Genomic DNA, 57,671 nt, shown 5'->3' on the forward strand with positions numbered 1-57,671 from the left:
GAAGCAGGCCATACTCGCCTGGGGAAACTGTTGGGATCGCAACGCATCGCGAAGATGCAGTTGGGACTTCTTCGGCGCCGTGTGACTCGGCACATGTATCAGAGCGAATATGCACGCATGTTCTTGGAGTCAGTTTCGCTTGAGCCGGCTGCTCGCCTCTCGGACTCCCTGGCGACTGAGTACATCAAGGCGATTGAGAGTCCGCCCGATTGGCCGCGGGAAGATCTTCTCGTCTATAATTCGGCGAAGGGTCTGCCTCGGACCGAATTGGTGCTCCAGGCGCTGAATGAGTGCGGTAGGCGGATGCCGGCCGTCGTCCCAATAAAGGGGATGACATCGGGTCAGGTACGGCGGCTCCTTGGACGAGCAAAGGTCTACATCGATTTCGGTGACCATCCTGGCAAGGACCGGTTACCGCGGGAAGCCGCTGCGCTTGGTGCGTGCATCCTTGTGGGCCGAAGAGGTAGCGCCGCGAACTCGATTGACATGCCAATCGCCGAAGAATTCAAAATCGACGACCGAATGCCCGGCTTTGAAAGGCTCGCGGCGAATAGTATTTATATGCTGATGGACGACTTCGAGCACCACCGGACGCGTTTTAATTTCTATCGGCAATTAATTGCTCGGGAGCCGGCCGGATTTTTTGATGATGTCGAAGCCATTTTCCCGCCAGATTAATAAAATCCTGCTATCGACATATGGCAAAGTTGTTTAGCGTCTGGCCTGGCTGCACCACTGCTCAGTATGCGTTTGACATGTCGTGGATGCGCGCGTCATGCTGACGGAGGTTAACTAACCAACTGATTAATGCGTGTTTGGAGAATCTGATGCAGGTTATGCTCGGTGATTAGTGGTGGCTAGACAACATTGATCGTTCGGAAACATCGAGTGTTCATGTTGAGCTTGAGCCCGAGTACGACTGATTGCAGACTTATTCCGGTTTCCCTCGTGTCGCATCATGGCCGTACGATGAGGTGAACTGTGACGATATCGGAACACGAACCTTCGTGCCCTTCCGGGGGCGGGACGCTAGCTTTCCTAGGTAGTATAGTTAGCGGATGTTGCGTACCCGCGACAATTGGCCGCCCACGGGGGTGCGACGTCATATAGCGTGTAAACACTATGGCGTCGCTTGTCTTAGACGGCTGACCGGAAAGGAAAGAAATATGTGGAATGCGATTAAGAAACTGACGCAATGCTGAACCGCATTCGATTTGAGTTCGTAGATCGAGTCGGCACATACGCTGACTTCTTCCTCATAAAAGACCAGTCTGATTTCCAAATTAACATTGCGCTGGATACCAGGAAGTCATCTTGAAGCTCCCGGAGATGCTGCGCGGCGAATACGAGCGTATGTCAGCAGCGATGCGTTACCGCTTCGACGGTGACGCTTTAGGTTTTGTTTGCGAAACGCACCAAGAGCTTCCAGCCCAGCCCCCTTCCGGTCGGCGCACGCTGGTTTTGTTCGCCCACTTCGATGCTCAGGGCATCGTGGATCCGTACGTCGTCTACTACTTGAAGGCGCTGCATGGACTGGGGGCGACCATCATTTTCGTCTCCGGCTCGCCTAAGCTGACCCCGGAATCGGTGGCTCCGATCCGCGAATTCTGTGCGGGCATTCATACCCGGCGCACGCTGTCGCTCGACTTCGGCTCGTGGCACCTGGCGTGGTGCATCCTGCGGGAGCACGGCTGGTCGCTGGACCAGTTCGACCGCTTCGTACTCGCCAACGACAGCGTGTATGGCCCGCTGTTCCCTATCGAAGAAATGTGGAGCTCATTTCACGACGCCGACATGTATGGCGCCATCGAAAGCACCGAGCTGCTGACCCCTCACCTCCAGTCGTTTTTTCTGGCGTGGGACCTTAACTCACGTACCCGCTCGTTCCTGAACGACTTCTGGGACAGCTTTCAATACATCGTCCACAAACGCATCCTTATCTGGCGATACGAGATCGGCTTATCCAGGCGTGCCCGCAAAATCGGGCTCAGCCTTAAACCATTCGTTTCCGCGGCAGCCATCAAAGCAACTTATCGTCGCTCACCGGAGCACCAGTGGGCCAGCAGGTTCTCGATGTCGCTCAACAACACCATCTACTTTTGGGATGGCCTGATCGAACACCTACGATTCCCGTTCCTCAAGACGATCCTGCCGCGCTACAACACGCCCTGGCACGATTCCATGGCGAACCTGCCTGACTTCATCGAGGAGCACACCACCTATCCGTACGAACTCATCCAATCGAACGTCGAAAGGCTCGGCTGCGGAGAGCCTTCCTGGGCGAAGCCCGCCCGCCACACCGTATTAGCGAACAGATTCGTCGACGTGGTCCTGGACTTGAACCAAGACCTACGCCGCCGACGGCGTTGACCTGATCCGTTGCAGCGCGAAGGCGCACACCAGCGCGGACCGGTCAGCTCAGCAAACCGACAACTTCACAAGAGCCGACCCGCCAACCGCCGAGCATGCGCGAATTCTTGAACGGGCGCTCGGGCTAAGGTCCTCAGCCGAGACCTTCGCTCCGGCCCAAATGTCGCGACTTGCAAGTGCAGCGCAAGCCATATAACTAACCACCACGTTCTGGCGATAATCCGAATCATTCTGGTCGACGCCGGATCCACAATCAACCAAGTGAGAATGCGTAGGTGGTCGAGCCAGCCGCGCCGAGTCGTCGCATTGCGTACCGTTTCCGTGCCGGCCGTGTGAGTGCGCACCGAGAGTTCCTGGGGCACAAAACATACCGCCGCCGACCGCAGCATCGAGCGCAACCAGAGATCCAGGTCGACCAGCTGATAGATATCGTCGCGAAAGCCGCCCGCATCCAGCGCCAGCTGGCGCCGGAACATCACGCAGGTCGGTTCACCGATCAAATTGCCGCCCGCGCTCAGCAAGGCCAACTGCGTCACCAATGACGATCCGCGGTTGTGTTCTCGCAGCTTAAAAAAGAAGCTGTGAGGCTTGCTCGCTGGCCGCCGCCACCACGGGACGTCGTGGCTCAACAGACGCCTGGGCGCGAAAGCCAGTCCCACACCTGGATCGTCAAAATATCGGGCGAGTGTCTGCAGGGCCGCCGGAAGCAACCAGTCGTCGCCGTGCACGAACTGGATACAGGTGCCGCGCGCAAGTTCGATGCATTTATTGTGATTCCCGTTGAGCCCAAGCCTAGACTCATTGTGTATCAGGCGATCTTCGGGTCTGAGCATCGTCTTCGCGATAGCGGCACAATCGTCTGACGAATCGTCATCGACAACCACTATCTCAAACTCGACGCCTTCCTGATCCAGGATGCTACCGAGACAGCGCGCGATAGTCGCGCTGTTGTTGTACATCGGTATGCACACCGAGACCGTCGGGTTTGCCTCACTAGCCATGAATCTCAGTCGCCACATCGAATTCGGCGAACGTGCGTGATACGTTCTCGCGCAGCGCATCTTGGGAATCTGTCCGGCCGGGAAGGTAGGCGTTGACTGAAATCCATAACTTTCCGCCACCCCGGCCCGAAACCACAAACAGCTGGCCACCGATGCGCTCGAGGGCCCGCCTATTGATACCAGGCTCGATCAATCGCCCGGACGCATAGTCGGCCTCGGTGCCATCCGGGCGATTCACCGCCGGGGGCATATCTCCAACATTGGAGCAACCGATGGGAAGGCCGGCGGCACCGAGTCCCATTCCAGCCGCCCTCCGCGCGACCCACTTCGGGGTCAACGATGTCAGCGGCAGTGGCGCCAACAACTCCTTGGTGGTCTCCTCCAAATCCGCAAACGCTTGTTTGAACTTGAGACGAACTTCCCCGAGGTCCGATGTCAAGTGCGTTGGGTCGACAGAAACGACGGGAAACACCAATGCGTTGCCACGCGTGTCGTCTTCGGTGCGGTCGCTGATCGGGAACGACAGGGTGACCGTTCCGTCGCCGCAAACGCGGCCCATTTGCACGCCAAGCCTGCCCGCGAATCCCGCAAGAAGCGTGAAGCTATTTCCGCCAATACTTTTCGCGCGGGCATCCCATTCCGCCACGTCGACATATGCGGTCACGGAGGGCACCACAATGGGCTGATCGTCGCCAGCTCCCCGTGGCGAAGGTGGTGCCGACGCCATCGATGCGGCGACGTCCTTGCGCCTGCGCCGAGCGATGCGCACCGTCGCGGCTACCGCCCGCCCCAGCTCCGGCGCCGACGCGATGGTTTGCCGGCCGTCCTGAAGCAGGGCCCGCCCGCGGGTACGCGATCCGGGATATGGATAACCGAGGTAGCGGGTTCGGCCGGTGGCCGCATCGTTGATCGCCTGCAAGACCCCGAGCCCGTCGACGAGGGTATGCGAAGTAACCAGGCTGACGGCGGTCCCGCCGTCCTCTAGCGGAAGTACTCCCAGATGAAAGCTGGGTCCATATTCCGGATCGAGGGGCAGGCACGCGCGCTCGTAGAGCCAGGCGCTCAGATCCGCGCGCGGGCAAGGTGTTTCAGCGATCTCGATGTCTTCGGGGCCCGGTGAAAAGACCCACCGATCGCGGGCGAAAGGTAACGGAGACCGTTCGACTCGTCGTCCCAACAATCCATACCCAAGATTTCGGTGGAAACGACGCAATCCGTCGATATTTGCCGGTCGGTTGTAAATCCAGTTGAACTGCACCAGCGCGCCATAGCCAAGCGCCCGCAGACCCAGAAATGACGCTTGATCCATGTGTGCGAGTCGATTGTCCACCGCGTCCACGGTAGTTTATTTGCGGGCGATGCGTAGGCCGTTTGTCTCCGGGGGCGCGCACGCGGGTGGCGTCTCGCATTTGGGTGTCTGTGGCAGGTGCGCACGGCGTGGTGCGGCGCCGGGCGCGACGGCGGGTTGGTACGGTCGTAACCTTGCGGTTCCTGGCCAGAAACGTTCCCGACGAAGGTAATCTGATCCCCGTGGTTGAGTCTTCCATTCCCGCTGTGCTGCGCGAACGCGCCAGCCTGCAACCCAACGACACGGCGTTCACATATCTTGATTACGACCAGGATTGGGATGGCGTCGCGACAACCCTGACGTGGTCGCAGTTGTACCGGCGGGTGATGAACCTCGGCGAGCAACTCAGACTTCACGGGTCGACCGGTGATCGGGCGCTCATACTGGCACCACAGGGCCTCGACTACATCGTTGGCTTTCTGGGAGCACTCCAGGCCGGACTTGTCGCGGTTCCGCTCTCGGTTCCCTATGGCGGCGTCCACGACGAACGCACCGTTTCGGTGCTGGCCGATACTTCTCCGGCCCTCGTCCTCACAACGTCCGCCGTCATTGACAATGTGAACGGGCCTGTGCGGTCGCAGCAGGGGCAATCCGCGCCGTCAATCATCGAAGTCGATTTGCTGGACCTCGATTCGCGCCAGCGACCCGCGGGCCCGAGACCTCGTGCCGCCGCCAATAATGGATCGGATTTCCTGTATTTGCAGTACACCTCGGGGTCCACCCGCACGCCGGCCGGTGTCATGGTCTCGAACAAAAATGTTTTCGCCAATTTTGAGCAGATCATGGGCGACTTTTTTGCGGCCGAAGGTGGCATTGCCCCGCCGGACATCACGGTGGCTTCTTGGCTGCCGCTTTACCACGACATGGGTCTTCTACTGGGAATTATCATGCCGATTCTGGCGGGGCAGCCGACGGTGCTAACCAGCCCCGTGGGATTTCTGCAGCGACCGGCCCGCTGGATGCAACTGCTGGGACGCAGCGGTTGCACAATTTCGGCGGGACCGAACTTCGCCTTCGAGTTGGCGGTGCGCAAGACGTCGGACGACGACATGGCCGGGCTCGATCTCGGGAGTGTGCACACGATCCTCAACGGCAGCGAGCGAGTGCAGCCCGCGACCCTCAAGCGGTTCGCTGATCGGTTCGCGCCCTTCAATTTTGATCCCAAGGCACTGCGGCCGTCATATGGCATGGCAGAAGCAACGGTGTACATAGCGACCCGTAAAGTGGGCAAACCACCCGAAATCGGCCGATTCGACTCCGAGAAACTGCCTGCCGGCCAGGCGAACCGGTGCGCCAATGGAAGCGGCACGCCGCTGGTCAGTTACGGGGATGCGAAATCGGTGCGTGTCCGCATCGTCGATGCGGACACGCACCGCGAGTGTCCAGACGGAACGGTCGGGGAGATCTGGGTGCACGGCGACAACGTCGCTTCCGGCTATTGGCAGAAACCCGAAGAGAGCGAGCGCACGTTCGGTGCGAAGATTGTCGACCCGTCGCCGGGAACACCCGAGGGCCCCTGGCTGAGAACCGGAGATTCGGGCTTCTTCTCCGAGGGCGAGTTGTTCATCATCGGCCGCATCAAGGACCTCTTGATTGTCTACGGGCGCAACCACTCTCCCGACGACATCGAGGCGACAATCCAGGAGATCACGGCTGGCCGCTGCGCGGCGATCGCGGTTCCGGACAGGGGCGTTGAAAAGCTGGTCGCGATTATCGAGCTGAAGAAGCGGGGCGGCGACTCCGAAGAGGAGACGACCGACAGGCTCCGCGTCGTGAAACGTGAAGTCACGTCCGCGATTTCGAAGTCGCACGGGCTGAGTGTGGCGGACCTGGTTCTGGTATCTCCTGGCTCGATCCCCATCACCACAAGCGGCAAGATCAGACGAGCTCAATGTGTCGAGCTGTACCGGCAGGACGAGTTCACCCGATTGGACGCTTAGGTTGGTCTACTGGGTGTCAGCCGTTCGCGTTGCCGTTGGCATGGCCGTTGCCGAACAACGGTAGCGCCTGACTAAGGTCGTGGCCAGGGTCATGGTCGATTGGTTCCGCGCCGTTGTCGTGGCCGTTGCCGTTGGCTTCGAGGGCAATCGGTCGACGCGACAGGACACCCTGCCCGAACAGCGGTAGCGAGTGGCCGGGATCGCGGTCGGTCTTATGGTTGCCGTTGCCATTGCTCGCCGACTCCAATGCCAACGTCGATTCCCGGAGATCGTAGGTCAGGTGATCCGGCAGGGCGCTGAGGTCGAACAAGGGAAGCGCGTGGTCGGGTGGACGGTCAACTGGCGCTTCGCGATCCGGGCGGCCCGACGTCGCTTTGCGCCCGTTAGCGGCGGGTGACGAGATGTGCGACTTGTGGCCGGGGACGAGTTTCAGGCGGACGAGTAGGTCGTCGGAAATCCATGGCCGCTCCCGTTGCTCGCCAGCGTCGCGGGTCGCCGTTGAAGGATGCACCGAAGCCCAAGTGTCCCGGCTGGGAATGACTTTCATCCGGACCAGTTGTTCGGTTAACTGGTCCAGTTGTTGCTGCTTCTTCTGGTGGGCCGCGTAAACCTGGGCCGCGCTCTTTCCGAGGTGCGAGGGCCACCAGTTCTTCTGGCCGATCATCGAGGCCAGGGCCGGCACCGTGATCGTGCGCACCAGGAAGGTGTCGATCAAAATCCCCATCCCGAGGATGAAACCGGCCTCGGCCATCGTGTAGATGCTGGCGGTCATCAGCCCGAACATCGAGGCGGCAAAGATCAAACCGGCCGAGGTGATGACGCCACCGGTGGAACCCACGGTGCGAATGACGCCGACGCGCACACCGTGCGGCGATTCGTCGCGGATGCGTGAGATGAGCAACATGTTGTAGTCCGCGCCGACCGCGACAAGCAGAATGAAGGACAATCCGGGCAGGCTCCAGTGCAGGTTCTGCCCGAGGATCATCTGGAACACCAAGACGCCGAGGCCCATTGCCGACAGGTACGAAAGCAATACCGAACCGATGAGGTAAAGCGGCGCGACGACCGCCCGCAACAGGACGACCAGGATCAGGAACACGATGATGATGGTCGCGAAGACGATGAATGCGATGTCGTCGTTGTAATAGTCGCGCGTGTCCTTGAGGCCACTGGGAATTCCCGCCACAGACACCGAGGCGTCCGACAATTCGGTGTTGGGCTGCGCCGATTGTGCGGCTTTGATGATCTTCGCGATCTGATCCATGGCCTCGGTGGTGAACGGACTGAGAGCGCTTTGGATGAGGTAGCGGGCGGCGTGGCCGTCCGGCGAGATGAAGATCGCGGCGCCCTTCTTGAACTCGTCCCTGGTCATGATCTGCGGGGGAATGTTGAAGCCGGCCATCGACGGTTTGTCGGCGTTATGCTTCATGCTCAATAGGAATTGCGAGGCCTCGCCAAGCCCGCTGCCGATGTTTCTGGTCTGATCGACCAGTTCCTTCACACCGCCGGCGATTGCTCGGCTGCCGTCCGCGAGGGCATTGGCGCCTTGTTGCGCTTGGTTCATCGTGGATTGGAGGTTCTTGATGGTCTTCAAGGCGGTGGAGGCCTGGACCAGCGTTTGCTGCACCTTGTCCAGCGTCTGACCGACGGTCTGCGTGCGTTGGGCCGCTTGCAGGTTATGAGCCATGGCCTTGATGGAGGTAAGGGTTCCATCGTTGTTTGCCGCGACCATCGCCGCCAATCCGGCGCGCGAATTCACGCAACCCGGGTCGACATTGCATTCGGGGCTGTCGTTGAGCGCCGTCAACATCGGCGTGGCCCACGCGGCGACGGTTTCAGCGTTTACCGTCGACGCGTCGAGGTTATCGCCGAGTGTCTTCATCTGCCCGGTGTATTGGGCGCCCTGGTCGAGGGCGCTGATCGCCTTGTCACCGCCCATCATTTGCTCCATGGCTGTCAGCGGCCCGACCACTCCGCTGAGGCTGGTAAGGGCCCCGGTGACTTGGTCCCGAAGTTGGGCCAGGGCGTCGGCCAACTGGTTGGAGCCGTTGACCAGCTTGTCCAGGTCGTCCCCGTGGTTTGCGATCTGGTTGGAGGCGTCGTCAAGTTTGCTGCCAACCTCGCCGGCTTGATACGACACCTTGGTCTGTTCCAGCGGTTCCCCGTTGGGCCGGGTCAGGCCGCGCACCATCGTGATGTCGGGCAGCTGGCTCACCCGGTTGGCCATCTGCTCGAGGTCGGCGAGGGCGGCCGGTGTCTTCAAGTCGTGGGATGACTTGATGAACAGCACCATGGGGGTCAGCGCATTCATTGGGAAATGGCGATTCATCGCGTCGTATCCCTTGGAGCTGTCCACGGATGCGGGCATGGTCTTGAGGTCGTCGTAGTTGAAGCGCATCACGCTCGTGCAACTCGCCAACGTGAGAAGTACGACCAGGCTTCCGACCAGATGGATGCGTGGCCGGCGCACGACCCGCGTGCCCATAATCCGCCACGTACGAGTGGTCAGGTCGCGTCGGGGCTTGATCCATCCGCGCCGTCCGGCGAGCACGAGCATGGCGGGCAGCAGGGTGGTCGCGGACAGCAACGCCACTATGACCGAAATCGAAATCGCCGGACCGACAGCCGAAAACACTTCCAGTTTCGTGAAGATCATCGCGAGGAAGGTGATCGCGACGGTGGCCGCCGATGCGGCGATCACCTTGCCGATCGACATCAACGCCATCTTCACCGCGCGGTCCGAGTCTTCGCCGCGCCGAACGTAGTCGTGGTAGCGGCTGATCAGGAAGACGGCGTAATCCGTTCCCGCCCCGATCATGACCGCACTCATCAGGACGACACTCTGCAGGTCCATGGGCAGGCCGAGTTCGGCCAGCCCGGACAGGACACCCTGCGCGGTCGCGATGGTCGCGCCGATGTTGAGCAGCGGCACCAACATGGTGACCACGTTGCGGTAGATGATGAAGAGGATGATTAGCACGCTGGCCACGGTGCCGATCTCGATGAAGTGCGCGTCTTCCTGCGCCATTTCGGTGGCGTCGGCGATGGTCGCCAACGGTCCGCTGACGTAAGCGGTCAGCGTGCTACCCGAGGTGACCTCTTTGGCGATCTCTTTGACGTGTTTGTATCCCGCAATTGTTGTGGGCGCCGTGGCCGCACCGGGAAACGAGACCGGCAGGATGAAGGCCTTGCCGTCCTTGCTGGCCAAGACTTCGCGCATCTGCGGGGTGCTGAGGAAATCCTGCACCGTCATCTTGTCCTGCGTGTCTTGGTGCAGCTTGTCCACCAGCTTGCGGTAGAGACCCTCGTCGGCGGGTGAAATGCCGTTTTCGTCGGTCAGCAGGATCATCAGGAGGGAACCGCCGCCGCCCAACGGATTTGCGCCGCCCGAGTCAGGATCTCCGGCTTTTTTCGAATCTCCGGGGCCTTTGGGGGCCGCGGAGTCCGCGCCTGGCGTAGCGAAGGCCTTGGCCATTTCCTGATTGACGACCATCGTCGGGGCATCGTCCGGCAGGGGTTTTTCCTCGTGCTTGCCGGCTTCGACCATCAGCGGCGGTAGGGTCAGCGCCAGGGTGGCCGCGAACGCGATCCAGCAGGCGACGACGAGCAGCGGCCACCGCACGACCACATCACTGACGCGGTCGAAAATTCCCCCAGGCTTGGCTGCCTCGCCCGTGCCAGTCCGGCTCGACACCCAACCAACCCTACAATCAAGCCTCTCCGCGCGTCGGGTAATCGCGGTCAAGGACCCGTTGTGACCTTTGATGTGATTTTTCAGTGGTGGCCAGGCTTGACCGACCGGCAGTCACCATCTGTGAGCCCGTGCGCACGGACTTCGAAGAGCTCGTCAAATACCGCCTATGCCCTTGAAGAAAAACGCGATTGCCGTGGCAGCTAGCCCAGTCTGGATAATCTGCCGCTGATGACCTTGGATCCATGTGTTCAACTTGTTCAACTGCCGGATCGTCGCCTCAGTTTTGTGCGGCGCCACCAAGTAGCTGACTAGGGGAATTTCGACGAACGCAAGCACCTGCAGCGTGAATATGACGAATACGAGTAACTGCGTACCGGTAGGTGCTTTCGAGGCCATGATGGCGGTCAGTGCCATTGGGCCCTCGACCGGCGGGAACGTGGACATGATTCCGACGACGAACGCTGGCCAAACACAGTCGGATCGCAGTATGCGGTGATTAAAGGCCACTAAGCGCGACACTAGGGACGGTTTGCTTGGCTGTGGTGCCGCACTCGGCTCATCGCCGCCCGGTATCGTCACCGGTACCCGCGCCGCTAACCGCGCACGTTGTTCACGGGCCACCATGGTCGCGAGGGCAAGCGATGCGAGAACTGCAATGGCGATGTGTAGACGGTTGCCCTCGAGAATTATGATCGCAGACCTGAATTCGTTTGCCGTGGAGATCGCTGCTTGTATGGCTACCAAAGCGACGTCTCGCAGCAGCAGCAACACTGCGACTCCGATGCCGATTCCCACTAGCATGCCGCCCGCCCAGCAAGCGAGCAAATTATGCATGGCTCGGCGTCGCGACATCAAAACGAACGCAAGTCCAAGCCGCATGGGATCGGTCAGTAACACAAATCCCATGAGCAGCACGTAACCCCACATCGCTTGGGACGTTACCCTGTTCCGGCGTATCTCGCGGCCTAACTGGCCGATTGAACCGACGGCGAACTACCCGACGATCAGGGTCATGGCTAACTGCAACGGTACCAGGCGAGTCGTCGCATGTGGTTGATGTCGCCAAAGGTGGGGCTCAACGGTCATCTCACACGCCAACCCGGACGGTCTGCTCCAAAAGATCGGCGGCGGTGGCAACGCCGACGGCGGGTTTGGTCATTCGCGGTGCGATCTCACGAGCTCGGGCCACGCAATCCGGCGCGAGGATTTTGCGGAGCCGCGCGACCAGCGACTTCCGGGTGATGTTCGAAAGCCGCTTGGCGGAACCGACTTTCAGCCGCTTGACCTGGGTCGCCCAGATGAACTGATCGGCCACATCCCACAGGATCAGCGTCGGGAGGCCAGCTCGCAACCCGGCAGCGGTGGTGCCGGCGCCACCATGATGCACGGCCGCGCGGCACCTCGGCAAGATGGTCGTGTAGTTGACCTGGCCGACGAGCCTCACATGATCGGGATGCGGCGTGGGGGAGGAGCCGTCAGCGCCGGAATAGATCAACGCCCGCTCGCCCAGCTCCGCGCAGGCCTGCGCGATCATGGCCACCGTATCGGCGGGGGATTGGACCGGAGTGCTGCCAAAACCGAAGTAGATCGGCGGTTTTCCCGCGGCGATCCAGGACGCAACATCATCGTCGTTGTCCGCCGCCAACTCCAAAGTCAGCGCACCGACGAATGGGCGTCGGCCGTTCCATTCCGCCGCAAGCCCCGGAAACACCGCTTGATCGTAGGCCTGGATTTCCAGCGTTCCCCCGTCGGCCATCCGGCGTGCCGCGGGGACCGCCGCGCGCGGCAGGCCGAGTTCGCGGCGTTGCGCGTCCTCGTCTGCCTTGGTGATATGCGAATACAGCCACCAGCCCGCCGTCAGTGTCGTGCGGACCACCGGCGCCGGTGACGGTAGAAATGGCACGCCAATCTGGCCGTTGACCCGCACCGGGAAGTGATGCAGCCCTGCCACCGGAATGTCGTAGTACTCCGCCACATTCGCGACCACACCGTGATAGGTCTGGCCCGTCAACAGCAGGTCGGCCCCGTCGGCCAGCGCGGTAAGCGTCCGGCTCATCTCCGCCCAGCCCTCGACGAAAAGCTCCTTGCCGGCACGCACGAAGTTGGCGGGGTTTTGGATTTTGAAGGCGTTGTGCGTGAAGTCCGCGACGGCGACGATCTGCTCACCCGTGTCGGGTCCGTAGGCGACGGCGGACAGCCCGGCGGACTGCACGAAGCCAACCAGGTTGGGCGGCACCGCCATTCGGACCTCGTGTCCTCGGCGCCGCAGCTCCACACCGACCGTGGCGCAGGGCTCGACGTCGCCGCGAGTTCCGTGGGCCGCCAGAACAAACTTCATCGGCGCAACTCTCGGTCGCTGTTCGCGTGCGGAAGTGCTCCGATGCTTACCTGGCTACGCGAATCGGTACCCCCGCGAAGCTGCCCGCCGCGACCCGGTCGAACACCGACTTCATCTGCTCGGTAAAGCGAGTCACGGACTCCCGGGCAATCGGGTTGTTCGGGTAGGACACCATGATCGAGACCTCGTCGAACAGACGGAAAACCGTCGAGTACATGTAGGCCGGGCTCCTACCGTCGGTGAAGGCGGTCGCGTTGACGCCGTCCAGTGCGGTGGCGACGATGGCAGAAAGCGGAGGCAGACCCGCATCCATATAGCTCATCATGGTGAACTGCGGCCCATGTCTTTTCAGCCACGGCGCCAACTCCAGCACGCGGTCGTACGGCACGTTCGCGAGGTCCATGTTCGCATCGAAGGAAGCCTGAGCGGCGCGCGCGGTCTCTTCGAACGAGCTCGGGTCGACGGGAACGGTGAACGGCACCACACCGGTGAACCAGCCCACCGTCATGAAATCCGCCGGACTCTTGCGCTTATCGGTGGGAGTGAGTCCGTAATAGGTTTCCGCGCCGGTCAATTCGTATTGGGCCAGGGCAGCGCAGGCGAACAAGCCGCCGCTGAACCGGGCGCCCGCCTGTTGGCACAGGGCTTCGAACTGAGCCGTTTGTTCCGGACCCAGCAGCCGCTCCACATGGACGTCCCCGCCGCAGGGTATCGATTGATCACCCAGTGGCAGCGGGAAATCCGGCAGGGTTCCGTCGTTGGCTTCGGCGAATTCGATCCATTTGCGCACTTCGGGGGAATCCAAGGTCATGGACGACACGCATTGGCTCTCTCGCATGCAGAAATCGTCGTAGCTGGCCGCCGGCGGCAACGAAACGGGAGCCTTGCCCTCCAGCAGGGCGTTGTAGTTCATCAGAATCTCCACGTACAACCCGGCGATCAACATCGGGTCGCAGTGGAGGTGGTCGACGACCGCGTACAACGCGAAGCGGTCGTCGTACTGAATGATGCCGAACCTGAAGCAATCCCACTGTAGGGGATCGGGCGTGGCCAGCACGTGGTCCTGCCATTCCTGCTGGGTCAGCACGCCATACTCTTTCGCGACGAACTGGATATCGCGAGGGTTTTTGATGGTGTGACGGACGACATTCTTGGCGCCCTTGTATTCGAACCAGCTGTGGTAGGTGGCGTGGCGCCGAAGGTGCGCGTTGATGACGTACGTCATGGCGCGGATATCGCAGCGTCCGGGCACATCCCAGGAACCCATCACCGCCCGTGAATAGTCGAGCCCGCGGTCGCGGAACTCGACAAACCCACGGAGATGGCCTATCTGCATAGAGCTGGGCGGCACCGGACTCACCGGCGCCTGCCGCGCTTTCGCGGCGCAGCCGGGTGTCGGCTGCCAAGTCACCACCGAGCCTGAGCCCGGGTCCCAGTCGTAGGCGTTTCCAACCCGCAGGCTGTCGTGCTCAGAGCCTCCACCGATGAACACGTTTCCCTCCTCTATTCCAACCCCTGCAATACAGGTCACTTCGCCGTTGTCAGGATCTTCGTTACGCAGTGGCGTCCTCTTTCGGCGCCAACTTGTCGTAAAGGTGATCCGCCAAACCCCGTACGGTGGTGATGTCGGCAGAGGTGATGCGTACCCCTGTTTGGGCTTCGATGTGCGTGCGCAATTCGAGATTGCCCAGCGAGTCGAGGCCGTATTCGGACAGCGGATGGTCCACGTCGATGTTGCGACGCAGGATTAGACCGATCTGCTCCGACAACAGGCGTCGCAGCCGAGTGGGCCACTCGTCGAGAGGCAGCTCGGCCAGTTCGGCGCGCAATTTGCTTGAGCCCGAACGCTTTCCCCCCACGGACTTGAACATTTCAACGAACTTGCTTCGTTCCGCGAACGACGTTATCCACGGTGTCCCGATGAGCGGGCTGTAGCCCGTGTACGCGCGGTCGTGGCGCAGCAGCTCCTCGAACGCGTAGGCGCCCTCGTCGGGAGTGATCGCCGCCCCGGAGCCTTCCGCGAAGCCTGCGCCGCGGCCGATCTCACTCCAGGCTCCCCAGGCGATCGCGACGGCCGGCAAGCCCTGCGCGCGCCGCCAGTGGGTGAAGGCGTCCAGCCAGCTGTTGGCCGCCGCGTAGGCGCCCTGACCCGGCGAGCCCAGCAACGCGGCCGCCGAGGAGAACGAGCAGAACCAATCCAGCGGCTGACCGGCGGTGGCCTGGTGCAGATTCCACGCGCCGTACACCTTGGGCGCCCAGTCGCGATCGATCAGCTCGTCGGTGATGTTGGTCAGGGTGGCGTCCTCGACCACCGCGGCCGCGTGCAGCACACCACGCAACGGGAGCCCGGTGGCGCTCGCCGTTGCCACCAACCGCTCCGCGGTGTCGGCCTGGGCGATATCGCCGCACTCCACCACCACGTCGGATCCGATCGAACGGACGAGTTCGATTGTCTCCAAAGCCTTTAGCGTGGGCTGGGAACGGGAGCTGAGCACGATCCGGCCCGCGCCGGCGGCGGCCATCTTCTCGGCGAGGAACAGCCCCAGGCCGCCCAGACCGCCGGTGATGATGTAGGAGCCGTCGCGCCGGAAGACCGGCGCCTGCTCGGGCGGAAGCACCACGCTGCTGCGTCCGGCCTGCGGGATGTCGAGGATGAGCTTGCCGGTGTGTTCGGCCGCGCTCATCACCCGAATCGCCGTGGCCGCCTCCGCAAGTGGGTAGTGCGTGCTCTCCGGCATCGGCAGCACACCCTCGGCGGTCAACCGGTACACCGTGCTCAGCAACTCGCTGACCTGCTGGGGATGGCTGACCGACATCAAACCCAAGTCGACGCCCCAGAACGCGAGGTTGCGACGGAACGGGAAGAGGCCGAGCTTGGTGTCCCCGTAGATGTCACGCTTGCCGATCTCGACGAACCTGCCGCCCAGCGCCAACAGCTTGAGCCCGGCGAGTTGCGCGGCGCCGGTCACGGAGTTGAGCACGATGTCGACGCCATAGCCGTCAGTGTCGCGGCGGATCTGGTCGGCGAATTCGATGCTGCGCGAATCGTAGACATGCTCAATTCCCATGTCCCGCAACAGCTGTCGACGCTGTGAGCTGCCAGCGGTGGCGTAGATCTCGGCCCCCGCCGCCCGGGCGATGGCGATCGCGGCCTGCCCGACGCCGCCGGTTCCGGAGTGGATCAGCACCTTGTCGCCGGCCTTGATGCGGGCCAGATCGTTCAGGCCATACCAGGCGGTGGCGTGCGCGGTGGTCACCGCCGCGGCCTGGGCGTCGGTCAGGCCCGATGGCAGCGGCGTGGCCAGGCGTGCGTCGCAGGTGACGAACGTGGCCCAGCAGCCGTTGGGTGACATACCCCCGACGTGATCGCCGACCTTGTGGTTGGTGACGTCGGGCCCGACGGCCGTCACCACGCCCGCGAAATCGGTGCCCAGCTGGGGCAGGATCCCGTCGAGGCTCTGGTACCGGCCGAACGCGAGCAGGACATCGGCAAAGTTGATGCTCGACGCGGTGACCGCGACTTCGATCTGTCCGGGACCCGGCGGAACCCGGTCAAACGCGACGAACTCCATGGTCTGCAGGTCGCCCGGCGTCCGGATCTGCATGCGCATTCCGTCGTTTTCGTGGACCGCGATGGTGGATTGCCGCTCGTCGGGGCGCAGCGGGGCCGGGCACAGGCGCGCGGTGTACCACTCGTCATTGCGCCAGGCGGTCTCGTCTTCTTCCGGCCCGGCCAGCAACAGCTGCCGCACCACCTGCTCGGCGCCTGTCTGCTCGTCAACGTCGATGTGGGTGGTGTGCAGGTGCGGGTGCTCGGCACCGATCACCCGGAGCAGGCCGCGGAGTCCGCCCTGATCGAGGTCGGGACGGTCCTCGGACAGCACCTTCTGGGCGTTTCTGGTGACGACGTACAGCCGGGGCGACTGGCCCGGGATTTCCGCCAATTCGCGGCTGATGCGAACCGCGTGGCGGACGTAATTGCCGCCGCGCACCGCACTTTCGTCGTCCGGGTTGCCGTTCTTCGGCTCGGTGAGCACGACAACACCGGTGAACCCGCCTTTTTCAATCCGACCGCGCAGCCGCTCGGCAAGTGCCCGATGGTCGGCGTGGTGAGGCCAGGACAGGGTGCTGCATTCCGCCTCGTGGAGCTTCATCGCGTCGGTGAGCGCCGTCGCCACCAGGTCGGCGGCGTCGGAGGTGCTGATCAGCAGCCATGCTCCGGTCTCGGCGGTGGCCACCTCGGGCAGCTGCCGTTGCTGCCATTCGACGGCCAGCAACCGTTCGGCCATCACACGAGCCCGCTCGCTGGTCGGTGAGGCGCCGGTGCCCATCTGCAGGCCACGCACGGCCAGCAGGACGGTGCCGTGCTTGTCCAGGATGTCGAGGTCGGCATCGACGGCTCCGCCGGTCGCCGCGGTCACCCGCGAATAGCAGTAGCGGGCCGTGTGGACCGGTCCGTAGACCCGCAGCTCGCAAACGCCCAGCGGCAACAGCAGACCGCCGTAGCTGGCGTTGGCGACGCTCGGGTGGGCCGCTACGGACTGGAAGCAGGCATCGAGCAATGCCGGATGTACGCCGTAACTGGATTGCTGCGTCCGGATCACGCTGGGCAGCCCGACCTCGGCCAGCACCGTGGTGCCGGTTCCCTCGGCGGTGTGGGCGGCGGCCAGGCCGGTGAAGGCGGGGCCGTATTGGATGCCGCACAAATCCATGGCGTCCCGCAGGTCGCCGCCCTCCAGGCGGCTCGGGTGCGCGGCCAGCAGGGCCTCGATGTCGTGTGTGGCGGGCCGGTCCTCGACCCCCGCGTCCTGGACCTCGTGCAACACCGCGGACGCGCGCCGTGCCTGCACGCCGTCCTCGTTGGTCTCCACCACGAATGTGAGTGCGCCGGGCACCTCCGCGGTTGCGGTAAGGCTGATTTGGGTTTCGTCATCGAGAAGCAGCATCTGCTCGAAGCGGACGTCGCGGACCCCGGACGCCTCGCCGAAGACGGTGCGGGCCGCGGCCAGCGCCATCTCGCAGTAGGCGGCACCCGGCAGCGTGGCCGTTCCGTGAACCTGGTGATCGGCCAGCCAGGGCAACGTCGCGGTGCCGATCTCTGCCTGCCACACGTGGCGTTCGGGCTCCTCGGGCAGGCGCACGTGCTGGCCCATCAGCGGATGAACCGCGACGCTGGAACGCAGCGCGCGGGAGCTGTGACCGTCGCGGCTCAACAGCAATGTCCGGTGACTCCAGGTCGGCAGCGGAGCGTCCACCAGGTGCCCACCAGGGAACATGACGGAGAAATCGACCGCGGCACCCGTGGCGTACAGGTCTCCCAGCAGGCCGCGCAGCCCGTGCGGCAGCGACTGCTCGCGCCGCATCGCGGCCAGCGCCGCCACGGTCATGTCGAGACTGCGGGCGGTCTGGTCGACGGCGTGGGTCAGCAGCGGGTGCGGTGACAACTCCGCGAAGACGCGATAGCCATCCTCCAGCGCCGCCTGCACCGCCGCCGAGAACCGCACCGTGTGGCGCAGGTTGTCCACCCAGTAGTTGGCGTCGCAGTACGGCTCCTCGCGCGGGTCGAACGAGGTGGCCGAGTAGTACGGCACCTCCGGGGTCAACGGTTCGACCTCCGCCAGAACGTCGTAAAGCTCGTCGAGGATCGGGTCAACCTGCGGCGAGTGCGACGCCACGTCGACGGCCACCTCGCGGGCCAGCACGTCGCGCTGCTCCCACGCCGCTACCAGCTCGCGGACCGTCTCGGTGGCACCACCGATCACGGTGGATTGCGGAGAGGCCACCACCGCGACCACAGCGTCGCTGATGCCGCGAGCCATCAGCTCCGAAAGCACTTGCTGGGCAGGCAGTTCCACCGACGCCATCGCGCCGGCGCCGGCGATCTTGGTCATCAGTCGCGAGCGGCGGCAGATGACCCGCGCCCCGTCTTCGAGCGACAGCGCTCCGGCGACGACAGCCGCCGCGGACTCGCCCATCGAATGGCCGATGACCGCGCCGGGACGGACCCCGTAGGACTTCATCGTGGCCGCCAGCGCGACCTGCACGGCGAACAGCGTCGGCTGCACCCGGTCGATGCCGGTCACCTTCTCGGGTGCGGTCAGCACCTCGGTCACCGAGAAGCCCGATTCGGTGGCGATCAGCGGCTCGATCTCGGCGATGGCCGCGGCGAACGCCGGTTCGTTGGCCAGCAGGTCCGCGCCCATCGCAGCCCACTGCGAACCCTGTCCGGAGAACACCCAAACCGGACCGCGTTCCTCCTGACCCACCACTTCCTGGTGAAGTGCGTCACCGTTGGCGACCTCCCGCAGCGCCTCGGCCAGCCCTGCGTTGCTGCTGGCCAACACGGCGGTGCGCACCGATCGGTGCCCGCGCCGGCGAGCGAGGGTGTAGGCCAGGTCCGGCGTCGCCAAGTCCGCCGCATGTGCGTCGACCCAGTCGGCGAGCCGGCCGGCGGTGTCCCGCAGCCCGTCGACCGACGAGGACGACAGCGGGAACAGCATCGCCCCGTCGCGGCCCGGCCTGGTTGCGGCGCCGTTGGGTGAAAGGGGCGCGGGGGCCTGCTCGACGATGGCGTGGACATTCGTACCGGATATTCCATATGCCGACACCGCCGCGCGTCGCGGTTGCCCGCCGTTCAGCGGCCACGGCGTAATTTCTTGCGGCACAAAGAGTCCGGTGTCAATCCGGGCCATCTCGTCGGGCAGGGTTTCGAAGTGCAGGTTCTTGGGAACCACACCGTGCTGGACGGCGAGCACCGCTTTCATCAGCCCGAGGGCGCCGGCGGCCGCCTGGGTGTGCCCGAAATTGGTCTTCGAGGCCCCGAGCACGCAGGGGTTGTCGATGCCGTATACGTCGGCAAGGCTGGCATATTCGATCGGATCGCCGACGGGGGTCCCGGTGCCGTGCGCCTCGACCATGCCGACGGTGCCGGCGTCCACGCCCGCCGCGGTAAGCGCCGCGCGGTAGACCGTGGCCTGCGCCTCACCCGACGGCATCGCGATGTTCATGGTGTGGCCGTCCTGGTTGGCGGCCGTGCCGCGCACGACTGCCAGAACCCGGTCGCCATCCCGCTGGGCATCCGCCAGGCGCTTGAGCAACAGCACCACGCAACCCTCGCCGGACACGAAGCCGTCAGCTTTGACGTCGAACGCATGGCAGTGCCCGGTCCCGGACAGCATGCCCCCCGCCGACGCCGAGGCGGACCTGCGCGGTTCCATCATTACGTTGACCCCGCCGGCAAACGCCAGGTTGCTCTCTCCGTCGCTCAGGCTGCGGCAGGCCTGGTGGATCGCGAACAAGCCAGAAGAGCATGCGGTGTCCACCGTGGCGGCGGGACCGTGGAGCCCGAGCGCGTATGCGATCCGCCCGGACGCCATGCAGGAGATGGTGCCGGGGTTGCCGTACGGTCCGTCGAAGGCGTCGGTGGCGGCGTGCACGAATTGGTAGTCGCCGTAGTTCAATCCGACGAAAACGCCCGTTTCCCCGGCGATGGTGTCCTTGGTGAGACCGGCGTGTTCCATGGCCTCCCAGGCGGTTTCCATCAGCAACCGGTGCTGGGGGTCCATCGCCGTCGCTTCTTTTTCCGTGATGCCGAAGAACTCGGGGTCGAAGTCGCCGACGTTGTCCAGGAACGCCCCCCACTTGCAGACCGACCGGCCCGGCACACCCGGCTCGGGGTCGTAGTAATAGTCGACATCCCAGCGGTCGGCGGGAATTTCCTTGACAAGGTCGTCGCCCCGCAGCAACGCTTCCCAAAAGAGGTCAGGGGAGTTGATGCCCCCCGGCAGCCGGCACGCCATCCCGATGACGGCAACCGGAGTAACGCCTGCCCTATCCACTGTCCTTCACCTCTCCTTGCTTATGCAGAAGTTCCTATCACTGCTGCAAGCTCTTATCAGGGCTTCGAGAAATATCGCTGAATTTTCGGTGCGCGCTGAGGACCCCGCAGCATCACACATGCAACCCACCGCCCCCCAGTTTCGAAGCCCTCCCCAAGAACTTGACGCGATCAGCAGCGTAGCCGCTTAGCTCGGCCCGCGTGGAAAAATCGTGCGGACGTACAAAAAATTAACAGGCTCCAAATGAGTGGCAGCTGACGTAAGGCCCGATCGATAGGTCGGTCACATACTTTTTGGACGATTGGCCGACGTCGCAACGTCCCTGCCAGAGGCGCTGTCTGCCAAGGCTGTCCGCCATTTTGGGCCGCGCGTCCCCGTCTGCCGGTTCAAACGCGAGGTGATGCAACGGCGTGCGGCTCGTTCCACGCGTCATGATCGATGCATACCGCGGTAGACGTGAGGCGACTATTCAGGGCGCTACGAACGGGCCCAACCCCGAAAAGAGCCAGGCAGAGAACAATTAGACGAGCCGTGCTGCGCCGATATGCCTAATCAGGCCATGCTAGGCGGTTTGGCGAAATCGCGACGCAGAATCGTTGAAATCTATAAGATCGCATGTCGAGTTCCAACTAGATGCGGGCTCGGCTACTGGCCCGTTACTGGCACCGAAGCGCAGCATCATCGCGTGGGCGCGCTGCATGATGCGTTTTCCGGGAATCCGTTGACTCGCATGCGGATCCGGCTACGGGAAGACCGTCTCGACGCGGGTGTTCCCGAGTTAACGCGTGAGCTGGAGCACGCGCCGAAACGGCGTACTGGCCCGGTTCGTAATGTTCCCACTGTGTCGGAGGTCACGCCGGCCCGCGCGTTGGTCTTGGAGGTTGTCGCGCGATCTGGTCTCGCGGGAGCGTCCGGTCGGCACTGGTGCGAGTGGGCCGCCCGCGAACTGTGCCGCACCGAGCACCAGCAAACACGGGTGGGTTCCCCGGCGGGGCGTCGAGGCGTTCTGGTCGCGTCGCCAATGCGCCAACTGCCTCTGCGGCGACTACCGGCGCTGCGAAGCGCACGGCCCCGTCCACGGTGGTGGCGTGGTTAGCCCGTTGGGCGCTGAAATAGGTTGGGGTGTAACGGTTTCACGCCACCGAGCCGGGCGACGTTGTCGCTAGAGACCGGTGCCGGGTTCGTGATGATCACTGGGTTCGGGTCGCGCGATACCGACCGGTTGCCGCTGGCCGAGCGGTTCGGCGGGGACCGACCCATCGTCGATCTAACCTCTAGGGCGCCAACGGTATTCACGCGGTCGACCGCGTTTAGCACGTCCGGGTGGAGCCGTCGTTGTCACCGGCACCCCCGGGGTACGGCGCCGGCGCTTGGGGCCTTTCGCCGAACACGATGGTTTTCAAGGAGCTGGGCTCCACCGGTGCCCTCGGCGTGGACGTCGTCACCCACCTTGCCGCGCTTGATCCGCCGGGCTCGGGTTGCTGCCGGTTCGAAAGCCCGCCCCGGCGCTGCGTGCGCCTCGAAGGCTCCGGGGGATTGCTGGCTAGCATGGCCGGTGAACGCGACGGTGTCTTGCCAGTACGGAGTGCTCACACCATGACGAAAGCCCGGGTGCCCAAACTGCCGGTCGACGAGGCCAAAGCCGCCGCCGACGAAGCCGCCGTGCCCGACTACATGGCCGAACTCAACATCTTCCAAGTGTTGCTGAACCATCCGCAACTGGCGCGCGCCATCAATGACCTGCTCGCCACCATGCTGTGGCACGGCGCCCTCGACCAGAGGTTGCGCGAGCTGGTGATCATGCGGATCGGCTGGCTCACCGCGTGCGACTACGAGTGGACACAACACTGGCGCGTCGCGTCGAGACTGGGCGTGACGGCCGACGATCTGCTCGGCGTGCGTGATTGGCGGGCATACGACGGGTTCGGACCCACCGAGCGGGCGGTGCTGGCCGCCACCGACGACGTGGTGCGCGATGGCGCGGTAAGCGCCGGGAGTTGGGCCGCCTGCGAGCACGAATTAGAATGTGATACAACGGTTCTCATCGAACTCGTCACCGCCATCGGCGCATGGCGAATGGTCGCGTCGATCCTGCAGAGCCTCAGGGTCCCGTTGGAAGACGGTGTATCCAGCTGGCCGCCGGACGGCCGGTCGCCTTAGAAGCTCTGGTCCGTGGGTTCTCCGGGGCCTGTTCGAGAGGTGCTGCCAGACGCCGCCGGCACCGAGCCTGCGCTCGTGGCGGCGAGTATCGCGGATCGCCGTAATCGATTGACATATCAGTCAATAACTCTTAGCGTCGGCCAATGCGAACCAGGGTCGCCGAACTGCTCGGCGTTGAATTCCCAATCTGCGCGTTCAGCCACTGCCGCGACGTGGTGGCTGCCGTGACCAACGCGGGCGGGTTCGGAATCCTCGGTGCCGTCGCGCACAGCCCCAAACGGCTGGAAAGCGAGCTGACCTGGATCGAGGAGCAGACCGGTGGCAAACCCTATGGGGTCGATCTGTTGTTGCCGCCCAAGTACGTCGGCGCCGAGCGGGGAGGGATCGACGCCGAGCAGGCCCGGGAATTGCTGCCCGAGGAGCACCGCGCCTTCTTGGACGATTTGCTGAGCCGTTACGGCATCGCGGCGCCCGCCGACGAGCCCCGCGCGTCGTTCGGCGGCCTCAACATCTCGCCCAAGGGCTACGAGCCGCTGCTCGACGTGGCCTTTGGCCACAACATTCGGCTGATCGCCAGCGCGCTCGGGCCGCCCCCGGCCGACCTCGTCGCGCGGGCCCACGACCACGACGTGCTGGTGGCCGCGCTGGCCGGCACCACGCAACACGCGCGGCGGCACGCGGCCGCCGGTGTCGACCTGATCGTCGCCCAGGGCACCGAGGCCGGCGGCCACACCGGCGAGGTGGCCACCATGGTGTTGGTCCCCGAGGTCGTAGATGCCGTCTCGCCGACGCCCGTGCTGGCCGCGGGCGGGATCGCCCGCGGCCGCCAGGTGGCCGCGGCCCTGGCCCTGGGTGCCGAGGGCGTGTGGTGCGGATCGGTGTGGCTGACCACCGAAGAGGCGGAGACGGCCCCCGTGGTCAAGGAGAAGTTTTTGGCCGCCAGCTCCTCGGACACGGTGCGGTCGCGGTCGATGACCGGTAAGCCGGCGCGGATGCTGCGCACGGCCTGGACCGACGAGTGGGACCGGCCGGACACCCCCGACCCCCTCGGCATGCCGCTGCAGACCGCGCTGATCACCGACTCGCAGGTGCGCATCAACCAGGCGGCCGGCCACCAGGGCGCCAAGGCTCGCGAGCTGGCGACCTACTTCGTCGGTCAAGTGGTCGGCTCACTCGACCGGGTGCGCCCTACGCGCTCGGTGGTGCTCGACATGGTCGAGGAGTTCATCGACACCATCGGGCGGCTCGAGGGCCTGGTCGATAAGTGACCAGCCCGACTCGCCGGCGGCCGACTTCGTCGTCGCGCCGGTGCTTGACGCGGGCCGCGCCCGCGCGTCTAACCCATGTGCGCAGGTCTGGCGCTGAAGCTGGTTAAAAGCTGTGTGTGCTCGTAGTAAATACATAAAAATTCCGAAACACGGGACGGATCGCATTGACCGCGTCATACCCGTCGTGCATTATCGGTGGCGTATGCACCTCGTTAGGTGAGGCGTCTGCACGAATACAGGCCACTGACCCCGAACGTCCAAAGACGCCCCGGGTCAGGACAGCTCTTCCCGGCTTAAGGGTTGAGCCCAGGTGGCTTCCGGGATAACCGGACACGTCATGCAGTGCCAAAGCTCTGACGAGAGGGGTGCGGATCGCCGACGGTCGTCGGTTTCTGTACTCCTTTTGGTGTGCACAGCTCGTGCGGGCAATCGCACGCGTCGCGACCGTTGAGGAGGTGAGGGACGTATGAGTTCCAGCGACAGTCCGGACCGAAGTCCGAGCTTTGTTTCGTCCCGATCCGGTCTCCGGCACGACGTTCTCAGCTGAGTCGTTTTAGCGCTCATTGGCTTCGCGGCCAAGCGTTCTGGGATCGGAACCACTGCGGGACGGGACACGTCAGTCCATTCAGTGCTCGTTTGGTATTCCCTCTAGGAGGCGATCATGACCGCAGTTTTGTACGACGAAGTGGTGGCCGTAGCGCCCGCCCCCAAGCTCACGGTGGTGCGCGATGCAGCCCCGACTCAGGCCCCCGCGCCCAAGAAGGCGACGGCTCGCGTCGAGGGTCGGACCATCGTCATCAGCGACCCGCTGGTGGATGGCGCCGCTCATCTGCTGAGCATCGCCGTGCGTCACGTGTACGCGGCGCTGTGGCGGGTTGGTCTGCTCGAAGTCCGGGCTTAGTCCGGTGGGCAGGGAGCAGCCCCGAGGGGTTATCCGGCTGCAGGGCGGCCCTGCGGCCAGGTAACCCCTCGGAGCCTTTTTGCGGTGCTTCAGTAGAATCGACACACTGGCATCGATCCGGCTATCACCGGGGAGCCTTCGGAAGAACAGCCAGCCTGGCTCAGTAGAACCGAACGGGTAGGCCCGTCACAGCCCTCAATGAGCGGCCACGCGAAAGCGCGGCAAGCGGGGTGGTACCGCGGCGCTCGCGCAGGTCGCGCGTCGTCGTCCCCGGCCTGAGCATGGAATTGGGCGCAGGAGACGACGCACGTGGTGACCGATAACGCCGAAGTCAAGGCCTATCCGAAGCCGGCCGTCGGGGCGCCCGACTTTCCGCAGCTCGAGCTCGAGGTTCTTGACTACTGGGCCCGTGACGACACCTTCCGGGCCAGCATCGCCCGCCGCGACGGCGCCCCGGAGTATGTGTTCTACGACGGTCCGCCGTTCGCCAACGGGCTGCCGCACTATGGCCACCTGCTCACCGGCTATGTCAAGGACATCGTTCCGCGCTACCGCACCATGCGCGGCTACAAGGTGGAGCGCCGCTTCGGTTGGGACACCCATGGGCTGCCGGCCGAACTGGAAGTCGAGCGCCAGCTGGGCATCACCGACAAGTCCCAGATCGACGACATGGGGATCGCCGCCTTCAACGAAGCCTGCCGCGAATCGGTGTTGCGCTACACCGACGAATGGCGGGCGTACGTGACGCGCCAGGCGCGCTGGGTCGACTTCGACAACGACTACAAGACGCTCGATCCGCCCTACATGGAGTCGGTGATCTGGGCGTTCAAACAGCTGTGGGACAAAGGCCTGGCCTATGAGGGCTATCGGGTGCTGCCGTACTGCTGGCGCGACGAAACCCCGCTTTCCAACCACGAATTGCGGATGGACGACGACGTCTACCAAAGCCGCCAGGACCCGGCTCTGACCGTCGGTTTCCAAGTGGTGGGCGGCCCGGTGGATGGTGCCTACCTGCTGGTGTGGACGACGACGCCGTGGACGCTGCCGTCGAACCTCGCGGTCGCCGTCAATCCGGAGGTGACCTACGTCGTGGTCCGGGCGGGCGATCGTCGTTTCGTGCTGGCCGAGGCCCGGCTGGGCGCCTACGCCCGCGAGTTGGGCGAACAGCCCGAGATACTGGGCACCTATCGCGGCGCCGACCTGCTCGGCATGCGTTATCTGCCGCCGTTCCCGTATTTCATGGACTCGCCCAAGGCATTTCGGGTGCTCCCGGGCGACTTCGTGACCACCGAGGACGGCACCGGGATCGTGCACATGGCGCCGGCCTACGGCGAGGACGACATGGCGGTCTCGGAGGCGGCCGGCATCGCGCCGGTCACGCCGGTCGATTCCAAGGGCCGCTTCGACGCCACCGTCCCGGATTACCAGGGGCAGCACGTCTTTGACGCCAACGCCCAGATCATCCGCGACCTGAAGAACGGCGGTGGCCCGGCGGCGGTCAACGGCGCGGTGGTGCTGCGGCACGAAACCTACGAGCACCCCTACCCACACTGCTGGCGATGCCGCAACCCGCTGATCTACCGGGCGGTGTCGTCGTGGTTCGTCGCGGTCACCGAATTCCGGGACCGCATGGTCGAACTCAACCAGCAGATCACCTGGTACCCCGAACACGTCAAGGACGGCCAGTTCGGCAAGTGGCTGGCCGGCGCGCGCGATTGGTCGATCTCGCGAAACCGCTACTGGGGCACGCCGATTCCGGTGTGGAAGTCGGACGACGCCGCCTATCCGCGCATCGACGTGTATGGCAGCCTCGACGAGCTGGAGCGCGACTTCGGGGTGCGGCCCACCAACCTGCACCGGCCCTACATCGACGAGCTGGTTCGGCCCAACCCCGACGACCCCACCGGTCGCAGCACGATGCGGCGCATCCCCGACGTGCTCGACGTGTGGTTCGACTCGGGCTCGATGCCGTACGCGCAGGTGCACTACCCGTTCGAGAATTCCGATTGGTTCGACGGCCACTATCCGGGTGACTTCATCGTCGAATACATCGGCCAGACCCGCGGCTGGTTCTACACGCTGCACGTGCTGGCCACCGCGCTGTTTGACCGGCCGGCGTTCAAAACCTGTGTGGCGCATGGGATCGTGCTGGGCTCCGACGGCCAGAAGATGAGCAAGTCGCTGCGCAACTATCCCGACGTCTCCGAGGTGTTCGACCGCGACGGCTCCGATGCCATGCGGTGGTTCCTGATGGCGTCGCCCATCCTGCGTGGCGGCAACCTGATCGTCACCGAGCAGGGGATCCGCGAGGGTGTGCGCCAGGTGCTGCTGCCGCTGTGGAACGCCTACAGCTTCCTGGCCCTCTACGCGCCGAAAGTCGGTGCCTGGCGCGCCGATTCGCCGCATGTGCTGGACCGCTACATCCTGGCCAAGCTGGCGGTGCTGCGAGACGACCTCACCGCGGCGATGGAGGTCTGCGATATCTCCGGGGCCTGCGAGCAGCTGCGCCAGTTCACCGAGGCGCTGACGAATTGGTATGTGCGGCGGTCGCGTTCGCGGTTCTGGGAGGAGGACGCCGACGCCATCGACACCCTGCACACCGTGCTGGAGGTGACCGCTCGGCTGGCCGCCCCGCTGCTGCCGTCGGTCACCGAGATCATCTGGCGGGGCCTGACCTTTGGGCGGTCGGTCCATCTAACCGACTGGCCCGCGTCGGGCGACATGCCCGCCGACGCCGAGTTGGTCGCCGCGATGGATCAGGTCCGCGAGGTGTGCTCGGCCGCGTCGTCGCTGCGCAAGGCGCACAGGCTGCGGGTGCGCCTGCCGCTACCGAAACTAACTGTGGCGGTGGAGAACCCGCGGCGGCTGAAGCCGTTCGCCGAGCTGATCGCCGACGAGCTCAACGTTAAGCGCGTCGAGCTGACCGACGCGATCGACACCTACGGCCGGTTCGAACTCACCGTCAACGCCCGGGTGGCCGGGCCGCGGCTGGGCAGGGACGTGCAGGCCGCCATCAGGGCGGTCAAGGCCGGCGAGGGCGTCGTCAACCCGGACGGCACCCTGACCGCGGGGCCCGTAGTGCTGCGGCCCGAGGAGTACAGCTCGCGGCTGGTCGCCGCCGACCCGGAATTCACCGCGGCGCTGCCCGACGGGACCGGCGTGGTGGTGTTGGACGGCACGGTGACTCCAGAACTCGAAGCCGAGGGCTGGGCCAAGGACCGGATCCGCGAGCTGCAGGAACTGCGCAAGTCGACGGGGCTGGACGTGTCCGATCGCATCAGCGTGGTGATGTCGGTGCCCGCCGAGCGCGTCGACTGGGCGCGCACCCACCGCGACTTGATCGCGGGGGAGATACTCGCCACCAGTTTCGAATTCGGCGAGCCGGCGGACGCCGTCGCGATCGGCGACGGCGTCCGGGTGAGCATCGCCAAAACCTGAGCCGGTTAGCCGCGAAACTGTATTCCACGACGCGTTTCTCGAGAGGAGCCGTCGGCAGTTACAGTTTCGCGGCGTGTCGGAGGGGCGTGGCAGTCTGCGGCCATGGGGACGGGGACACCATTCGTCGGCACTGAGGCGGTTCGCGCGGGAGCGTGCACCGAGCGTGAGCTGCGGCGCTCGTGCACACGGATCTACCGCAATGTGTACCAACGGCGTGGCAGCGAACTGACCGCGCGGGATCGTGCGATTGCCGCGTGGCTGTGGGCGGGGAAGGAAGCGGTGGTGGCCGGTACCTCCGCGGCCGCGCTTCTCGGCGCGAAGTGGATCGATCCCCACACGCCAGCCGAACTGGTATGCGATCGCACACGTCCTCCACCGTTTATCCTCACCCGCAACGACACCTTGCTAGCGGGCGAGACCACGAACGTCGATGGCGTGCCGGTCACTTCGCCCGCCCGTACCGCCTTCGACCTCGGCCGGCAACCGGGGTTGACGGCCGCTGTCATCCGGATTGATGATCTGGCGCGGGCTACCGGTGTCACCGCCGGGGATGTGCGGCCGCTGATCACCGCGCACCGCGGCGCTCGGGGCATGAAGCAGTTGCGACGGGTATTGCCCCTCGTCGACGCCGGCGCCGAGTCGCCGCAGGAGACACGGACCAGGCTCGTTCTGATCCGCGGGGGTCTGCCCAGGCCGCAGACGCAGATCGTGGTGCGCAATATGTGGGGCGCCGTGCTGGCTCGCATCGACATGGGTTGGGAGCAGTGGCTCGTCGGCGTGGAATACGACGGCCCACAACACTGGACCGACCCGCGTATCCGAGCCAACGACATCGAGCGCACGGCCGAATTGGAGCGGAGAGGGTGGCGCCTGGTCCGGGTCAGCGCCGACCTGCTGCGGCACCGGCCGGACGTGATTGTGGACCGCGCCCGGCGCGCGCTGCGCGCCGCCGCCTCTGACCGCGAGACTGTAACTGGCGACGCATTTCGCAAGAGACGCGGTCGCTAGTTACAGTCTCGCGGCTAGGGTTTGACCGCCCGCCAGCGCTGCCTGCCGGTGCGCACTTCGACGTCGACGTCGTCAAATCCGGCCGCGCGCAAGCGATCCGGCAACGCCTCCGGAGGGACGGGGTTGCAGGTGTCGCGGAAGTGCAGGATTCGGAACGTCAACGACGGCACGCCGTCGCTGCCGGCGAAGACCCCGCCGGGTCGAAGCACCCGGAAGGCCTCGGCGAACAGCCGGTCTTGGAGCTCCGCGGTCGGGACGTGGTGCAGCATGGTGAACGACACCACGGAGCTGAACTCGCCGGACGGCAATCCGGTGTCGGTGCCGTCGCCGTTGATGATGCGCGCCCGGTCGCCGTAGAGCCGCTGCAGCCGCTCCGCCATGGGGGCATCGATCTCGACCGCGGTGAGCTTGGGCGTCTTGTCGACCAGCACCCGCAGAAAGGCGCCGTAGCCGGGTCCGATCTCGAGGGTGTTCTCGCCGAGGTCCACGTCGGCGAGCGCCCACGGCAAAAGCTGGTCTTCGACCTGCTTCACCCAGCGGTCCGAGCTGCAGCACCAGCGGTGGCAGAGGTTCATGGCCATATCGAACGACGTTAGACCAATAGCATCGGCAAGTGTGGAGTCCCGCTGGGTGCTGCACCTCGACATGGACGCGTTCTTCGCCTCCGTCGAACAACTCACCCGACCGACCCTGCGGGGGCGGCCGGTGCTGGTCGGCGGCCTGGGTGGCCGCGGCGTGGTGGCCGGCGCCAGCTATGAGGCGCGGGTGTTCGGCGCGCGATCGGCCATGCCGATGCATCAGGCCCGTCGTCTGATCGGCGTGACCGCGGTGGTTTTGCCGCCGCGCGGTCTGGTGTACGGGGTGGCCAGCCGCCGGGTCTTCGACACCGTCCGACGCCTGATGCCCGTCGTCGAGCAACTGTCCCACGACGAGGGTTTCGGCGAACCGCCCCAACTCGCCGGGGCGTCCGCCGAGGATGTCGAGGCGTTCTGCGAGGGCCTGCGGCGACGGGTTCGGGAAGAGACCGGGCTGATAGCCTCCGTCGGCGCGGGCTCAGGCAAACAGATCGCCAAGATCGCGTCCGGCCTGGCCAAGCCCGACGGCGTTCGGGTGGTCCGGCGCGCCGAAGAACGGTTGCTGCTCGGCGGGTTGCCGGTGCGGCGGCTGTGGGGCATCGGCCCGGTCGCCGAGGACAAGCTGAATCGGCTCGGCATCGAGACGATCGGGCAGCTGGCCGCGCTGACCGACGCCGAGGTGGCCAACATCCTGGGCGCGACGGTGGGTCCGGCGCTGCATCGCCTGGCCCGCGGTGTCGACGACCGCCCCGTCGCCGAGCGCGCCGAGGCGAAGCAGATCAGCGCCGAGTCCACCTTCGCCGTCGACCTGACCAACCTGGAACAGCTGCGTGAGGCGATCGACCCGATCGCCGAGCATGCGCATCAACGCCTGCTGCGCGACGGCCGTGGCGCCCGCACCGTCACGGTGAAGGTGAAGAAGTCGGACATGAGCACGCTGACCCGTTCGGCGACGTTGCCCTACGCGACGACCGAGGCCGCCGCGCTCATCGCGGTGGCCCGGCGGCTGCTGCTGGACCCGCGCGAGATCGGGCCCATTCGCCTTCTCGGCGTGGGGTTTTCGGGATTGAGCGACGTGCGCCAGGAGTCACTGTTCCCGGACCTGGAGCTGACGGCGCTGGAATCGCAGGAGGACCACCAGGCGGTCCAGGCGCTGCCGCCGGTGCACAGCGACGCGGGGTGGCGGGTCGGAGATGACATAACCCACCGCGAACTTGGGCACGGCTGGGTGCAGGGCGCGGGCCACGGGGTGGTCACCGTGCGGTTCGAGACCCGCAGTTCGGGCCCGGGGCAGGCGCGGACGTTCTCCGCCGATACCGGCGAGCTGACCGGCGCCAACCCGGTCGACTCCCTGGACTGGCCAGACTACGTCGGTGCCCTGCAGGCTGAGGCCCTATTAGCCCCAGCGGGCGATGACGTCGGCGACGGGTAGGTTCGCGGCCAGAGCGGCCATCAGCAGCACCCGGGTCTGCGGCGGCGGCAGCCGCGGCACCATCACCGCCCCGGCCTCCTGCAGGTCGTGCCCGGGACCGTAGCTCGCGCCGACCCGTCCGCCGGGGACGCGGGTGCACACCGCGACCGCGACTCCATTGGCGCAGTGGCGCCGCACCCCGTCGACCACCGCGTCTCCGGCATTGCCCGAGCCGAGAGCCTCCAGCACGACGGCTCGCGCGCCGGCGGCCACACACGCATCAAGGGCCACGGCGTCACTTCCCAGGTAGGCCGCGACGATGTCGACCCGCGGTGCGTCGGCGGCTCGGACATCGCCGACGTACGGCCGCGTCTTGGCGCCCGTCAGCGTCACGCCGCCGTCCACCGTGCCGAGCGGCGCGCCGGCGAAGCCGCTCAGGTCCTCGGTAGCCACCTTGCGCAGGCCCAGCGGCTGCAACACTCGGCCGGCGAAACACACCAGGACACCCAGGCCACCGGCGGACGGGCTGGCCGCCACCGCCAGCGCGTCGCGCAGGTTGCCCGGACCGTCGGCGTCGGGGGCGTCGGCGCTGCGCATCGCGCCGGTCAAGACGACCGGTACGGTGCCGGCGTAGGTCAGATCCAGCCACAGCGAAGTCTCTTCCATGGTGTCGGTGCCGTGGGCGATGACCACACCGCCGGCGCCGCCGTCGATCGCGGCGTGCACGGCACCGCGCATCCGATCCCAATCGGCCGGGGTCAGCTGCGAGCTGTCGAGTGCCATCAGGTCGACGACGTCGACGTCGAGACCCTTGCCAACTGGTGCTGTCAGATCCGCCCCGCTGTAGGCCGGCCGGCGCACCCCGTCGGCGTCGGTGCCGGTCGATATCGTTCCTCCGGTGGCGATAACGGTGAGGCGGGCCATGGTGGAAATCATTGCGCACGCCGCTCGTGGGCTCCGGCGAGGCGTCGTCCGCGTTAGGGGATGATGTGGGAGTGCCCGAGGAACCAACCGGACCGGCCGAGCCGGTGACGTCAGCCGGGGAGGCTCTAGAACCCATGGGGCCCATGGAATCCATCGAACCCGCGGCCACGGCGCCACGGGGGCCGCGGGAATCTCCTCCGCGGCGGTTGCGGCTGCTGCTGTCGGTCGCGGCGGTGGTGCTGGCCCTCGACATCGTGACCAAGGTGCTTGCCGTCAAGCTGCTGCCGCCGGGCCAGCCGGTATCGATCATCGGGGACACGGTCACCTGGACGTTGGTGCGCAATTCGGGCGCGGCGTTCTCGATGGCCACCGGATACACCTGGGTGCTGACGTTGATCGCGACGGGTGTGGTCGTCGGCATCTTCTGGATGGGGCGGCGGTTGGTGTCGCCGTGGTGGGCGGTGGGCCTCGGGATGATCCTCGGCGGCGCCATGGGCAACCTGGTCGATCGCTTCTTCCGGGCGCCCGGGCCGCTGCGCGGTCATGTCGTGGACTTCTTGTCGGTCGGCTGGTGGCCGGTGTTCAACGTCGCCGACCCCTCGGTGGTCGGCGGGGCGATCCTGCTCGTGGTGCTGTCGATTTTCGGCTACGACTTCGACACCGTGGGCCGGCGCAGGACCGGCGGGGAGGCTCGCGGCCGGCGGAAGGCCAACCAGCGCTGATGACTCACCGCTCGATGCCCGTCCCGGAGGGATTGGCGGGCATGCGTGTCGACGCGGGGCTGGCGCGCCTGTTGGGGCTGTCGCGCAGCGCCGCGGCGGCGCTGGCCGAAAACGGCGGCGTCGAACTCGACGGGGCGCAGGCGGGAAAATCCGACCGGCTGACGCCCGGGGCGTGGTTGCAGGTGCACCTGCCCGAGGCGCCGGCCCCGCTGCAGAACACGCCCGTCGACATCGAGGGCATGACGATCCTGTACTCCGACGACGACATCGTCGCGGTCGACAAACCGGCGGCGGTGGCCGCGCACGCGTCGGTGGGCTGGACCGGGCCGACGGTGCTCGGCGGCCTGGCCGCCGCCGGGTACCGGATCACCACCTCGGGCGTGCCCGAGCGGCAGGGCATCGTGCATCGCCTCGACGTCGGCACGTCCGGGGTGATGGTGGTGGCGCTGTCCGAGCGCGCGTACACCGTGCTCAAGCGGGCGTTCAAGCAGCGCACCGTCGACAAGCGCTATCACGCGCTGGTGCAGGGGCATCCGGATCCGTCCAGCGGGACGATCGACGCGCCGATCGGGCGGCACCGCGGCGGCGAGTGGAAGTTCGCGGTCACCAAGGACGGCCGGCATAGCCTCACGCACTACGACACCCTGGAAGCCTTCGTCGCCGCCAGCCTGCTCGACGTACACCTGGAAACCGGCCGCACCCACCAGATCCGGGTGCATTTCTCCGCCCTGCATCACCCGTGCTGCGGCGACCTCGTCTACGGGGCCGACCCGAAACTGGCGAAAAGTCTTGGGCTGCAACGCCAATGGCTGCACGCACGCTCGCTGGCCTTCGCCCATCCGGCCGACGGCAGGCGGATGGAGATCGTCAGCCCGTATCCGCCCGATCTGCAGCACGCGCTGGACGTGCTGCGCGACGAGGGCTGATCACTCCGGCTTGCGGGCCTCGACGAGGACCCGGGTCGAGTAAGTGACGAACGGTCCGTCGGCCTCGATGCGCTCATGCAGCTCCCGCAGCCGGTCACGGTAGCGCCGCACCGTGAAGTCCGGCACCGACCAGACCACCTTGCGCAGGAAGTAAACGACCGCGCCGATGTCGAAGAACTCGGCCCGCATCCGCTCCATCCGCAGATCGACAATCTCCATCCCCGCGGCCGCGGCCTGCGCGCTCACGGTGTCGGGGTGAAACTCGGCCCATTTCTGTGGTTGCGGCCCGATGAAGTATTCGACCAGTTCGGACATCGTCGCCGGTCCGATCTGCTGCGCGAAATAGGTGCCGCCCGGCCGCAGCACCCGGGCGATTTCGTTCCACCGCACGGCGATCGGATGACGGCTGATCACCAGGTCGAACGCCTCATCGGCGAAGGGTAGCCATGCCTCGTCGCGAGTCACCACGATCACCACGCCACGCGGATGCAAGAGTTTGGTGGCCAGCGCGGCGTTGGGCGGCCACGATTCCGTCGCGGCCATCGTGGGCGGGAATTGCGCGGCACCCGACAGCACCTCCCCGCCACCGGTATCGATGTCGCAGGCGGCCGACGCGGTGGCCAACCGCTGGCTCATCAGGCGTTGATAGCCCCAGGACGGCCTTTCCTCGGTCGCGCGGCCGTCGAGCCACGAGAAGTCCCAGCCGTCAACGGACACCGAATCGGCTTCGGCCACCAGATCTTCGAATGTGCGAGACATGCATAGCATTCTCGCCAACGTGTCGATCGAGCGTGGCCGCAATCGTCATAGCGGTGACCAGCGCTCAGACCTTGGTGGTCTCGGCGGACACGATCTCGGGAGCCAGCGGCGCGATGGCACCGATAATGTCGGTCACCGTCGAGGAGGCGACCCCGGCGGCGGCGAGCGCGGCGGCCAAGTGCCCGGCCACCAGGCTGAAGTGGTGCATGGTGATGCCGCGGCCCTCATGCACCTGTTTCATCGGCGCGCCTGAGTACGGCTCGGGCCCGCCGAGGGCGGCGGCAAAGAACTCGGCCTGTTTGCCCTTGAGGCGGTTCATATTCGTCCCGGTGAAAAAGCCGGAGAGTTGATCATCGGCAAGCACACGAACGTAGAAGTCCTCGACGACGACTTCGATGGCCTCGTGCCCGCCGATCCGGTCATAGATCGTGGTCGGCTCGGGTGTGCGGAAGCGCGCCAGCATTTTCATAACACCGATTGGAACATTTAGGCGTTGCCCGTCGGTTAGTGCGTGATCACACGCGTATTACCCTGTGTAACAAGCGGATTGCCTTCAAGTGGCCGCAACGTTGATCGCGTGTGAGGCGCGGGACGCCGTTCGCATAATCGCAATCCGCATCGGGTGGCCGACCGATGTCCTAGGTTGGGCCTATGACCCACGTCACATCACCTAGACCTGGCGCCCGCGGTCGGGGGACGAACATCGTCAGGAGCGAAAGCCGATGAACCTTGGTGACTTAACGAACTTGGTGGAAAAGCCGTTCGCGGCGGTCTCCAACATCATCAACACCCCCAACTCGGCTGGGCGGTATCGACCGTTTTATCTGAGGAATGTGCTCGACGCGGTGCAGGGCCGCACGCTCAGCGATGCCGTGCAGGGCAAGACCATCCTCATCACCGGCGGGTCGTCGGGCATCGGCGAGGCCGCCGCCAAGAAGATCGCATCGGCGGGCGGGGTGGTGGTCCTGGTCGCCCGCACCCGGGAAAACCTCGAAAAGGTGGCCGACCAGATCCGCGGCGACGGCGGTGCGGCCCACGTGTACCCGTGCGACCTGTCCGACATGGACGCCATCGCCGCGATGGCCGACCAGGTGCTCGACGACCTCGGCGGCGTCGACATCCTGATCAACAACGCGGGCCGGTCAATTCGACGCTCGCTGGAGTTGTCCTACGACCGCATCCACGACTACCAGCGGACCATGCAACTGAACTACCTCGGCGCGGTCCAGCTCATCCTCAAGTTCGTCCCCGGGATGCGGGAACGCGGCTTCGGGCAGATCGTCAACGTCTCCTCGGTCGGCGTGCAAACCCGCGCACCGCGCTTCGGCGCCTACATCGCCAGCAAGGCCGCGCTGGACAGCCTGTGCGACGCGCTGCAGGCCGAAACCGTCAACGACAACGTGCGATTCACCACCGTGCACATGGCCCTGGTGCGCACCCCGATGATCAGCCCGACCACGATGTATGACAAGTTCCCGGCGCTGACGCCGGATCAGGCGGCCGGCGTGATCACGGACGCCATCGTGCACCGGCCCCGCCGAGCCAGCTCGCCGTTCGGGCAATTCGCCGCCGTCGCCGACGCCGTCAACCCGGCCGTCATGGACCGCGTGCGCAACCGCGCGTTTGCCATGTTCGACGACTCCAACGCCGCCAAGGGCGGCGAATCCGCCAGCGATGCAGCGTCTTTCGACAGCCGAAGCGAGACCTTCGTGCGGGCGACCCGCGGGATACATTGGTGACACCATGAGCCTTCCGAAACCCGACAATCAGACCACCGTCGTCATCACCGGCGCCTCATCCGGTATCGGCGCCGAACTGGCTCGCGGCCTGGCCCGTCGCGGCTTTCCGCTGCTCCTGGTCGCGCGGCGCCGCGAGCGTCTCGACGAGCTGGCCAACGAGGTGGGCGAGGAGTACACGGTCGCCGTCGAGGTGATGCCGCTGGACCTCGGCGACGGCGGGGCCCGCGCAAAACTGGCGGACCGGCTTCGCAACGAACCGATCGCCGGGCTGTGCAACAGCGCCGGTTTCGGCACCAGCGGGGTCTTCCATACGCTGCCGCTGGAACGCGAGAGCGAAGAGGTCACCCTCAACGCGCTGGCGTTGATGGAACTGACCCATGCCGCCCTGCCCGGCATGGTCGAACGGGGCGCGGGGGCGGTGATGAACATCGCGTCGATCGCTGGGTTCCAGCCGATGCCCTACATGGCGGTGTATTCGGCCACCAAGGCTTTCGTGCAGACATTCTCCGAAGCCGTGCACGAGGAGCTGCACGGCACGGGCGTGTCGGTCACGGTGCTGTGCCCGGGCCCGGTGCCCACCGAGTGGGCGGAGATCGCCAATGCCGAACGGTTCAGCATTCCCGTCGCGCAGGTTTCGCCACACGAGGTGGCCGAAGCCGCGATCGGGGGGATGCTCGCCGGCAGGCGCAGCGTGGTGCCCGGGGTCGTGCCCAAGGTCGTCAGCACCGGCGGCAGATTCGTCCCGCGCAGCCTGCTGCTGCCCGCGATTCGGATCGGGAACCGATTCCGCGGCGGACCCGGTAGCTAGGCGGTTGCCGTGCGGGGACGAGTCTGCGGGCTACGACTTGGAGCTCCACAGCACATCGGTGACGTCGATGAGTGTGACCAGCAGCAACGGGTCGGTGACTCGCGTGAGGAGCGCCTTCGATACCACGGTGCGCACGTGATAGCCATCGACGTGACACCACTCCGCGACGGTGCCCGCGGCGGCCCGCAGCGCGGTGACGCAGTCATGCCCTGGGAGGTGCGCGAGGCCGGCCATCAGACGGGAAAGTGGTTGTCCGGTGAGGGTGTTGGCGTCGGGGTAGCCGAGCATCGCCGCGAAGGCGGGATTGACGTAGATGAGCTCACCGTCGAGTCCGACCGCCAGCGTCGGCGTCGGTAGTCGGTTCAGCAGGACTATGGCGGGCAGCTGCTGCAGGTAGTCGCGCGGTGTGGGCGGCGGCTGCCGACGACGCTCGATCCCGGGCTCGCGGACATTCGGGATGCTCTGCACGTTGTCTCCGCATGTGAGATGCAATAGACCAGTAGTTTGATACAGACTATAAGTCTGTCACTAGACTTGCGGTTCATGGGCGGCGTCAGGGCAACCCGGCGGCAGCTGAACGCGGAGCTCACCCGGACCGCAGTGCTCGACGCAGCCCGGGCGCTTTTCGTCGCCAAAGGCTTCGAAGCGACCTCCGTCGACGAGATCGCCCAGGCGTCGCGATCCAGCAAGGGCGCCGTCTACCACCACTTTCGGGACAAGCAGGCGATCTTTGGCGAAGTCTTCCGGACCAGCCAGGCCGCCATCATGCAGGCAGTACTGCCGGCTGCCCTGGAATCCATGCCGGATGACGCCAGCCCGTGGGAGCAGGCATTGCTCGCGATCAGCGCGGTGCTGCGGTGTTATGTCGAGGACGACGAGGCGCGGGTGTTGCTGCGTGAATCGGCCGGCGCGCTGGGCTGGGACCGTAAGCAGGCGGTCGACGAGGAGCTGGCGCTTCCGCTGCTCCGTGGGGTGCTCACCGAGCTGATCGAGGCGGGTGAAGTGGTGGCGATACCGGTCGGTGTGACCGCCGAGTTGCTCTACGCCCTGCTCAGCAAGACGGGTCCGATCATCGCCGCCGCCGAGGATCCCGCACAAGCGGTCGCCGAGATCGAACCGGTGCTGTTCAAGATGTTAAGTGGCCTGCGCCGCGAACCGGCCACGCCGAAAGGCAAAAACGCGCGGCTGGGCTTCGCCCGGCCGTAAAAGCCGCAAAAGCCGCAAAAGCCGATGTGACGATCGAGGACGGTCACGGGAGCCGGAGACACACTCCACGACACGCCGGGATCCTGTCGGCTCTCGGTCATAGACTGGCGTCCCTATGAACCAGTCCTCCTTCGTGCACCTGCATAACCACACCGAGTACTCGATGCTGGACGGTGCCGCGAAGATCACGCCGATGCTGGCCGAGGCGGAGCGGCTGGAGATGGCCGCGATCGGCATGACCGATCACGGAAACATGTTCGGCGCCAGCGAGTTCTACAACGCGGCGACCAAGGCCGGGATCAAGCCGATCATCGGCGTCGAGGCGTATATCGCGCCCGGGTCACGCTTCGACACCCGTCGTGTCCAGTGGGGCGATCCGAGCCAGAAGGGCGACGACGTGTCGGGCAGCGGCGCCTACACGCACCTGACCATGGTTGCCGAGAACGCGACCGGTCTGCGCAACTTGTTCAGGCTGTCCTCGCTGGCCTCCTTCGAAGGTCAGCTGGGCAAGTGGTCGCGCATGGACGCCGAGCTCATCGCCGAACACGCGGACGGCATCATCATCACCACCGGCTGCCCGTCCGGGGAGGTGCAGACCCGGCTGCGTCTGGGGCAGCACCGGGAGGCGCTTGAGGCCGCGGCCAGGTGGCGGGAGATCGTCGGGGCGGACAACTACTTCCTGGAGTTGATGGACCACGGGCTGGATATCGAACGCCGGGTCCGCGACGGGTTGCTCGAGGTCGGCCGCACGCTCAACATCCGGCCGCTGGCCACCAACGACTGCCACTACGTCACCCGCGACGCCGCGCACAACCACGAGGCGCTGTTGTGTGTGCAGACCGGCAAGACGCTCTCGGATCCGAATCGGTTCAAGTTCGACGGCGACGGCTACTATCTGAAGTCGGCCGCCGAGATGCGCCAGATCTGGGACGACGAGGTGCCCGGCGCGTGTGACTCCACGCTGTTGATCGCCGAGCGGGTGCAGTCCTACGACGAGGTGTGGGCGCCGCGCGACCGGATCCCGGTCTTCCCGGTGCCCGAAGGGCACGACCAATCGTCCTGGCTGCGGCATGAGGTGGATGCCGGGCTGCGCCGACGGTTCCCCGACGGCCCGCCGGACGGTTACGAAGCGCGCGCCGCCTACGAGATCGACGTCATCTGCGCCAAGGGCTTCCCGTCCTACTTCTTGATCGTCGCCGACCTGATCAACCACGCGCGGTCGGTGGGCATCCGGGTCGGTCCCGGCCGCGGCTCGGCCGCCGGCTCGCTCGTCGCCTACGCCCTGGGCATCACCGACATCGACCCGATCCCGCACGGTCTGCTGTTCGAGCGGTTCCTCAACCCCGAGCGCACGTCGATGCCCGACATCGACATCGACTTCGACGACCGCCGCCGCGGCGAGATGGTGCGCTACGCCGCCGACAAGTGGGGCTCCGACCGGGTGGCCCAGGTCATTACCTTCGGCACCATCAAAACCAAAGCGGCGCTGAAGGATTCGGCGCGGATCCACTACGGCCAGCCCGGATTCGCGATCGCCGACCGGATCACCAAGGCGTTGCCGCCGCCGATCATGGCCAAGGACATTCCGCTCGCGGGGATCACCGACCCCAACCACGAGCGCTACAAAGAGGCCGCCGAGGTCCGCGGCCTGATCGAAACCGACCCCGATGTGCGCACCATCTACCAGACCGCACGCGGCCTGGAGGGCCTGATCCGCAACGCCGGTGTGCACGCCTGCGCGGTGATCATGAGCAGCGAGCCGCTGACCGAGGCGATCCCGCTGTGGAAGCGACCGCAGGACGGGGCCATCATCACCGGCTGGGATTACCCGTCGTGTGAGGCCATCGGCCTGCTGAAGATGGACTTCCTGGGCCTGCGCAACCTGACGATCATCGGCGACGCGATCGAGAACATCAAGGCCAACAGGGGAATCGACCTCGACCTGGAGGCGGTGCCGCTCGACGACAAGGCCACCTACGAGCTGCTGGGCCGCGGCGACACGCTGGGCGTGTTCCAGCTCGACGGCGGGCCGATGCGCGACCTGCTGCGCCGGATGCAGCCGACCGGGTTCGAGGACGTGGTCGCCGTCATCGCGCTCTACCGGCCCGGGCCGATGGGCATGAACGCCCACAACGACTACGCCGATCGCAAGAACAACCGGCAGGCGATCCGGCCCATTCACCCGGAGCTCGAGGAACCGCTGCGCGAGATCCTCGCCGAGACCTACGGCCTGATCGTGTATCAGGAGCAGATCATGCGCATCGCGCAGAAGGTGGCCGGCTACTCGCTGGCCCGAGCCGACATTCTGCGCAAGGCCATGGGCAAGAAGAAGCGCGAGGTGCTGGAGAAGGAGTTCGAGGGATTCTCCGACGGCATGAAGGGCAACGGGTTCTCGCCGGCGGCAATTAAAGCGTTGTGGGACACCATCCTTCCGTTCGCCGACTACGCGTTCAACAAGTCGCACGCCGCGGGCTATGGCATGGTCTCCTACTGGACGGCCTACCTCAAGGCGAACTATCCCGCGGAATACATGGCCGGCCTGCTGACCTCGGTCGGCGACGACAAGGACAAGGCGGCCGTCTACCTCGCCGACTGCCGCAAGCTGGGCATCACGGTGTTGCCGCCGGACGTCAACGAGTCCGGCCTGAACTTCGCGTCGGTGGGCACCGACATCCGCTACGGGCTGGGCGCGGTGCGCAACGTCGGCGCCAACGTGGTGGGATCGTTGCTGCAAACCCGCAGCGGCAAGGGCAAGTTCACCGACTTCTCGGATTACCTGAACAAGATCGACATTTCCGCGTGCACCAAGAAGGTCACCGAGTCGCTGATCAAGGCGGGCGCGTTCGACTCGCTGGGGCATCCCCGCAAAGGCCTGTTCCTGGTGCACACCGACGCCGTCGACTCGGTGCTGGGCACCAAGAAGGCCGAAGCGATGGGTCAGTTCGACCTGTTCGGCGGCGCCAATGATGACGGCACCGGCGCTGGAGACCCTGTGTTCACTATCAAGGTGCCTGACGACGAGTGGGAAGACAAGCACAAGCTGGCCCTGGAGCGGGAGATGCTGGGCCTATACGTGTCCGGCCATCCGCTCAACGGGGTGGCGCACCTGCTTTCCGCCCAGGTCGACACCGCGATCCCGGCGATCCTGGACGGCGATGTGTCCAACGACACCCAGGTGCGGGTGGGTGGCATCCTGGCTTCGGTGAACCGCCGGGTCAACAAGAACGGGATGCCTTGGGCATCAGCACAATTGGAAGACCTCACCGGTGGCATCGAAGTGATGTTCTTCCCGCAGGCGTACTCCGTTTACGGCGCCGAGATCGTCGACGACGCGGTGGTGCTGGTGAACGCCAAGGTCGCGATCCGCGACGACCGGATCGCGCTGATCGCCAACGACCTTGTGGTGCCGGACTTTTCCAACGCGCGGGCGGATCGGCCGCTGGCGGTCAGCCTGCCCACCCGGCAGTGCACCGTCGACAAGGTGAGCGCGCTCAAGCAGGTGCTGGCCCGTCACCCCGGCACTTCGCAGGTGCATCTGCGACTCATCAGCGGGGACCGGATCACCACCCTCGAGCTGGACCAGTCGCTGCGGGTGACGCCCTCGCCGGCGCTGATGGGCGACCTCAAGGAGTTGCTCGGCCCGGGGTGCTTGGGCGGTTAAGCTGCGGCCCTCACAAGCTGCGATGAGGGCCGCAGATGGAGGGGATTTACGGCGTGTCGGGTAGCCGGTTACAACGAGTCTTTCGGTTGGAACGGGCGTTCGTAGACTTGGAGACGATGGCGGCCCGAGTCTGCGACCAGCAGCTGGCCCTCGGGCCCAACCGCCATGCCAACAGGACGGTAAAAGCGCCTTTCCTCCTCGTAGCGGTTCGCTTCTCGCCGTCGCTCATCGACTTGTGGGTACATCTCCAGATACTGCTGCGCCCAATGAGAAAGCGGGGCATCGCCGGAAAGGGTTGTCGTGCAACGGCCTTGCTCGTCGAAGATCCTCACCGAGTCGTGCCCCCAGTCGGACACGTATATCCTCCCGGCTTCGTCCACAGCCACTCCGGAAGGGCGGCTCAGGAGTCCTGCCCCATAGATTCCGCGGAAATCACCATTGGGGCAGAATCGCTGCACGCGATCATTGCGCCAGTCGGAAACCCAGATATCGCCGTCGGGACCAACGGCCACTCCCCAGGGCATGTTGAGCTGCCCCGGCTCGGTGCCGAAGGAGCCGAAGCAGGACAGGAGATTGCCGTCGCGTGTAAACCGTTGCACCCGAGCGTTGATCGAGTCGGTGACCCACAGACAGTCATCGTCGTCGCAACGGAGCCCCGAGGGCCGGTCGAGCTGGCCGGGGGCGGCGCCGTGGGTGCCCCAGCGCGTAAGGAAGGTTCCGTCGGCGTCGAAGACCGAGATCTGATGCAGGTCTTCGTCGGCCACGTAGATTCGACCGGCCCGATCTACCGCCAAAGCGGTGGGTGCCAGGAAGCACCCGGGGTCTGTGCCGAAGCTTCCAATCTCTCTAAAGGCTTGCTCATCAAGAGAAGTCACCGTTATCCGTGGTTGCTTGTCCTTCCAGGAGCTCGATCTGCTCAGGACATACAGCTCGTCCTGGTTTCCCAGTGCCACATCGACCGGGTGTTGGAAGCCCCGGCCGGTTATGCGTCCCAGGCCGATGGCGCGGCAGCGGGGACTAGCCTGCGCGGGCCGTGCGGCGGTCATGCGGTCGCCTTGAGTGGAAGCTGATCAAAGGTTGCGCCGCGGCCAAGGATGTCTTTGGAGTCAACATCGAGGAACTGCTCAAGCACGGACGCATACAAAGCTCGAAAGTCAGTGCTGGGCCGGACATCTCCCTCGTCGTGGGCTTCCGGGGCCAGGTTGGGGTATTCGCCATAAAGCCCACCGGCAACTTGGTCGCCGATGAGGAAGGCGACGCCGCCCGCGCCGTGATCGGTGCCCGAGTTGTTCTCGGCTATGCGTCTACCAAACTCCGAGAACACCAGGACTAACGTATTGCGGCGCAGCCCCAGCTTGTCTAAGTCTGCGAAAAAGCAATCAAGAGCCGACGAGATCTTCTCCCACAGCCGAGCATGGGTCACCATCTCGTCTGTGTGGGTGTCGAAGCCGCTGATATTTGTATAGAAGATGCGGGTTCCCAGATTTCCTGCCATCACGGTGGCCACTCCCCGTAGGTCCGTGGCGATCTGGTTGTGCTCGGGGTATTCGACTTGCGAGCGGTAGGTGGCGGCTGCGCTCCTCAACATCTCGATCCCTTGTTGCGCGGCACAGCCGGTGCCGAGCAAACGAGGGGATCCCCAAGACGCGCTCGGTTCTGGCCCGCGGGAGTAAGCCCGGTCGACCACCGCCAACAAGCGGTTGCGCGTGTCCCCTGGTTCGACGTCCGGAAACAGGCCGTACTTATCAAGACTGCTCACCGACGCCACGGGAACGCCCGGCAGCGACAGTGCCCTGGGCAGGCCGCGCCCGAAGTTGACGGCCAGCACCGGGTTGATGTGCCGGGGGTCAAGACCGCGGACAACTTTCGCCAACCAGCCCTCGAGCTTCACCTCGTCTTCTGGCATGGCCGTGTGCCAAATATCCATAGACCGGAAGTGCGAACGGCTGTGATTCGGGTAGCCAATCCCTAAAACAGCCGCCACTTTTCCTTGCTCGTAGAGGCGGGCGATGGGCGCCATGGCGGAGCTGAGGCCGACCCGATGATCGAGGGGCAAGACGGCGTCGTCTCTAAGAGCTACATTGGGCCGGAAGTCGTAGTAGCGGCCGTCCGCGTAGGGCACCACCGTATTCAGATAGTCGTTACCGCCCGAGAGCTGCACCACCACCAGCCGCGTCGGCTCTGAGGATGCAGTAACCGAATGAGGCACGTTCTACACCTTTCCTGAAGTCTTCTAATGAGTCGTTGTCTGCTCGCTGGCTCAGCAGTACTGATAGTCAGGGGTCGACACGATCGCCTTGAGCAACTCCACCGTGCGCTGCTGAACGGCATGGGGATCGTCGTCGCATGGTGGTGTGTCAGTGAGGGATTCGGCCAGAACCCGTCGCGTCTGAGCCGAAAGCCGTAGCGACCCCATTGCTTCCAGACAGGCATCGATCCAGGCGACCGGCTGCTTATCGGCGAGATTTCCGACCCGCTCCAGGATGCGACGTACCCCCGGGGCCTCGGGGCGGCCGATCTCTTCGCTGGCGCAGTTGATCCGTTCGATCAACCCCGCGGTGTCAACCCACTCCTCACCCTCGTGCCAACCCTCCACAGAAGGAGGGTTGAGGAGCGACTGGCCCATGAAGTGCGCGTCTTGTGCGATCTCGGCCACGTCGTTGGTCGGTAGTGACCAGCGGTCGGTAAGACGGGCTGTACCTACCATCAGCTCTATCGGACTTTTGACCTTGCGGTAGTGCACCCGCTGCGATCGGAAGTGATCGGACAGGAAGATGGACCGCAGCACGCCGCGAACATCGCCGTCATTCTCCATGAAAACAGCAGCAAGCCTGGCGATCTCGGCCCAGCCTGACTCATCAGGCTCATCCGCGACGAAGAAGCGGTAGAGACGCTCGCAGATGAAGCGAGCGGTTGCCGGCTGCTTGACAATGATGGCAATCACTTCGTCGCCGTTGAAGGCGCCGACGTGGCCCAGAAAGGTCTTGTCGTTGACGTCGTGGTCGGAATCGTCGTAGCGAAACGAGGCCGGAAAAGTGCCAAGGAAATAGCACGAGGGCATCATGGGTGCCACGCCCCAGCCGGTAAAGGCTCGAGCAGCTGCCTTTACGTCGGCCTCGGCGTAGTTGCCCAACCCCATTGTGAACAGCTCGAGGAGTTCCCGTCCGTAATTTTCGTTCGGGGCGTCCTTGTGGTTGGACTGGTTGTCGAGCCAAAACAGCATGGCGGGATCGCGTGACAGGCACCGCAGGAGTTCTTCAAAGCTGCCCATGCCGCGATGGCGAAACATCTCGATCTGTTGGAGCTGAGCCGAGACCGGCAGCGGGTATTTGGTGGCTCCCGTGGCGAACAATCCGTGCCAGAACAACGCCATCTTCTCTTGTAGCAGGCGGTTTGTGGTCAGGAGGCGCCACATCCACTGCGGCCACGCATATTCCACGCCACGTGGACCCACCGAGGCCGTAAAGTACCGATCCACCAAGTCTTGGCCTGCACAATAGCCGTACGTTGCGGTTTCCTCCGACGAGTTCAACAGGGCATCGACCGTCGCTGTGTAGCCCACCGCCAGATGGGCGTCGAGCTCGTCGGCCGACGCACCAAAACCCGCCCTGCGCAGCAGGTGCGCCATCTCCTCGCGGTCACTGGTCGCACGTGATTCTGCCGGTGCCGGGTTTGCCAGCGCTGATGACGTCATCGGTCTCCGCTCCTTTGTACTGGTCGTGGATCGTTCACAATTTGCTCGCGGCAGCGCAGCTGTGTGGCTGGGCGGTTGTCGGGTCGGTGTTGGCTGAATTTGGCGTCGAATTCGGGGAAAACGCCAGCAGTGGCCGTCCGGTGACCGGGTGGATCAGACGGTGGGTGTTCACGTCGAACACCTCGCGCACCAGCTCAGGGGTCAAAACCTCCGCCGGGGTGCCGCCGGTGATAATCCGGCCGTTGGCCAACACGTAGATCCGGTCGAAGTAGGCGGCGGCGAGGTTGAGGTCGTGCAGCACGCATAGCGTGGAGATCTCCAGCCGCTGCATCAGTTCGAGCAGCTCCAGCGCCGCGCACACGTCGAGGTGGTTGGTGGGTTCGTCCAGCAACAGCAAAGGGGTCCGCTGGGCCAGGGCGCGCGCCATCAAGGTGCGTTGCTTCTCGCCCCCGGACAGGGTGGAAAACACCCGGTTGCGGTGGGGCAGCATGCCCGCGCGCTCCAACGAGTCCGCGACCACCTCCCGGTCGGTTTTCGACTCGCGGTCCAGCGCGCCCTGATGCGGGGCGCGGCCCAGCGCCACGATGTCTTCGACGCTGAAATTGGACTCCGGAGGCAATTCCTGGGCCACCACCGCGGCGCGCCGAGCCACCTCACGTTGGCGGAGGTTTGTCAGGTTGTCCCCGTTTAACAAGACCGTGCCCGCGAGGGGGCGAACCGAGCGATAGATCGTTTTGAGCAGCGTCGTCTTTCCGCTGCCGTTGGGTCCAACCAGGGCTACCTTTTCTCCGGCGGCGACTACGATTGTGCAATCGCTGACGATCGGCGTGGAATCCACCGAAACACTGACTCCGTTTAATGACAGCCTCATTGGCTGATCTCCGCGGAATGAGCACGGTGCAGCAACCATAAGAAATACGGGGCGCCCAGCACCGAGGTGATAATCCCGATGGGTAGCTCGGCCGGGCTGGCCGCCACCCGGCACACAATGTCGACGGCCACCAGATAGATCGCCCCGACCACGGCCGCCGCCGGCAGCATGCGCCGGTGACCGGGGCCCAGCACCTGGCGCACGATGTGCGGAATGATCAGCCCCACGAACCCGATTCCACCGGCGACCGCGACCATCACCCCGGTGACCAGTGCGGTCGCCACCAGCAGCTGGGCCCGTACCCGGCCCACGTTGACGCCGACCGACAGCGCCGTCTCGTCGCCGATCACCAGCGCGTCTAGCGGGCGGGCCTGTACCAGCAAGTACAACGTGCCCAGCAGCACCGCGGCGGCGGGCAGCCCCAGCGTGGACCACTGCGCGCGGCTCAGCGAACCCAACGACCAAAACAGCACCGCCCGCGCCGCGTTGGGAACATTGCTCATAAAGATGAAGCAACTCGTCGCCCCCGAGAACAGGTAGGAAAATGTCACCCCGGCGAGCACCACCCGCGTCGGGGAGAATGTGCCCCCGCGCCGCCCGATGGCCAGCACCAGCACCGTCGTGATCAGCCCCCCAAGAAATCCCGCCGAGGACGTCGACAGCCCGGCCAGCGCCGCCGAGCCCAACGTGATCGTGGCGGCGACCGCAAAACCCGCCCCCGAGGACACCCCGAGCAGGTACGGATCGGCTAACGGGTTACGCACCACGGCCTGCAACGTGGTGCCCACCGCCGCCAACCCGGCACCCACGACCGCGCCCAACAGCACCCGAGGCATTCGCAGCTGCCAGACAATCTGGTCTTGCACCGCATCAAAGTGCGCCGGCACCACAAATCCGGCCACATGATGGCCGACAACCCGGGCCGCAGCAAGCGGACCCACGCCCACGTCGCCCACCGAGGCGCCCAGCGCCATCGTCATCGCCAGCACCAGCAGCAGCACCGGCGTCAACACCATCAACGGCAGCCGCCGATGCCCAGTGGCCGGGGCATCGGGGGACACGCCCGCCGGCTCGCCGCCGGCACCCGACCGGCTTGGAACCGGCCGGGCGGCGCGCATCGGCGTTGAGGAGTAGCTCATCGCGATCCGAATGCATCGGGGTGCAGCCACGTCGCTCTTGCGGCGATGCCATCGATGATCCGCGTCGTGCCCGGACTGGCTGCCTGGGCCACGTTGAGGAAATAGATCCGCCCGTTTCTGGCCGCATCGGTCGTCGGGAAAGCCCGCTTTAGCGCCGCCGCCTCCTTCTCCTGATCAATTGCTTTCCCCGGTTCCTCCAGCTCAATAAAGGCCTCAGGATTGGCGGCCGTGATCACCTCTTTGCTGGTTGGCTTCATTCCACTCGAATTTGGAACAATGCTCACACCACCGGACATGTCCAGCGCGTCTTTCTCAATCCCCACGGCGGTATTAAAAAACTGCCCTTCTTGACCGTAGAATTCGAACACCGGTACTTTCGGCTTGTCCGCGACCCGGGCTTCAATTCCATTCAACCGAGCCTTCAGGCTGCTTACCATCTGCGTCGCCTTATCTCGTACATCGAAAATTTGGCCGTAGTTGTCGATGTCGGTGAAAACCTCTGCCACTTTTCCAGTTGTCCCATGGCGGCATCCACTCACTGAGATGTACGTTTTGATCCCGGCCTTCTGAAGCTGCCGCGGCGACGCACCACCAAACTCCGGATTCAGCCACTCGGCTTCGTCACTGATAACTAGATCCGGTGAGACGGCAAGCAGCGCCGCAGTACTCGTCATGCCATGCGCACTGAGCACCGGCACCCGATCCATCACCGCCTTGTTCCGTGGCAGCGGCTCGGCAAGGCCCGTTGTCCCGCTCTGGGCCACGATGCGGTTGCCCATACCCAGATCGATCAGTGCGTCGGAGATCGCTGGGTTCAAGATCACCACGCGGCGAGGTGGCGCGCTGAAGGTCGTTGTCTGACCGCAATCGGGCACCGCTACCCCAATCCCGGCCCCGCCACCGTTGTCCCAGGCTGCGCCCGTACCGGCGCGCCCGATGACCAGTGCGACGACCGTCATGACCAGCGCAAGCGCGCACAACCCCCAAGGCCGACCACGCCATCGGCCACGCCGAACCCGGGCCCGATCACTTGACTTGCGCCTGATCAACTGGACCCGTCCTGGTCAAGGTCACGGCCCCAGGTGTTCGGCAACATCGGCATTCTCGGGTTGTCACCGAACTCATCGCCGGCCAGCGTGGTCAAACCCGCCGCCTCGGCCTCTTTTGCTACGGTTCCGGCGAAACCCAGGGTTCCCGCGCCCCGATTCGAGGCCACCGCCGACGCGACCCGCTCCTCGTCTGGCGATTCGTCCGGGCCTTCGCCCACTCCGCCGCCCAGGTCGAGGTATTCGTAGCGGCGGCCCAGTTGTTGGACGGTCGCTCGCCGGCGTCGGCGCACCCCTGCCGATTCCCGGGCCGAAGCCACGGCCGCGACGAGCGTCGGCACGGCCGTGGCGCCACGCGAGGTCGGTTCCTGAGTTTTGGCTTGGGCGCTCATCCCGGAACGCGCGCGCATGTCACCCACCAGGTAAGGAAAACCTCCCGGACCCGTGGGCGGCGGTGGTGGCGCCCCGGCCGCGGGCGGTGCGGCGTGCGCAGGAGCCGCGGCCACGGCCGGAGTGGGTGCCGGAGTTGGGGTCGGGGTCAGGGTCGGGCTCAAGACGGGGGCGGTCGCGGCGGGTCCCGGGGCGGGCGGCACGGCGGGCGGCGGGGCGGCCACCGCGGCCGGAGGATGAACGAGGCCGGCCAGCCCCGCCAGCCCCGCCAAACCCGGGGAGGCGGCCAGCGCGGCCGCCCCTACAGCCACGGGGGCGACCACCAAAGGGGTCAACAGGGGGAGCGCAAAGTACAGCGGATACCAGATAAGAGCCTGGAGTATATAGAAAAGCACATCAGCCGCAACGCCCTGTGCTAAGAATAACACGACCGCGGTGATAAATATGGGATTACCCGCGGCAGGGACTAACAACTCCGGTAGAAGCTGAGTAAAGACGGGAAGTTCACCGGTCACGTCGTAGGCTATTAAAGATAATGGGCCTGAAACGCCGGTGGGGAGGGGGAGTTCTGCGTACTGCACCAATCCCAGTATCGAATACGGTAGAAACAGCGTGAGTGGGTTCCCGATTATTCCGGCGTCCGCGGGGGGAAGAAAGCTGTTTAATACGTTGTCTGCGTCGTTGAGTAGGTTGAATAGGACTGGCGGCAGGCCGAGAGTGTTCGACGATTCATAGCCGTTTATTGAGTTTTGTACGGCGGGCATGTTTAGAAAGTTTTGTAGCAGGTTGGATATCTGGTTGTTTATATTGAGTATCCATGCCTGCAGGTTGAAGGAGTTCGATTGCGCCGGGTCGGCGGTTGCGTTGGACTTCAGGATCTGGGGTGCGGGGGTGGTGGTCGGCGTGGTGGCGACGGCCGCATCCGAGGCGGCCTGATAGGTGGTCATCACGGTGGCGGCCTGAATCCACATCCGCGCATAGTCGGCTTCGTTGAGCGCGATCGGGATGGTGTTGATGCCGAAGAAATTCGTCGCGAGCAACGCCGCGTGGGTGGTGTGATTGGCGGCCAACTCGGCCAGTGTCGGCATAGCGGCCAGCGCGACTGTGTAGGCGGTGGCCGCGGCTTCCTGTTGGGCGGCTGTCGCGGCGCTATCCGCGCTGGCCTGCATCAGCCACGCCAGATACGGAGCGTATGCGGCGACAAAAGCGCCGGCGGTGGGCCCTTGCCAGGCTCCTGCTTGCACCGCGCCGAGCAGGGCGATGAGTTCGTCTGTCACCGAGGCATATTCGGCGCTCAGCGAACTCCACGCCGTGGCCGACTCTAGTAATGGCCCGGGCCCTGGCCCGGCACTGAGCAATGCCGAGTGCACCTCCGGCGGGGACGCCATCCAAATCGGTGCGGTCATCGCAAGCCGCCACCGCAACCCGCCGCCGCGGTCACTAACCGCACCTCACTGCCATCCTCGGCCGCGGAGCTTCCCAGGACGACGCGCAACGTCATGAGCGGCACTCCTAGGCTGGGAAGGTCAGACGCTAGCCTATTGAAAACGATAATCGTTTTCAATAGGCATGGACGACGTCGTCTCCGTCACCACCTTGGGCCGGGAGCGCACCGGCCAACGATCCTCTCTCACGCAACAGGTTTCGACGAAGGTGCCAGTGTGGCGGGCTGCCCGAGAATCACGCGACGTATTCCGTGCCCCTGATCGCGGACGTACGCTCACCGATGTGTAGGCAGTGCTGATCCGGCGCTAAGGAGAACGGACATGACGACAGCCGAGCGTCCGGCCACCATGTGCGAGGCATTCCAGCGCACCGCGTCGATCGATCCGGACGCCGTCGCGCTCCGGACGCCCGGCGGCGCCCAGACGTTGACGTGGCGGGAGTATGCGGCGCAGGTGCGCAAGGTCGCCGCCGGCCTGGCGGGTTTGGGGGTCAAACGGGGCGACACGGTCTCGCTGATGATGGCCAACCGGATCGAGTTCTACCCGCTGGAAGTGGGCGCCCAACACGTCGGCGCCACTTCGTTTTCGGTGTACAACACGCTGCCCGCCGAGCAGCTGACCTACCTGTTCGACAACGCCGGCACCAAGGTCGTGATCTGCGAGGAGCAGTACGTGGACCGCATCCGCGCCAGCGGCGCTGCCATCGAGCGCATCGTCTGCATCGACGGTTCGCCGGCCGGCACGCTCTCGGTGGATGACTTGTATGCGGCCGCGCCAACCGATTTCGACTTCGGGTCGACGTGGCGGGCGGTGCAACCCGACGACATCGTCACCCTCATCTACACATCCGGGACCACCGGAAACCCCAAGGGCGTGGAGATGACCCACACCAACCTGCTGTTCGAGGGTTACGCACTGGACGCCGTGTTGGGCATCCAGTTCGGCGACCGGATCACGTCGTTTTTGCCGTCCGCGCACATCGCCGACCGGATGTGCTGCCTGTATCTCCAGGAGATGTTCGGCACCCAGGTCACCGCGGTGGCCGACGGGCGCGCGATCGCGGCCGCACTGCCCGACGTGCGGCCCACCGTGTGGGGCGCGGTGCCGCGGGTGTGGGAAAAGCTCAAGTCCGCAATCGAATTCACGGTCAGCCACGAGACGGACGACGCGAAACGGCAGGCCTTGCAGTGGGCGATGTCGGTGGCCGCCAAGCGCGCCGGCGCCCTGCTCGCCGGTGAACCGATGCCGGACGACGTTGCGGCCGAATGGGCCAAGGCCGACGAGCTGGTGTTGTCAAAGCTGCGGGAACGGCTGGGCTTCGGTGAGCTCCGGTGGGCGATTTCCGGGGCGGCGCCGATCCCCAAGGAGACCCTGGCGTTCTTCGCCGGCATCGGCATCCCGATCGCCGAGGTGTGGGGAATGTCCGAGCTGAGCTGTGTCGCCTCCGTCAGCCATCCCCGCGACGCCCGCCTGGGCACCGTCGGCAGGCTACTGCCCGGCCTGGAGGGCAAGAGCGCCGACGACGGCGAATTTTTGGTCCGCGGTCCACTGGTGATGAAGGGCTATCGCCGCGAGCCGGAAAAGACCGCGGACGCGATCGACGCCGATGGCTGGCTACACACCGGCGACATCATCGATATCGACTCGGAGGGCTATCTGCGGGTGGTCGACCGCAAGAAGGAGTTGATCATCAACGCGGCGGGAAAGAATATGTCGCCGGCCAACATCGAGAACACCATCCTGGCCGCGTGCCCCATGGTCGGCGTGATGATCGCGATCGGCGACGGACGACCGTACAACGCGGCGCTCCTGGTCTTCGACGCCGACTCGGTCGGCCCGTACGCGGCTCGGCATGGGCTCGCCGACGCCTCGCCCGCGGCGCTGGCGGCCCACCCGGACGTGATCGCCGGGATCGCCACGGGCGTGGCCCAGGGCAATGCCAAACTGTCTCGGGTGGAACAGATTAAGCGCTTCCGGATATTGCCGACGCTGTGGGAGCCCGGCGGAGACGAGATAACGCTGACGATGAAACTCAAGCGCAAGCCGATCATGGCGAAATACTCGACCGAGATCGAGGAACTCTACGCGCCCGATCTCCATCCGCACATCCACGAGGCTTCCCAAGCCGCAACGGCGCAACCGGCGTGAGCGGGGGACCGGCGCCGACCGCGCGCGAGATCGGTCGCGCGGGCGTGCGAAAGCTGCTGCAGCGCACCGGAATTGTCGACGAATCGACGGCGCCGTTGCCGACCGACCCGGCCGAGGTGGTTCAGCTGCTGGCGGCGCCGTGGTATGACGAGCGGCTGGGGGGATTGGCCGACGAGCTCGGGCGTGACCCCGACGGTGTGCGCGCCGAGGCCGTGGGCTACCTGCGCGAGATGGCGGCCTCGCTGGACGAGCGGGCGGTGCAGGCCTGGCGCGGGTTCAGTCGCTGGCTCATGCGGGCCTACGACGTGCTGGTCGACGAGGACCAAATCGCGCAGCTGCGCCGGCTCGATCGCAAAGCGACGCTGGCATTTGCCTTTTCGCATCGCTCCTACTTGGACGGCATGCTGTTGCCCGAGGTGATCCTGGCCAACAGGCTCTCACCCGCGCTCACCTTCGGCGGCGCGAACCTGAACTTCTTTCCGATGGGCGCCTGGGCCAAACGCACCGGGGCGATCTTCATCCGGCGTCAGACCAAGGACATTCCCGTCTACCGATTCGCGCTGCGCGCCTACGCCGCGCAGCTGGTGCAAAACCATGCCAACCTCACCTGGTCGATCGAAGGGGGCCGCACCAGGACCGGCAAGCTGCGGCCCCCGGTGTTCGGGATCCTGCGCTACATCAGCGACGCCGTCGACGAAATCGACGGTCCCGAGGTGTATTTGGTGCCCACCTCGATCGTGTACGACCAGCTGCACGAGGTGGAGGCCATGACCACCGAGGCCTACGGCGCGGTGAAACGGCCCGAGGACCTTCGCTTTCTGGTCCGGCTGGCGCGCCAGCAGGGCGAGCGGCTGGGCCGCGCGTATTTGGACTTCGGCGAACCGCTGCCGTTGCGGAAGCGCCTCGAGGAGCTGCGCGCCCTGGATACCTCGGCATCCGGGACCGGCACCGAAATCGAACGCATCGCCCTGGACGTCGAACACCGGATCAACCGCGCCACCCCCGTCACACCCACCGCGGTGGTCAGCCTCGCGTTGCTGGGCGCGGATCGGTCGTTGTCGATCAGCGAGGTGCTGGCCACCGTGCAACCGCTGGCGAGCTACATCGCGGCACGGAACTGGACGGTGGCCGGTGCCGCGGACCTGACGAATCGCTCGACGATCCGGTGGACGCTGCATCAGCTGGTCGCCTCCGGCGTGGTCAGCGTCTACGACGCCGGCACCGAACCGGTCTGGGGCATCGGATCGGACCAGCACCTCGTCGCGGCGTTCTACCGCAACACCGCCATCCACATCCTGGTCGATCGCGCCATCGCCGAGACGGCGTTGCTGGCCGCCGCCGAAAACTGCGTGGACGGGTCGGTTTTGCCGGCGACTGTGCGCGACGAGGCGCTCAGTCTCCGCGAGTTGCTCAAGTTCGAGTTCCTGTTCTCCGCACGCGCGCAGTTCGAAAAGGACCTCGCCGACGAGGTGCGGCTGATCGGCCCGGCGGACGACCCCGTGGACACCACCAGGGCCGCCAGCGCGGCCGACGTGCGGCGGCTATTGGAACGGGCCGATCTGCTGCTGGCGCATCTGGTGCTGCGCCCGTTCCTGGACGCGTACCACATCGTCGCCGACCGGCTGGCCGCGCTCGAGGACGAATGTTTCGAGGAGGAAGCCTTCCTCGCCGAGTGCCTCGAGGTGGGCAAGCAGTGGGAGCTGCAGCGCAGGATCGCCAGCGCCGAGTCGAGGTCGATGGAGCTGTTCAAGACCGCCCTGCGGTTGGCCCGGCACCGTGAGCTGGTGGACGGCTTCGAGCACCCCGACATCGCTCAACGGCGACGCGAGTTCGCCGACGAGATCGCCACCGCCATCCGGCGGGTCAACACCATTGCTGAACTGGCCAGGCCGGCGGTTAGCCCTGCGAGCAAGCAAAGCTGACCGGCGGTTGCGCGTGTGCCAGCAGCTGGGAATCCTGAGCCGGATGAGGCGCGGCCAACCCCACTGGGGCCTGGCCTAGAGTTGGAATATGCCGCTGACAGGTGAATACGCTCCCAGCCCCTGGGATTGGTCCCGCGAACAAGCCGAGAAGTATGCCGAGTCCGGAGGCGCCGAGGCCGCGGACATGAAGGGCAAGCCCATCATCCTGCTGACCACCGTGGGAGCCAAGACCGGCAAGCTCCGCAAGACGCCGCTCATGCGCGTCGAGCACAACGGCGAGTATGCGATCGTCGCCTCACTCGGCGGTGCGCCGAAGAACCCGGTCTGGTACCACAACGTCGCGAAGAACCCGCGGGTCGAGCTGCAGGACGGCGCCGTCATCCGCGATTACGACGCCCGCGAGGTGTTCGGCGACGAGAAGGCCACCTGGTGGGGGCGTGCCGTCGAGGCCTGGCCCGACTACGCCGAATACCAGAAAAAGACCGACCGCCAGATTCCGGTGTTCGTGTTGACCCCGGTGAGCTGAATTCCGGAGACGGGTGGCATGGCACCATTAATCGGTGTCCGCCGAACTGAGCAGTAGCCCGCGCGCCCCGAGGTCTCAGCCGCTGTGCGCGGCTGACATTGATGCCGCGGCGCGGCGGATCGCGCCGGTGGTCACGCCCACGCCTTTGCAGTTGAGCGATCGGTTGTCGGCGATCACCGGCGCGCGGGTCTACCTCAAGCGCGAAGACCTGCAGGTGGTGCGCTCCTACAAGTTGCGGGGCGCCTACAACCTTTTGGTGCAGCTGTCCGACGAGGAGCTGGCCGCGGGCGTGGTGTGTTCGTCGGCCGGCAACCACGCGCAGGGCTTCGCCTTCGCGTGCCGGACGCTGGGCGTGCACGGCCGCGTCTATGTGCCGGCGAAGACGCCCAAGCAAAAGCGCGACCGGATCCGCTACCACGGCGGGGATTTCATCGAGCTGATCGTGGGGGGATCCACCTACGACCTCGCCGCCGAGGCGGCTTTGGCCGACGTCGAACGCACCGGCGCCACGCTGGTCCCGCCGTACGACGACCTGCGCACCATCGCCGGCCAGGGAACCGTCGCCGTGGAACTGCTCGCTCAGCTTGTTGGGGAGCCCGACCTGGTCGTGGTCCCGGTCGGCGGCGGCGGCTGCATCGCCGGCATCACCACCTACCTGGCCGAGCGGACGACCAACGCGGCGGTGCTGGGTGTCGAGCCGGCCGGCGCGGCGGCGATGATGGCCGCGCTGGCCGCCGGCGAGCCGGTGACGCTGGACTACGTGGACCAGTTCGTCGACGGCGCCGCGGTGCGACGGGCGGGAACGCTGACCTATGCCGCGCTGGCCGCCGCCGGTGACATGGTGTCGATCACCGCGGTCGACGAGGGGGCGGTGTGCACCGCGATGCTGGACCTGTACCAAAACGAGGGCATCATCGCCGAGCCGGCGGGCGCGTTGTCGGTCGCCGGCCTGCTGGAGGCCGACATCGAGCCCGGATCGACGGTGGTGTGCCTGATCTCGGGCGGCAACAACGACGTGTCGCGCTACGGCGAGGTGCTGGAGCGCTCGCTGGTCCACCTCGGCCTCAAGCACTACTTCCTGGTGGATTTCCCGCAGGAGCCGGGCGCGCTGCGCCGATTCCTCGACGACGTGCTCGGGCCCAATGACGACATCACCCTGTTCGAATACGTCAAGCGCAACAACCGTGACACCGGTGAGGCGCTGGTCGGTGTCGAGTTGGGATCGGCCGCGGACCTGGATGGCCTGCTGGCCCGGATGCGGGCGACCGACATCCATGTCGAGGCCCTGGAGCCCGGTTCGCCGGCCTACCGTTATCTGTTGTAGCCGCGGCGTTTTCGCGGCGAGCGTGCGCAGTTGCACACGACACGCCGGTCGATGCTGTACAGACACGCACGCTCGCGGGTGGAGGTAGCTGGGCAGCGGGGTGGCGGGGTCGAGGTCGTCGGCCGGGACGGGAGTCCCGGCCGTCAGGCTCAGCGGCACGACGCCCGCCCAGTGCGGCAGCGCGACGTCCTCCGGGTCGTCGACGGGCGCGCCGGCGCGCACCTTCGCGGAGACCTCGACGAGATCGAGGGCGAGCACTCCGGTCGCGGCGAGTTCGCGTTCATTCGGGGCCCGGCAATCGGCGGCGCGCCCCGGCCGGATGTGATCCAGCAGGCAGCGCAGGGCCCGCGATTTCTCCGCGGGGTCGTCGACCACGCGCGCGTCACCGCGGACGACGACCGAGCGGAAGTTCACCGAATGGTGCATGGCCGCCCGGGCCAGCACCAGGGCGTCGACGAGGGTCGTGGTGACGCAGACGGGCAGGCCCGACCCCGATGCTTTGGCTGCCCCGGCGGCCAGCATCGGGCCGCCGCCGGTGGAACCGTGCAGGTAGAGGGTTTCGCCGTGGCGGGCGTGCGTCGTCGGCAACACCACCGGCCCACCGGCACCGAGGTAGCCCAGGTGACAGACCAGGGCCTCGTCCAGGATGTCGTGGACCGTCTTGCGGTCGTAGCGGGCGCGTTCCCGGTAGCGGGTGGGCGTCGTTCGCGGGGTGGGGCGGTATGCGGTCATCAACGGATTGCCTTCGACAATTGTACTAGTACATAATGTATTGTATGCCAGTACAAAGCAGCATAGCGGGAACGGGCGCCGAGTCCATAGCCGCCAACGTCGAAGAGGCCATCTCCCGCGGCGCCCTGGCGCCCGGCGACGCGCTGCCGCCGATCCGCGACTTGGCCGGCCGGCTCCGCGTGAACGCCAACACCGTGGCCGCGGCGTACCGCCTGCTGCGCGATCGCGGGGCCGTCGAGACCGGCGGGCGGCGGGGCACCCGGGTGCGGCACCGCCCGGCGACCACCCCCCGCTCGCTGCTCGGCCTCGACGTCCCCGCGGGCGTGCGCGACCTGTCGACCGGCAACCCGGACCCGGCCCTGTTGCCCATCGCCGGGGCGCGGTTGGTGCCCACTCACC

Annotated in this window: 39 protein-coding genes, 1 pseudogene and 1 riboswitch (2 of these 41 running past the window's edge); of the genes and pseudogenes, 20 read left to right on the top strand and 20 right to left on the bottom strand. The window is 65.5% G+C overall.

What is annotated here, in order from left to right; genetic code table 11:
- On the top strand, window positions 1-678 hold the 3' portion of the coding sequence (locus K3U93_RS10710) for a hypothetical protein (RefSeq protein WP_139797145.1). Its footprint begins 135 nt before the window's first position; only the last 678 of its 813 coding nucleotides appear in the window; its start codon lies beyond the left edge, outside the window; the stop codon is at window positions 676-678.
- Window positions 679-1,314: 636 nt separating this feature from the next.
- The gene (locus K3U93_RS10715; protein ID WP_139797146.1) at window positions 1,315-2,370 is read left to right on the top strand and encodes a rhamnan synthesis F family protein; all 1,056 of its coding nucleotides are present in this window, start codon (window positions 1,315-1,317) and stop codon (window positions 2,368-2,370) included.
- Between the two features lie 65 nt (window positions 2,371-2,435).
- Here K3U93_RS10715 and K3U93_RS10720 read toward each other — a convergent pair whose 3' ends face one another.
- Both K3U93_RS10720 and K3U93_RS10725 read right to left on the bottom strand, forming a co-directional pair.
- Window positions 2,436-3,389: a glycosyltransferase family 2 protein gene (locus tag K3U93_RS10720; RefSeq protein WP_071510063.1), complete on the bottom strand. Its 954-nt coding sequence runs from the start codon at window positions 3,387-3,389 to the stop codon at window positions 2,436-2,438.
- Window positions 3,364-4,710: a hypothetical protein gene (locus tag K3U93_RS10725; RefSeq protein WP_230981633.1), complete on the bottom strand. Its 1,347-nt coding sequence runs from the start codon at window positions 4,708-4,710 to the stop codon at window positions 3,364-3,366. The genes K3U93_RS10720 and K3U93_RS10725 overlap by 26 nt, the downstream gene beginning before the upstream one ends.
- A gap of 191 nt (window positions 4,711-4,901) precedes the next feature.
- Here K3U93_RS10725 and K3U93_RS10730 point away from each other — a divergent pair, with 191 nt between their 5' ends.
- Window positions 4,902-6,659, top strand: coding sequence for an AMP-binding protein (locus K3U93_RS10730; protein WP_071510094.1), 1,758 nt, complete (start codon window positions 4,902-4,904; stop codon window positions 6,657-6,659).
- 16 nt (window positions 6,660-6,675) lie between these two features.
- On the opposite strand, the gene K3U93_RS10735 is transcribed toward K3U93_RS10730, so the two are convergent.
- The 5 genes from K3U93_RS10735 to pks2 form a co-directional block, all read right to left on the bottom strand.
- A complete protein-coding gene (locus tag K3U93_RS10735; protein WP_139797147.1) occupies window positions 6,676-10,353 on the bottom strand; it encodes an MMPL/RND family transporter in 3,678 nt (1,225 codons plus the stop codon).
- Between the two features lie 153 nt (window positions 10,354-10,506).
- On the bottom strand, window positions 10,507-11,280 hold the full coding sequence (locus K3U93_RS10740) for a GAP family protein (protein WP_071510066.1): 774 nt from the start codon (window positions 11,278-11,280) through the stop codon (window positions 10,507-10,509).
- A gap of 160 nt (window positions 11,281-11,440) precedes the next feature.
- Complete coding sequence (locus tag K3U93_RS10745; RefSeq protein WP_071510067.1) at window positions 11,441-12,691, bottom strand: glycosyltransferase; 1,251 nt, start codon at window positions 12,689-12,691, stop codon at window positions 11,441-11,443.
- Window positions 12,692-12,737: 46 nt separating this feature from the next.
- Window positions 12,738-14,183 carry a condensation domain-containing protein gene (locus K3U93_RS10750; RefSeq protein ID WP_071510068.1) on the bottom strand — a complete coding sequence of 482 codons (1,446 nt, stop codon included), beginning with the start codon at window positions 14,181-14,183 and terminating at the stop codon, window positions 12,738-12,740.
- Window positions 14,184-14,244: 61 nt separating this feature from the next.
- Window positions 14,245-20,490, bottom strand: a complete 6,246-nt coding sequence (gene pks2, locus K3U93_RS10755) for a sulfolipid-1 biosynthesis phthioceranic/hydroxyphthioceranic acid synthase (protein WP_230981671.1) — start codon at window positions 20,488-20,490, stop codon at window positions 14,245-14,247.
- 1,635 nt (window positions 20,491-22,125) lie between these two features.
- Between pks2 and K3U93_RS10760 the strand changes: the two genes are divergently transcribed.
- The 5 genes from K3U93_RS10760 to K3U93_RS10780 all read left to right on the top strand — a co-directional run bounded on the left by K3U93_RS10760 (window position 22,126) and on the right by K3U93_RS10780 (window position 29,304).
- Window positions 22,126-22,689, top strand: coding sequence for a carboxymuconolactone decarboxylase family protein (locus K3U93_RS10760; RefSeq protein ID WP_083011734.1), 564 nt, complete (start codon window positions 22,126-22,128; stop codon window positions 22,687-22,689).
- A gap of 143 nt (window positions 22,690-22,832) precedes the next feature.
- Window positions 22,833-23,957, top strand: a complete 1,125-nt coding sequence (locus K3U93_RS10765; RefSeq protein ID WP_083011690.1) for a nitronate monooxygenase — start codon at window positions 22,833-22,835, stop codon at window positions 23,955-23,957.
- A gap of 201 nt (window positions 23,958-24,158) precedes the next feature.
- Window positions 24,159-24,329: riboswitch (M-box (ykoK) riboswitch) on the top strand.
- Window positions 24,330-24,618: 289 nt separating this feature from the next.
- On the top strand, window positions 24,619-24,858 hold the full coding sequence (locus K3U93_RS10770; protein WP_071510071.1) for an Rv1535 family protein: 240 nt from the start codon (window positions 24,619-24,621) through the stop codon (window positions 24,856-24,858).
- A gap of 312 nt (window positions 24,859-25,170) precedes the next feature.
- Window positions 25,171-28,296: an isoleucine--tRNA ligase gene (gene ileS, locus K3U93_RS10775; protein ID WP_083011736.1), complete on the top strand. Its 3,126-nt coding sequence runs from the start codon at window positions 25,171-25,173 to the stop codon at window positions 28,294-28,296.
- Window positions 28,297-28,398: 102 nt separating this feature from the next.
- Window positions 28,399-29,304, top strand: coding sequence for a type IV toxin-antitoxin system AbiEi family antitoxin (locus K3U93_RS10780; protein ID WP_083011691.1), 906 nt, complete (start codon window positions 28,399-28,401; stop codon window positions 29,302-29,304).
- A gap of 14 nt (window positions 29,305-29,318) precedes the next feature.
- Here K3U93_RS10780 and K3U93_RS10785 read toward each other — a convergent pair whose 3' ends face one another.
- Window positions 29,319-29,885 (bottom strand): class I SAM-dependent methyltransferase, encoded by a 567-nt coding sequence (locus tag K3U93_RS10785; protein WP_083011692.1) that lies wholly within the window; start codon window positions 29,883-29,885, stop codon window positions 29,319-29,321.
- Window positions 29,886-29,919: 34 nt separating this feature from the next.
- Here K3U93_RS10785 and K3U93_RS10790 point away from each other — a divergent pair, with 34 nt between their 5' ends.
- The gene (locus tag K3U93_RS10790) at window positions 29,920-31,311 is read left to right on the top strand and encodes a DNA polymerase IV (protein ID WP_083011693.1); all 1,392 of its coding nucleotides are present in this window, start codon (window positions 29,920-29,922) and stop codon (window positions 31,309-31,311) included.
- On the opposite strand, the gene K3U93_RS10795 is transcribed toward K3U93_RS10790, so the two are convergent.
- On the bottom strand, window positions 31,276-32,214 hold the full coding sequence (locus tag K3U93_RS10795) for an asparaginase (RefSeq protein ID WP_083011739.1): 939 nt from the start codon (window positions 32,212-32,214) through the stop codon (window positions 31,276-31,278). The two genes, K3U93_RS10790 and K3U93_RS10795, sit on opposite strands and share 36 nt — an antisense overlap.
- Window positions 32,215-32,285: 71 nt before the next feature.
- Here K3U93_RS10795 and lspA point away from each other — a divergent pair, with 71 nt between their 5' ends.
- Together lspA and K3U93_RS10805 are read left to right on the top strand one after the other, a co-directional pair.
- Complete coding sequence (gene lspA, locus K3U93_RS10800) at window positions 32,286-32,936, top strand: signal peptidase II (protein WP_139797148.1); 651 nt, start codon at window positions 32,286-32,288, stop codon at window positions 32,934-32,936.
- A complete protein-coding gene (locus tag K3U93_RS10805) occupies window positions 32,936-33,862 on the top strand; it encodes an RluA family pseudouridine synthase (RefSeq protein WP_083011698.1) in 927 nt (308 codons plus the stop codon). The genes lspA and K3U93_RS10805 overlap by 1 nt, the downstream gene beginning before the upstream one ends.
- Here K3U93_RS10805 and K3U93_RS10810 read toward each other — a convergent pair whose 3' ends face one another.
- Together K3U93_RS10810 and K3U93_RS10815 are read right to left on the bottom strand one after the other, a co-directional pair.
- Complete coding sequence (locus K3U93_RS10810; protein WP_071510077.1) at window positions 33,863-34,621, bottom strand: class I SAM-dependent methyltransferase; 759 nt, start codon at window positions 34,619-34,621, stop codon at window positions 33,863-33,865.
- A gap of 64 nt (window positions 34,622-34,685) precedes the next feature.
- Window positions 34,686-35,090, bottom strand: a complete 405-nt coding sequence (locus tag K3U93_RS10815) for a group I truncated hemoglobin (protein WP_083011700.1) — start codon at window positions 35,088-35,090, stop codon at window positions 34,686-34,688.
- Between the two features lie 253 nt (window positions 35,091-35,343).
- On the opposite strand from K3U93_RS10815, the gene K3U93_RS10820 reads away from it, so the two are divergent.
- Both K3U93_RS10820 and K3U93_RS10825 read left to right on the top strand, forming a co-directional pair.
- On the top strand, window positions 35,344-36,360 hold the full coding sequence (locus tag K3U93_RS10820; RefSeq protein ID WP_083011703.1) for an SDR family NAD(P)-dependent oxidoreductase: 1,017 nt from the start codon (window positions 35,344-35,346) through the stop codon (window positions 36,358-36,360).
- Between the two features lie 4 nt (window positions 36,361-36,364).
- The gene (locus tag K3U93_RS10825; protein WP_071510080.1) at window positions 36,365-37,168 is read left to right on the top strand and encodes an SDR family NAD(P)-dependent oxidoreductase; all 804 of its coding nucleotides are present in this window, start codon (window positions 36,365-36,367) and stop codon (window positions 37,166-37,168) included.
- Window positions 37,169-37,198: 30 nt separating this feature from the next.
- Here K3U93_RS10825 and K3U93_RS10830 read toward each other — a convergent pair whose 3' ends face one another.
- The gene (locus tag K3U93_RS10830) at window positions 37,199-37,636 is read right to left on the bottom strand and encodes a PAS domain-containing protein (protein ID WP_230981634.1); all 438 of its coding nucleotides are present in this window, start codon (window positions 37,634-37,636) and stop codon (window positions 37,199-37,201) included.
- A gap of 75 nt (window positions 37,637-37,711) precedes the next feature.
- Here K3U93_RS10830 and K3U93_RS10835 point away from each other — a divergent pair, with 75 nt between their 5' ends.
- A complete protein-coding gene (locus tag K3U93_RS10835) occupies window positions 37,712-38,374 on the top strand; it encodes a TetR/AcrR family transcriptional regulator (RefSeq protein ID WP_083011705.1) in 663 nt (220 codons plus the stop codon).
- A gap of 115 nt (window positions 38,375-38,489) precedes the next feature.
- Window positions 38,490-42,035 (top strand): DNA polymerase III subunit alpha, encoded by a 3,546-nt coding sequence (gene dnaE / locus K3U93_RS10840; RefSeq protein WP_083011708.1) that lies wholly within the window; start codon window positions 38,490-38,492, stop codon window positions 42,033-42,035.
- A 68-nt stretch (window positions 42,036-42,103) separates the two neighbouring features.
- Here the strand turns inward: dnaE and K3U93_RS10845 are convergent, their stop codons facing one another.
- From K3U93_RS10845 to K3U93_RS10875, 7 genes are all read right to left on the bottom strand, one after another.
- Complete coding sequence (locus K3U93_RS10845) at window positions 42,104-43,081, bottom strand: NHL repeat-containing protein (RefSeq protein ID WP_083011711.1); 978 nt, start codon at window positions 43,079-43,081, stop codon at window positions 42,104-42,106.
- The gene (locus K3U93_RS10850; RefSeq protein ID WP_217808446.1) at window positions 43,078-44,244 is read right to left on the bottom strand and encodes a DUF1501 domain-containing protein; all 1,167 of its coding nucleotides are present in this window, start codon (window positions 44,242-44,244) and stop codon (window positions 43,078-43,080) included. Before K3U93_RS10850 ends, K3U93_RS10845 begins: the two co-directional genes overlap by 4 nt.
- Before the next feature lie 51 nt (window positions 44,245-44,295).
- Entirely contained in the window at window positions 44,296-45,729 is a 1,434-nt protein-coding gene (locus tag K3U93_RS10855) for a DUF1800 domain-containing protein (protein WP_083011713.1), read from the bottom strand.
- Between the two features lie 34 nt (window positions 45,730-45,763).
- Window positions 45,764-46,567, bottom strand: coding sequence for an ABC transporter ATP-binding protein (locus tag K3U93_RS10860; RefSeq protein WP_230981635.1), 804 nt, complete (start codon window positions 46,565-46,567; stop codon window positions 45,764-45,766).
- A gap of 29 nt (window positions 46,568-46,596) precedes the next feature.
- Entirely contained in the window at window positions 46,597-47,739 is a 1,143-nt protein-coding gene (locus K3U93_RS10865; RefSeq protein ID WP_230981636.1) for a FecCD family ABC transporter permease, read from the bottom strand.
- Window positions 47,736-48,698: an ABC transporter substrate-binding protein gene (locus K3U93_RS10870; protein WP_083011720.1), complete on the bottom strand. Its 963-nt coding sequence runs from the start codon at window positions 48,696-48,698 to the stop codon at window positions 47,736-47,738. Before K3U93_RS10870 ends, K3U93_RS10865 begins: the two co-directional genes overlap by 4 nt.
- A gap of 86 nt (window positions 48,699-48,784) precedes the next feature.
- Window positions 48,785-50,581 carry a PPE family protein gene (locus K3U93_RS10875; protein WP_220688610.1) on the bottom strand — a complete coding sequence of 599 codons (1,797 nt, stop codon included), beginning with the start codon at window positions 50,579-50,581 and terminating at the stop codon, window positions 48,785-48,787.
- A gap of 360 nt (window positions 50,582-50,941) precedes the next feature.
- Between K3U93_RS10875 and fadD11 the strand changes: the two genes are divergently transcribed.
- From fadD11 to ilvA, 4 genes are all read left to right on the top strand, one after another.
- The gene (gene fadD11, locus K3U93_RS10880; RefSeq protein WP_083011247.1) at window positions 50,942-52,768 is read left to right on the top strand and encodes a fatty acid--CoA ligase FadD11; all 1,827 of its coding nucleotides are present in this window, start codon (window positions 50,942-50,944) and stop codon (window positions 52,766-52,768) included.
- Entirely contained in the window at window positions 52,765-54,690 is a 1,926-nt protein-coding gene (locus K3U93_RS10885) for a lysophospholipid acyltransferase (RefSeq protein WP_083011246.1), read from the top strand. The genes fadD11 and K3U93_RS10885 overlap by 4 nt, the downstream gene beginning before the upstream one ends.
- A gap of 88 nt (window positions 54,691-54,778) precedes the next feature.
- Entirely contained in the window at window positions 54,779-55,216 is a 438-nt protein-coding gene (locus K3U93_RS10890) for a nitroreductase family deazaflavin-dependent oxidoreductase (protein ID WP_083011245.1), read from the top strand.
- A gap of 34 nt (window positions 55,217-55,250) precedes the next feature.
- The gene (ilvA, locus tag K3U93_RS10895; protein WP_083011244.1) at window positions 55,251-56,540 is read left to right on the top strand and encodes a threonine ammonia-lyase; all 1,290 of its coding nucleotides are present in this window, start codon (window positions 55,251-55,253) and stop codon (window positions 56,538-56,540) included.
- 81 nt (window positions 56,541-56,621) lie between these two features.
- Here the strand turns inward: ilvA and K3U93_RS10900 are convergent.
- Window positions 56,622-57,272: pseudogene (locus K3U93_RS10900) on the bottom strand (pyridoxamine 5'-phosphate oxidase family protein); the annotation flags it as partial.
- 44 nt (window positions 57,273-57,316) lie between these two features.
- Here K3U93_RS10900 and K3U93_RS10905 point away from each other — a divergent pair.
- On the top strand, window positions 57,317-57,671 hold the 5' portion of the coding sequence (locus K3U93_RS10905; RefSeq protein ID WP_083011243.1) for an aminotransferase class I/II-fold pyridoxal phosphate-dependent enzyme. It continues 965 nt past the right edge of the window; only the first 355 of its 1,320 coding nucleotides appear in the window; it begins with the start codon at window positions 57,317-57,319; the stop codon falls past the right edge of the window.

The sequence above is a fragment of the Mycobacterium malmoense genome (assembly GCF_019645855.1).
GTDB lineage: Bacteria > Actinomycetota > Actinomycetes > Mycobacteriales > Mycobacteriaceae > Mycobacterium > Mycobacterium malmoense.

Excerpts from the sequence above, each read along its gene's own strand:
- K3U93_RS10720 (WP_071510063.1), bottom strand. The coding sequence starts at position 3,389 with ATGTGGCGACTGAGATTCATGGCTAGTGAGGCAAACCCGACGGTCTCG.
- K3U93_RS10740 (WP_071510066.1), bottom strand. The coding sequence starts at position 11,280 with ATGTGGGGTTACGTGCTGCTCATGGGATTTGTGTTACTGACCGATCCC.
- K3U93_RS10745 (WP_071510067.1), bottom strand. The coding sequence starts at position 12,691 with ATGAAGTTTGTTCTGGCGGCCCACGGAACTCGCGGCGACGTCGAGCCC.
- pks2 (WP_230981671.1), bottom strand. The coding sequence starts at position 20,490 with ATGGCGTGCCGGCTGCCGGGGGGCATCAACTCCCCTGACCTCTTTTGG.
- K3U93_RS10760 (WP_083011734.1), top strand. The coding sequence starts at position 22,126 with ATGACGAAAGCCCGGGTGCCCAAACTGCCGGTCGACGAGGCCAAAGCC.
- K3U93_RS10765 (WP_083011690.1), top strand. The coding sequence starts at position 22,833 with ATGCGAACCAGGGTCGCCGAACTGCTCGGCGTTGAATTCCCAATCTGC.
- K3U93_RS10770 (WP_071510071.1), top strand. The coding sequence starts at position 24,619 with ATGACCGCAGTTTTGTACGACGAAGTGGTGGCCGTAGCGCCCGCCCCC.
- K3U93_RS10780 (WP_083011691.1), top strand. The coding sequence starts at position 28,399 with ATGGGGACGGGGACACCATTCGTCGGCACTGAGGCGGTTCGCGCGGGA.
- K3U93_RS10785 (WP_083011692.1), bottom strand. The coding sequence starts at position 29,885 with ATGGCCATGAACCTCTGCCACCGCTGGTGCTGCAGCTCGGACCGCTGG.
- K3U93_RS10795 (WP_083011739.1), bottom strand. The coding sequence starts at position 32,214 with ATGGCCCGCCTCACCGTTATCGCCACCGGAGGAACGATATCGACCGGC.
- K3U93_RS10805 (WP_083011698.1), top strand. The coding sequence starts at position 32,936 with ATGACTCACCGCTCGATGCCCGTCCCGGAGGGATTGGCGGGCATGCGT.
- K3U93_RS10810 (WP_071510077.1), bottom strand. The coding sequence starts at position 34,621 with ATGTCTCGCACATTCGAAGATCTGGTGGCCGAAGCCGATTCGGTGTCC.
- K3U93_RS10815 (WP_083011700.1), bottom strand. The coding sequence starts at position 35,090 with ATGAAAATGCTGGCGCGCTTCCGCACACCCGAGCCGACCACGATCTAT.
- K3U93_RS10820 (WP_083011703.1), top strand. The coding sequence starts at position 35,344 with ATGAACCTTGGTGACTTAACGAACTTGGTGGAAAAGCCGTTCGCGGCG.
- K3U93_RS10825 (WP_071510080.1), top strand. The coding sequence starts at position 36,365 with ATGAGCCTTCCGAAACCCGACAATCAGACCACCGTCGTCATCACCGGC.
- K3U93_RS10835 (WP_083011705.1), top strand. The coding sequence starts at position 37,712 with ATGGGCGGCGTCAGGGCAACCCGGCGGCAGCTGAACGCGGAGCTCACC.
- dnaE (WP_083011708.1), top strand. The coding sequence starts at position 38,490 with ATGAACCAGTCCTCCTTCGTGCACCTGCATAACCACACCGAGTACTCG.
- K3U93_RS10845 (WP_083011711.1), bottom strand. The coding sequence starts at position 43,081 with ATGACCGCCGCACGGCCCGCGCAGGCTAGTCCCCGCTGCCGCGCCATC.
- K3U93_RS10855 (WP_083011713.1), bottom strand. The coding sequence starts at position 45,729 with ATGACGTCATCAGCGCTGGCAAACCCGGCACCGGCAGAATCACGTGCG.
- K3U93_RS10865 (WP_230981636.1), bottom strand. The coding sequence starts at position 47,739 with ATGAGCTACTCCTCAACGCCGATGCGCGCCGCCCGGCCGGTTCCAAGC.
- K3U93_RS10870 (WP_083011720.1), bottom strand. The coding sequence starts at position 48,698 with ATGACGGTCGTCGCACTGGTCATCGGGCGCGCCGGTACGGGCGCAGCC.
- K3U93_RS10875 (WP_220688610.1), bottom strand. The coding sequence starts at position 50,581 with ATGACCGCACCGATTTGGATGGCGTCCCCGCCGGAGGTGCACTCGGCA.
- fadD11 (WP_083011247.1), top strand. The coding sequence starts at position 50,942 with ATGACGACAGCCGAGCGTCCGGCCACCATGTGCGAGGCATTCCAGCGC.
- K3U93_RS10890 (WP_083011245.1), top strand. The coding sequence starts at position 54,779 with ATGCCGCTGACAGGTGAATACGCTCCCAGCCCCTGGGATTGGTCCCGC.